The organism is Kibdelosporangium aridum (assembly GCF_900176515.1).
Lineage (GTDB): Bacteria > Actinomycetota > Actinomycetes > Mycobacteriales > Pseudonocardiaceae > Kibdelosporangium > Kibdelosporangium aridum.
Genome location: NZ_FWXV01000012.1, coordinates 342,859 through 397,994, shown reverse-complemented (window position 1 = coordinate 397,994; position 55,136 = coordinate 342,859). Strand labels below are relative to the sequence as shown.

The window sequence follows — 55,136 nt, the reverse complement described above, 5'->3', positions numbered from 1 at the left end:
GTTCACCCATCTCGTGTTCGGGAAGCACGACGTGGTGCGCGCCGACGCGTTGCAGGATGCGTTGCTGTCACACAGACCGCGGAGGTCGCCGTGAACAGAGCTGTGACCAGACGGGCCGACTCACCCGCCGCGGTTGCGAACGGGAGGCTGAGCAGAAAAGTGCCGAACAGGACTGCGCCACCAAAGCCGATGACCACCGTCCGGGCGGGGTGACTCTTGATGGGCCGCATGCCCTTCACCGACGCCATCGCGATCCTCCCCTTGATCGTTGGCGCAGCATACATATCGCGTAAGAAACGCATCGCCTCGGCGTTAGAACCTTGCTGGTACCAGGCCTGATGACCTGGACTCGCAGCCGTGACAAGTGTGCTTTCCCGGCGTCGGACCGCGGTCAACCTGCGGGGGATTGCCAATAGCGAGTTCGCCATTCATCCGGTGGACGGCGTGACTGTTTGTCCCAAGTCACTGAGGCGTCCATTGGGGACGGCATCTGGTTCTACATTGTCCAGTTCGTCACGGTCGTCCTGCCCGCGCTAACGGCGATCGCGGCGGTCGTGGTGACGGTGAGCAACAGCGAAGGGGTGATTCGCTCGGTTAGTCCCGTTGTTCTTTACGGAATCCTGATGCCTGGGCCCGTGAGAAGCCGGGCGATCCGTAGGTAATCTGCGGCTGAGCGACGAGGACTTCAGGGGCGGCATCACGGGTGCCGAAGCCGGGCGCGTCGCGTTTCGCTGATCACCCGGAGTCACAAGCACATGAGTAGCGCGCCCGAGCTGGCCATCCCAGCGAGCGTCGAGAACCCTGCGTCCGCCAAGCCACCGGCTACGAGAATGGCCCGGTGGCTGATGCAGCACCGAGTGCAGCCGGTAGGGCCGGAAAGCGGTGAGGGACACGCGAAGCCGCAAGCGTGGTGGAAGGTCATGTGCCTGACCGGCGTGGACTACTTCTCGACGCTGTCGTACCTGCCAGCCATCGCGGCACTCGCCGCAGGTGCGCTGTCACCGTTGGCGACCTTGCTGATCGTGGCGCTCACGCTGCTTGGCATGCTGCCGATGTACCGGCGCGTCGCCAAGGAAAGCCCGAATGGGCAAGGCTCGGTCGCGATGCTCGAGCACCTGCTGCCGTTCTGGCGGGGCAAGATCTTCGTTCTGGTGTTGTTGGGTTTCGTGGCTACCTCGTGGATCGTCACCATCACGCTCTCGTCCGCGGATGCGACGGTCCACTTGCTCGAAAACCCGATCGCCCCGGGCTTCCTGCACGGCCAGGAAGTCCTCATCACCGTGATCCTGTTGCTGATCCTGGGTGGTGTGTTCCTGCTCGGCTTCACCGAGGCTGTCGGCGTAGCCATCCCGCTGGTCGCGATCTTCCTGCTGCTCAACGCGGTCATCGTCGGCGCGGGTGTGGTCGAGCTGGCCGCGAATCCCGAGCTGATGACCGGCTGGACGGACCGGCTCACCGCCGGCGGCAGTGGGTTCGGCGACATCGCCACCCCAGCGATCCTCGCGTTCCCGTTGTTGGTGCTCGGGCTTTCCGGGTTCGAAACCGGTGTGAGCATGATGCCGTTGATCGCCGCCAAAGGGCGGAACGCGGCGGAGCAGCTCCAGTCTCGGATCCGCAACACCCGAAAGCTGCTGACCGCGGCGGCCGTGATCATGTCGGTGTACTTGATCTCCACGAGTTTCGTTACCACGGTCCTGATCCCGGCCGAGAAGTTCCAGCCCGGGGGAGAGGCCAACGGCCGGGCGCTGGCGTATTTGGCGCACGAGCATCTGGGTGAGGTGTTCGGCACCGTCTACGACCTCAGCAGCGTGCTGATCCTGTGGTTCGCTGGTGCGTCGGCGATGGCCGGGCTGATCAACATCGTGCCGCGGTATCTGCCGTCGTACGGCATGGCGCCGGAATGGGGCCGTGCGGTGCGTCCGGTCGTGTTGGTCTACACCGCGATCAGCATCCTCATCACGATCATGTTCGGCGCTGACGTCAATGCCCAAGCCGGCGCCTATGCCACCGGGATCCTCGCCATGATGGTCTCCGGGTCCATCGCGGTGACGATCTCCGCGGTCCGTCATCGCCAGAAGCCCGCGACGATCGGCTTCACAGTACTGACGTTGGTGCTGTTGTACGCGTTGGTGGAGAACATCATCGAGAAACCCGACGGCATCGCGATCTCCGCCGCCTTCATCCTCGGTGTCGTCGTGATATCCCTGATATCGCGGGTAAGCCGGACCACTGAGCTGCGCGCCGACCGCATCGAGTTCGACGACAACGCCCGGCGGTTCATCACGGACACGTTGGTCCACGACGGGCAGGTCAACATCATCGCGAACAAGCGGCAGACCGGTCAGGGCGCCGAGTATCTGGCCAAGGAGTTGGAACAGCGCGGCATGAACCCGGTTCCCGGTGACGCGGACGTGCTGTTCCTCGAAATCGACGTCACGGACCCGTCCGCTTTCAGCGGTGTTCTGAAAGTCCGCGGCCATGAGGTTGACGGGCATCGAATCCTGCGCGCCCAGAGCCCAGCCGTGCCCAACGCGATCGCGGCCGTCCTGCTGGCACTGCGGGACGCCACTGGTGTCCGGCCGCACTGCTACTTCGAATGGTCCGAGGGCAGCCCGCTCGGCCACCTGTTCCGCTACCTGATCCTCGGCCAAGGTGACACACCACCCGTCGTCCGGGAGATCCTCCGCACCTGCGAGCCCGATCCCGTGCGCAGGCCAGGAATCCACGTCGGCGGGTAGACCAAAGCCGATCGGGCTGAGATCAACCGAGTCCTTCTTGCTCAAGCCGTCCAGTGCGCAGTGCCTCGTCCCGCAGGAGGATCTTTGTTTCTGTCGACTGGTCGCGCGTGGAGCACGCGCGGGCGGACAACGAATTATGTCCACACTCGACGGTTGGCTGGTTGCTCACGGAGGCATCGCAAGGGCTACAGCGGAAGGTGTCGTAGTTGGTCAGCCATTGTCGCTGGTTATTTTGTGGACGAAGTCGGCCGCGACGATGCGGAGTTTGACGTTGGTGCGCTGGGATTGGTCGATGAGCCGGGCCATCGCCTCCTCCTCGCTGATCTTGTGTACCGCCATGAGAATGCCTTTGGCCTGTTCGATGACGGCGCGCGACTGCATCGCGATTTCGAGGTGGGCGGCCAGGTTGCGGACGTTGTGGTAGCGGCGCGTTGTTCGCAGCGCGAATGTCACGACAGTGGTGTAGAGCCCGAGCAGTTGTCCGTCTGTTTCGGCAAAGCCGTGGTCACCGAAGCCGAAGAGGTTGATCGCGCCTGTGAGCTTGTCGTCGACGTGCAGCGGCGCGGCGACATAGCTGCCGACTTCGAGGCGCTTGGCGACGGCCACGAAGTCGGGCCACATCTCGCCGGCCGTACCGACGGACAATCGGATGATTTCGCCTGTGGCGGCCGCCTGAAGGCAAGGGCCGTCACCTGTCTCGTATTGAGCCCGGTCAAGCTGCTGGGCTCGGGGGTCGGCATACGCCGCGGTACTTGCGTGGCCGTTGTGGATCGCGGTGATACTGGCCATGTCGGCACCCGGGATCGCCCTGACCGCCTCGGCGCAGACCGCGTCCAGGATCTCGCTGCTCGAAGCATCAGTGTCCAGCGCCGCGGTCAGATTGGCCATCGCGGAGGTGAGTTCGTCCAGCATCTCGCCAGTCGGGTCAAGGCTCACCATGCCGACTCCATCCAGGGCGTCGAAGTAAGAACTACGCCGCTGGATGCTCAACGGTGAATGCGAGCGTATCGTGCCAGACCGGCCCTGACACCTGTCGGCTCACTGGTCTGGGTCGCGTCGATCGATACAGATGCGTAACGACTCAGGGTGCTTGCGCATAGAGGGTGGGGTTCGGGGTAGGCAGCCGGTGACCGCACCGAGTATTCCTGGGGTTGCGGTCACCCTCGTCGGTCAAACAGTTGGCCGGCGAGGGTCCATGAATTCGGATGTCCGCCCGGGCAGGAGAGTGTTCGGCTCGGTGCTCTGGTGCTCCGGCATGGACAGTAGGTCCGCTACGTGCCCTGCCAGCATTTCGACGTAGTTCGAGCTCCGGAAGTGTTACTGGCGGGTAGACCGGGGATCCGGGCCGGAGTGCCCGCGCAGCTCAATGTGGCCACTGGTCTGATGCCTCATCGAGGATGGCGGTTACGGCTGACTCCGGTGGCACCGGTCGGTGATGTGGCGGCATAGGACCGACAGCAAGACGTCGAGTGGCACTGTCTGCACCATTCGACGTCTTGCCAGATGCCAGGTCGCTTGTTGCTCAGTGAACAAGCGCCAGTGGTGCCTTCCAGATGCCGCGGCCGTGGGTCGCGGCATAGAGGTTGCCGTCATGGGAGGCGTGCAGGTCGTACACCGAGGTCAGTGGCAGGTCGAAGGCGTGAATGCCCCGGCTCAGACCGACTTTGCGCCATCGGATGGTTTGGGGTGTGGCGTTCTTGTCTGCCACCAGCACGCCGAGGTCAGTGCCGACGATCAGCTTGCCGCCGTGCACGACCACGTCGGTGGCGGGAACGTCCGGGAATCCGACCGACAGGTCTTCCCACGCGACGGCGACCCCGGCGGGTGACTTGCTGAGCTTGCCGCGGTACACGTGCTTGACGCCCGCACCGGGGCCTTCGATGAATCGCCGGTTGAAGCCGTTGAACACCAAGTACACCGTCGAGTTGGTGCGGTCGGACGGATCAAACGTGACGGCGTTCGGGTATCGGTTGGGCAGGCCGGTCATGTCCAGTTCGGTCCACGTGCCGCCCCAGTTGGTGGCCACACCCCGGGTGAAGCCAGTCGAGTTGCAATTGGACTCGCCGCACCACGACGCGATCACGGTGTCCTTGCTCTTGTCGGCGGGTGCATTGGGGTTGGCGACCGCGTCGAGGCCGACGATGAGCCTGGCCCCGGACTGATCCAACGTGTAGGCCTTGAGCCAACCCTTGGCCGGGTCGGCCGCAGCCTGCGCAGGGGTGTAGGAGAACGCATAGTCGTGGTGCCAGACGGAGTTTCCGCCCGCGACCCATCGTTCGCTTGACCCGTTGGCGATGTTCTTCGAACCGCGTACGACTCGGAACGGCGCGGTGAACCGGGCGTTGCGGTCGGGCACCGTGATATCGAAGATCGCACTGGTCGAACCATCGGACTGGCCGCAGTTCTTGGTCAACCAGAGAGCCAGGAACACGTACTCGTCAAGGATTTCGCATCCGTTGCGGGGGTTGACAATGATGTCACCACCGTCTCCGCCGAACGGGCTGACCTGCTTGCGTGCGCCGGCTCGTAGCAGTGATCCGCCGTTGTCCTGTAACCCGCCCGCGACCGCGGTTCCGCGGCCGTTGGGGTCGCGCCCGGTGCCTACGGAGTAGTACTGGAGCGTGCGCAGGCCGTCGCCGTGGTTGGCCCAGTCGGTCGCGTGTCCGGCGGCGTCTTCCTTGCTTGCGGATGGAGCGGACGGGCGTGAGTACACGCCGCCGTCGTTGCCGATCCACAAGGTGCCGTTCGCTATCGAGACCGAATGCTGGTCGGGATGCGTGGTGGCCGGGCAGCCGCCATCCGGTTTCGTCGCGTCGTAGCAAGGGAAGGGAAAGTTCCAGTACGGCCCGATGGTCTTCCAGGTCGTGCCGCCGTCTTCGGTCTCGTAGACCTCTTCGATGCCCACGAACACGTGCTGGGGATCGGCGGGGTCGACCTCGACGAAGTTGTTGTACCAGGCCTGGACTCCCGGTTTGTAATCCGGTGTCTGCAAGGCCGAGCCGGACAGCCGCAACTTCTCGGTGTCCGCGATCCTGGTCCACGGTCCGGTCAACGCGGTTGCGGTGAAGACTCCGGCCAGTGCGCTGTTGGATCCGTCGACCAGCCCGCTGGGCCGTTCCAGGATCATGTAGTGCCGGTTGCCGGACGTGGCGAACTCGGCGTTGCCCACGTCGGCGTTGTCGACTTGCCCCGTCAGCGGGGTCTTGACGAAGCTGCCGGGGGCGCCGTTGGGGGAGAGATAGAAGCCGTTGTAGGGGGCGCCAGAGCGCCATGCGGCGTTGGCGAGGATCTGCCCGCCCGGCCCGAACGCGACGTCGTTGACGATGTTGTCGTACGGCTTGGTGATGTCGTTGTCCGAGGCGGGATTGGGCATCAGGACCAGTTGCCATGGTTCGGTGTGGCGCGCGGGATCGGTCGAGTGCCGCCACAGGCCTCGACTGGTTGCCGCGTACACCGTTCCCGCGCCGTCGAACTTCAGTTGGTTGATGGAGCGCGACTCCAGTTCGATGCCGCCGACCCGGTCGGCCGGGCTGAACTCGCGCGCGTGCGATGCGTTGCGCAGGCGGTAAACCCCGGCGCCAGTGTAGGAAGTCGCGCTGGTGTTGGCCTCCCCGGTCGCGTACCACAGCACGTCCGCGCGTGAGTCGTGGACAAGATCGCCTGTGGACAATGCCAGGATGCGGTCCGAGATGGGCGTCCACTGACTGCCAGGGCTGGTGCGCTTGCGGAACACTCCGCCGTTGGCTCCACCGGCGAACACGACATTGGCACTCGCGGCAAGGCCGGTCACTCGGCCTGCGACGTTGCCCCAGCCCGCGCCGGAGTTGGAGAAGTTCGGGTCCCGGTACGCGGGATCGTTCGAGTCGTACGGTTGTCTGGTGACCTCGAACCACGGCGTGTACGTGTCCGGCAAGCCCTCCAGCGAGGCAAGTGCTTCGCCGTATTCGCCCGGTTCGACCGAACCGTAGGGCGCCAGCCGGGCCATCGCTTCCTGCTGGGCAAAGGTCTTGATACCAGCCGATCCGGCGTTCTGCCCGGCCACCGGTTTCGGCCGCTTGATCGGACGGGAGTCGGCCGAGGCAGGAGCCGCCACGGCCGAGGCGATCACCGCGACTGCCACAGTCACCACACTGAGTCTCTTCTTTGCCTTGTATAACAGGGTTCTGGACACCGTTCCTCCAGGGACACGTCAATTCCGGCTTGGCGGCGGCACGGTACTCGGCCCTGGGGTGAACACAGAAGATGCATCGGGACGAAAGAACGGGACGAAAGAGTGGCGCCGCCGTGACGCGTCGCCCGCGGCTGCTGGTCCTGGACGAGCCCACGTGGATACACCGCGACAACCGAGGCTTGCCCTGCGCGCCAACGGGGTGTCGTAGCTGTGGATCACATACGACGTCGCGGCCGTCGACGGAGCCGTGGGCCGGGTGCTGGTGATGGACGCCGGTCGCGTCGTCGATGCGCCCTGCACAGCCAACTGATGGCCAGCCCGGCCTCGGCGGCGGTTGCCGCTCTCGTCACGGCAACCGTGCCCGCCGGCCCACAACGGCCAGAATCCACAGGTGTCGTCGACGCCGTGCTGGCGCGTGCCGGGATCGGCAAAGGCCCGCTCGCCCGCTGCGTGGCAGGTCTGCACCGCCCATCGCGGGGCACCATCCGTTCGTGCTGGTCTGCGACGAGATCACGGCCGCTCTCGACACCGTCACTCAGGCGGCGATCCTTGACCTGCTCAAGTATGGGCCGCGCACGGGCCTGAGTGTTGTGCTCATCGCCTGCAACCTCGCCGTCGCCGAGAACGTCGCCGACGAGATCCGCGTACTGGCCGACGGTCGGCTCGGCAGCGAGCCGTCCGCGGTCAGTTCTCGATTCGATTAGTGGTCGTCGTAGTGACCGTCGTGCGGGGCGTGGCGGTGTCCGTTGTGGACATAGTCGATGTGGTCGCCGTGGGGGATGGCGACGTGTCCGCACCCTTCGCCGTGTGTGTGGTCGTGTCCGTCGTGTGCGGTGTGTTCAGTGGACTCGCACTCGTCCCAGTGACCCTCGTGGTTCCGGTGCACGTGTCCGTCGTGGACATAGTCGACGTGGTCACCATGCGGGATCGCCACGTGTCCGCATCCCTCGCCGTGGGCATGAGTGTGCGCTTCGTGCGGCGCGTGTGCCGTTGTCATGTGTTTGCTCCTTTCGTGGACCAACACATCAAAACATCTGCATGTATCGATGTCAAAGCTTGTGCACGGGTGTGACGAGAGACAACAGGCGCGTCAGTGGTCGTCGTAATGGTCGTCGTGTGGGGCGTGGCGGTGTCCATCGTGGATGTAGTCGATGTGGTCGCCGTGCGGGATGGCGACGTGTCCGCATCCCTCGCCGTGCACGTGCCGATGGTTGCGGTGCGGAAGATGGGGGCCTGGCTCGCAGTCCGTCCAGCGGGCAGGCCTGCCGGTCAACCGATGGAGGCTCCCGTTGTGCAGGTAGTCGACATGGTCCTGGTGCGGGACGGCCACGTGTCCGCACTCCGGTCCGTGCTCGTGGGACCCGCCCAGGTGACCCTGGTCCGTGGCGTACCGGCGTGCCAGGAGGGCGAGGAGCTCTGGTGTCGGGCCATCGTCGACAAGGGCATACGTCACCGCGCGGCCATCCCGGTGGGCCCGAACCAGGCCACTACCGCGAAGGATGCTCAAGTGGTGGGAGACCAGCGGCTGCGGCGCCTGCAGTGATTCGCTCAGTTCAGTCACGCGGGTGGGCCCCTCGGCCAACCGAAGCATCAGGGATAGCCGGAACGGCGAGGACAACGCGCGAAAGACGGCTGCCAGTGACTCCAGCGCCACCTGCGACAAATCGGGCACAAAACAGCAAAACATCGACATGTCAGCATGTCAATCATGGGCATCCCGCGGTCAGCGTGGCTCTGCGAGAGATGGCACCATGTCGTCTTGCCCTCGTGGCGAGGCTCCTGCGGATCCACTGTGGACTAAGTGTGCCGAAGTGCTCGCCGGTCAGCTGATCGTGCCGGACATGCTTGAGTGCGCATTCCTTTATCTGTGAACGGTATTGGCCGAAGTCCGTCTGTGAATCGTCCTCAGTGGACACATGTGACCACCGTCGGTGAGGGAGTGCGTCGCCGGTGGTGGTATCCGTCAGCCGAGTGTGTTAATAATGAAAACCGTTTCCGGCAAAGAGGGCAGTTCGAACGAGGTTCACCGGCTGGGACGAGTCTCGGTGACGACCGAAGGGGAATTCGACTGTGCATCAACCGCCTACCACCGGCGCGGCTCCCGGGCCGCCCGTCCTTCCTGGCACCGCGACGGGATGGGAGCTGCACAGCAGGCTGCCGCACACGTTGCCGGCAGAGGAGATCCGGGCCATCAACAACCCGAGCCGCGCCATTCACGAACACCGCACGTACCACTGGAACGGCTGGGATTTCGACCTTCCGCCCGGCGTGTTTCACCCGGGTGAGACCAGCCGGCTGGTGCACAGTCGTCTGCTCGACGGGACGCTGCCGGTGACGGGGTTGCGCTACGCGGCGATGGGCGCGGGCCTCGGTGTGGAAGCCGTGGTGGCCGGTGTGCGAGGTGCGCGCGTCGTGTACGCGCTGGACGTGCATCCGGAGAGCGTGCGTACGACGGCACGGCACTACGAGCGGATCGTCGGCACTGATGGGCCGCCATTGGTCCCGTTGGTGGCCGATGTGTGGGAGGGCTTCCCGGACGGCGAGCAAGTGGACGTCGTGACGTTCAACCCGCCGGCCATCGAGTTGCCGCTGACCGACGACCCGGAGATCGTGCGCAACCTGTGTCTGGGGCGGGACATCGCGGCTCGCTTCTTCGGCCAGCTGGTGGCCAGGGATCTGCTCGCGCCGGGTGGCGTGGTGTACCTGATCCTGTCGAACACCGCGCCGCTGCGCGACATCGTGGCGATGGCCCTGGAGAGCGGGTTCGGCGCCGAGGTGGTTCATGTGGAGGACTGGCCGGGCGACAACGTGCAGACCTATCTGTTCGCCTTACGCCGCGAGAGCCAGACGGGGGAGGACTGACCGCGTGCACGAGCACTACGCGGACGCCATCGCCGAGCCTGACCACATCCGACTCGCTCCCGACCTGGTGTGCATGCGGTTCGAGGTGATGAAGGTGCGTTCCGCGCTCGGTGCGGTGCGCCACTTGCTCGCCACCGGCAGGATCCGCCCGGGGGACACCTTGGTGGACAGCTCCAGCGGAATCTACGCGCTGGCATTGGCTTTGGCGTGTCATCGGTACGGGATGCGGTGCCACATCGTGGGTTCGACGACGGTGGACGAGACGTTGCGGATCCAGTTGGAGATTCTCGGCGCGACGCTGGAGCGCATGCCGCCGTCGACGGACCTGATGCTGGACCAGAACCGGCGGGTTGAGCGGGTCGGGCAGCTGTTGCTGGAGAATCCGGGGTACCACTGGATGCGCCAGTACCACGACGGGATCCACTATGCCGGGTACCGGGAGGTGGCCGAGCGACTCGACCGGGAACTGCCGTTGGAGCCGCTGACAATTGTCGGCGGTGTGGGGACCGGCGCGTCGACTGGTGCGCTCGCGGAGTACCTGCGCGCGATGGGCCGGGATGTGCGGCTGGTCGGGATCCAGCCGTTCGGCAGCGTGACGTTCGGCGCGGAGCACACCGCCGACCCCGACATGATCATCGCGGGGATCGGCAGTTCGATCGAGTTCCGCAACGTCCGCCGGGAGTTGTACGACCGGGTCCACTGGGTGTCGTTCCGGTATGCCCAGGCCGGTGCGGTGGCGCTGTTACGGGACAGCGGGATCTTCGCCGGACTGTCCGCGGGCGCTGCGTACCTGGCCAGCCAGTGGGAGCGCGACCGTGCTCCCGGGCGCACCATGGTCTTCCTCGCCCCAGACACCGGACACCGGTACGTGTCAGCGGCGTTCGCGGCGCACTCCGACGTTCCCGATCTCGCTGAGCTTTCGCCCCATGAGGTGTCCGGCAGCGACAAAGTCGTGCTGCCGTGGTCTGTCACTGACTGGGCTACCGACCTGCCCACCCAGCGAGGCGCCTCGCGGCTGCCGGTCGGAGTGCCGGGGTGGTCGTCATGACAGGGAGCTTGGGGACTGTCGCGGACTTGGTGGCCGAAGTGCTTGCGGGTCGCCGGGGCCCTGATCCCGCCGAGGTCGTCGCGACAAGCGTGTTCTGGGTGCACCACGGCACCCGGCTCGCCGGCGGGAACGTCACCTACCGCAACCAGTACCTGCTGGTGCGCATCGGCACCGCGTTCGGGGCGTGCGCCTTCGAAAGCGGTGAAGTGGAACCTGATGTCTGCGCGGAAGCGTCTGGCCGAAGTGTGGCCGAACTGTTGCGTGTGGACGTTGCCCCGCTGCGGATCGCAGCGCTGGACGCGTACCTCGGCGCGATCGCTCCACACCGAGACGACTCACGGGCCGAGCCGATCGAACTGCCGACCGGGACACCGGAGACCAGGGCGGCGGCCAGGGACGCCGCCGTGGCCGGATTGCTCGACGTGCCACCCGGATCCAAGGTCGGGCTCATCGGCGTGGTGAACCCATTGGTCGCGGCGATCCGGGAGCGCGGGGCGGAGCCGCTGCTGTGTGATCTGAACCTGCGCACCACCCGCTGGGGCGATTCGATCACCCCGGACATGACGGAAGTGCTCGACGCCGCCGACGCGGTCGTGGCGACCGGAATGACCATCGGCAACGGCACGTTCGACACCATCCTCGCTCGCTGCCGCGAACGGCAGATACCGCTGGCGGTGTACGCACAAACCGGCGCCGCCGTCGCCCGGGAGTTCCTCGGCAGCGGTCTTACCGCGCTGTCGGCCGAGCCGTTTCCGTTCTCCCAGTTCAGCGCCGATGCCACGGCACTGCACGTCTACCGCGCCGACCAACCAAGCCGGAAGGACGACTCTTCCTGATGCAGCACCCCATCCGACGTTCCTGGCTCGTTCTGGTGGCCGCCGTCAGCGTGCTGGCCACCGCCTGCGGTGGTGATGGCGGTCAGGACACCGGCGCCGCCGCCGAGGGTTTCCCGATGACGGTGAAGAACTGCGGCCGGGACGTGACCATCGAACGACGGCCGGAGCGGCTGTACGTGATCGGTGGGGAAGCCGGCACCTTGGTGCACGCGGCCGGTGGCACGGACCGGATTGGCATCTTCTCACCGTTGATCGGCGAGCCGCTGGGCGACGCGGCCGGTCCGCTCGGTCAGCGTGAGCAGGCTCCGATCAAGAGTTCGAAGAGCATCTCCCGCGAGGTGATCATCGGTGCGAAGCCCGATCTGGTGGTGACCTACGGGCTCAACGAGTTCGGTCCGGAGGACCTGCGGGCCGCCGGTATCCCGACGCTGGTCATCAGCGGCTACTGCGGCGGGTTCGGTGCCGGTCAGTCCGAGATCCAGGATCCGTTGGAAGGCGTCTACGCCGACATCGAAACCCTCGGCCGGGTCCTGCGGACGGAGGAACAGGCCAAGCAAGCGGTCACCGGGCTGAAAGGCCGCGTCGAGGCGGTACGCCAGCGCGGCCAGCAGTCGCCGCCGTCTTCGAACTCGACCGCCGCGGTGTTCGTCGCCGGTCCGGACAGCGACCTCGACGCCTACGGGCGGCGCAGCATGATCCACCAGCAGATGACCTACGCGGGTCTGTCGAACGTCTTCCAGAACACCGACGAGCGGCTCTTCGACGTGAACACCGAGGCCTTGATCAACGCGGCCCCGCAGCGGCTGATCGCCCTCTACGAACCGGGCGACATCGACGAGCAGGCCGTTCGGACCTCGCTCACCAGCCGCCCGGAACTCGGCCCGCTCCCGGCGGTCACCGGCGGCAAGGTGACGGTGCTGGACTTCTTCTACTCGGGACACGGCACGCTCGCCGTGGACGGCCTGGAGAAGCTGGCCGGGCAGGTCCATGGGTGACGGTGCCCTGACCGATCACGCGGCCGCCTACTGGAGCAGCCAGGCCGCCCGGTACGACCGCTGGGGCGACCTGGCCCACGGGCACCCGAGGTACCGCGAGGCGTGGACCGACGCGCTCGGCCGACTTGCCGGCCACCCGGTGCGTGACGGCACCGCGCCGCGGCGGGTCGCCGACATCGGCTGTGGCACGGGTGAGCTCGCGCTGCTGCTCGCGACCATGGGGCACAGGGTTTCCGGCTACGACATCGCACCCGGCATGCTGGAGCGAGCGCGGGCCAACATCACTGCGGCGGGCGCCCTGAACGGCGCCGTCGACGTGGCAATGGCCGAGTCACGGGACCTGCCGGTCGAGGACGGCTCGTTCGACGTGGTGATCAGCCGGATGGTGTTCTGGGCGCTGCCCGACCCGGTGGCCGCGCTGGCGGAGTGGCACCGCGTACTGGCCCCCGGTGGCCGGATCGTGGTGATCGACGCCTTGCATTTCGCCCAGCCCACCACAGCGCTTGGGCGGCTCCGGAACACGGCCAGCCGTCTGTTTTGGACAGTGCTGGGCTGGGTCGACCGGCACCGTCCAGCCGCATCGGCTCCGGCACGCCCAAGCGGGCCGGGTGACGGCTGGCGATCAGTCGACGAGCCCGCGAACCTGTTCGCCGCCGCGGGCATGCCTGGTGTTCGGGTCGATTGGCTCGATGACGTGGCCGCGGCACACCGCAAGACCGCGCCACTGCGCTGGCGGCTCGCCGGGTTGCTGCCCCGCTTCTACACCCTGAGCTGGACAGGCGCGGAGGCACGAGCATGACCGCGACTCTCGGCACCGCTGACACGCACGTCGACGATCTCGACCATGGTCGCCGCAGCAAGCGCACTGTGCTGTGGGTTGCTGGCCTGGTCGGCGTGTTGGTGGTCAGCATCCCGGTCGCGGTCGGGCTGGGGCCAGTGGCCATCTCGCCCGACGTCGTCGCGCGGATCATCGGCAACCATGTTTTCGGTTGGCCGGAGATGACCTGGGGCCGGTCCGAGGACAGCATTGTCTGGTTGGTACGGACACCTCGCGTGCTACTCGCCGCCGTCGTCGGGGCCGCGCTCGCGATCTCCGGGGGCGCGCTGCAGGCCTTGGTCCGCAACGTGCTGGCCGAGCCTTACCTGCTCGGCGTCACCTCCGGCGCCTCGACCGGTGCGGCGTTGACTCTGCTGTTCGGGGTGGGCACCGCTTTCGGTGCGAGCTCGCTGACCGGCAGCGCGTTCGTGGGCGCGATCGCCGCGATGGGGGTGGTGTTCGCGCTGGCGCGTGCCGGTGGGCGGATCACCTCGGTGCGGCTGCTGCTGGCCGGAGTCGCCGTCGGCTACGTGCTCAACGCCGCCACCAGCTTCCTGATCTTCGCCTCGGACGATCCGGAAGGGGCGCGGGCGGTGCTGTTCTGGTTGCTCGGCTCGCTCAGCAGGGCGTCCTGGTCCGGGGTGGCCGTCGCCGGGGCGCTGATGATCGCCGCATTTCTGGTGCTGCTGCTGTGGTCCCGCAAGCTGGATGCCTTGACGTTGGGCGACGACACCGCTCACGCGCTGGGCAGCCCACCGGCGCGGCTGCGGGCGCAGGCGCTGTTGGTCGTGGCGCTCTGTGTAGGTGCCGCTGTCGCGGTGTCGGGCGGAATTGGCTTCGTCGGCCTGGTCGTTCCGCACGTCGCCCGGCTCTGTGTGGGCGGCGTGCATCGGCGGCTGTTGCCAGTCTCCGCGTTGATCGGAGCGTCCTTCCTGATCTGGGCCGACGTGGTGGCCCGGATGGCCTTCGTCCCCCGAGAGCTGCCCATCGGCATCGTCACCGCCGTGGTGGGCGCGCCGTTCCTGCTGATCTTGGTCCGCCGACTGCGCTCAACCACCTGACGCCGCTCATAAGGAGGCTTGATCCGTCATGGCTGACGTTCCGCTGATCGTCCTGCTCGGCAACGATGATGACGACGACGACCACCGCGCCCTGTTCGCCGAAATCCGACGGCACGGCGGTGAGCCCCGCCGTGTGCATCCCGATGAGCTCGTGACCGAGGTGACGGACAAGGCCACCCGGTTTCTGGTCGACGGCCGGGAACTCGCACCCGACCTGATGTTCGGCTGGGTCTACGAGGACTACCTGATCCTCGGCATGAACCAGCTCGAGACCGCCCGCCTGGCCGGGATACCCGTGGTGAACTCGGCAATGACGTTGATGCGCGGGCAGTCCAAGTACCTCAACTCGGCCCTGCTGCACCGCGCCGGCGTGCCGCACCTGCCGGTGCTGTGGGGCCGCGACGAGGAAACGCTGGTGGCCTGGACGCAAGAGCGCGGCTATCCGATGGTGACCAAGCCGCTGATGAGCTCCCGCGGCCGCGGCATGTACCAGCTGACCGACGAAGCGTCGGTGCGCCACTACGTCGGCGGACTCGGTCCCGGGCCCGAGCAGTACTACGTCCAACCGTACGTTCCGGCCAGCAATCGCGACATCCGCGTGCTGTGCGTGAACTACCAGGCGGTGGCCGCGGTGACCCGCATCGCGCCAGAGGGAACGTGGATCTCCAACGCCCCAGGCAACACCCGGCATCGCACCGAACTCACCGACGACATCCGCACGGTCGCCGAGCAGGCCGCGGAGGCGATGGACGCTTTGTTCGCCGGGGTGGACATCGCGCGGGACGAGCGGACCGGCGAACTACGGGTCTACGAAGTCAACACCTGCCCTACATGCACAGCCACGTTCAAGGAGCTGGGTACGGACCCGATTCCGCTGACCGAGCTCGCCAGCTTCCTGGTGGCTGCCGCCCACGACTTTGATCGCGCGCGCCGCGAGTGGCGCCCGTCGATGACGTTCTGAGCGATGCTGGCGATTCTGCGCAATTCCCGGTTCCGGCTGGCCTGGCTGAGCTACACCGCGTCCGGCGCCGCGACCTCGCTCACACCGGTGGCGCTCACGCTGTTCCTGCTCGACACCCATGGTGCGGTCACGGCGCTCGGGCTGGCGCTTGGCTCACGCACGGTCGGTTTCGTGCTGGGCGCCGTACTCGGCGGCGTGGTCACCGACGGCTATCCGCGCCGCACTGTGCTCACCGTGGCAAGCGCCGTGCGGGGAACGGCGATACTCGCCTCAGTCGCCGCGTTCTCGGTGTCATTGTTGGCGGTCTGTGCCGCCATCCTGGTCGCCGGGATCGGTGAGGGGGTCTTCCGCGGCGCCTACCAGGCATTGGTCGGCGAGGTCGTGGCCGAGCCGGACCGGCAGCGCGCCAACGCGTTGTCCACATTGAGCAATCGGCTGCTGCTGGTCGGCGGGCCGACCGCTGCGGCTCTGCTTTACGCGCTGGTGGGTGGCTCTGCCACGTTGCTGGGCACCGGTCTGCTGTGGCTGGGTTCCGCCGCCCTGGCGCTGCGGCTTCCGCGTGGTGAGCCGCCCCCGTCCAATGATGCCCGGCGCCGTCCGTTCGCCGACTACGCGGAGGTGCTCCGCGAGGTGGCCCGGCATCGCTGGTTCGTTGCTGGTCTTGGGTCCCTGGTGGTGTGGTTGGCGCTCGGGTTCGCCGTGCAGCAGTTGACTTTGCCGCTGGTGAGCCGCAACGAGCTGGGCGGCGACACGTTCCTGGGTGTGGCGCTGGGCTGCTACTCGGCTGGTGCGGTGGCCGCCGCGCTGCTGATGGCGCGCTGGACCCCGCGCCGCCCTGGTCTGGTCGCCTTCGTCGGGTTGAGCTTCTACGGTTTGGTGCCGCTGGCGCTCACCGTGCCGTCGCTGTCACCTCAAGTGGGCGCGGTGCTGGTACTGCTCGCGTACTTCCTCGGTGGGGTGGGCATCGAGGCGTTCAACATCCCGTGGTTCAGCGCCATCCAACGGGAAGTCCCTCCGGAGCGGATGGGTCGGTTGTTCTCGTTCGACTTCATGGTCTCTCACGGCGTGGCACCGCTCGGTCTGATCCTGTTGCCCTACGCGCTGACCACCGTCGGACAGACCCCGGTATTGCTAGCGTGCGGAGTGTTGACGCTCGCCGCAGCGCTCGGCGCTTTGGCCGTGCCGGGCGCGCACCAGCTTGCCGATCCCCGGTCGGCGCGACAAGCGGAGGTCGATCGGTGACCCTGTCCTCGTGTGCCCATGACCCGGACCCGGCGGCGGTGGTCGCCGTCGCCCGCACCTGGAATGCGCGGGCCGCACGCTACGACCAGTACTACCGGTCCTATGCGGAGGCGGGACGGGACGCGTGGCGGAGGTTGTATCGCGACGCGATCAATGCGCTGCTCGGCCCTGAGCCGCGGCGTGTGCTCGATGTGGGGACCGGCACCGGGTTCGCCGCGGTGCTGCTCGCCGAGCTGGGCCACGACGTCACCGGGATGGACGCCTCGAAGCAAATGCTCGAGCGGGCCCACGAGGAAGCCACGCGGCGCAGCGTCACCGTCGAGTGGTGCCACGGTGACGGACACGACGTGCCCATCGCCAGTTACGACTTGGTGACCTGCCGATATGTGCTGTGGACCTTGCCCGCGCCGGGAGCAGCGCTGTCGTCGTGGGCGCGAGCACTCCGGCCCGGCGGTGCGGTGCTCGTCGCCGACGGCCGTTGGCACACCGCTCGCCAACTGCTTCGGTCGCCGCGGCTGATCCCCGGAGCCGTACGGGACTACCTGGCTATGGGCCGGACTTTGCCGTACTGGAAAGGGATCACCGCCACTCAGATGACAACGTTGCTGAGTACAGCCGGTTTCGGCACGCCGCGACCGTTCGGACACCTATTGCCCGGCCAGGTGCGCCGGGACAGCCGCGACTTCTTCGTCGTCGGCGCGCAACGAGAAGGATGAGACGTGATCAGCGCAGCGGACGTGACGTTCGCCTACAACGGAACCCCCGTGCTCGCCGGAGTCGGACTGAATGCCGACTCCGGCCGCGTCGTCGGGCTCATCGGCCCGAACGGCAGCGGAAAGACCACACTGCTGCGCATCCTGTACTCCGCGCTCACCCCCCGCGGCGGCACTGTGCTGATCGACGACCAGCCGGTCACCTCGCTTGCCAGTCGCGAACTGCCTCGGCGGATCGCCGTCGTGGCCCAGGAAACCCCGCCTGAACTACCGGTCACCGTTGCCGACATGGTGCTGCTTGGACGCGCACCACACCGTTCGGCTCTGCAGGCCTACACCGCCGAGGACTACCGGCTCGCGGCCGCGGCGCTGCACCGAGTCGGGATGCGTGAACTGGCGGACCGCGACTTCACCACGCTGTCCGGAGGCGAGAAGCAACGCACGCTAATCGCCCGCGCGATCGCCCAGCAGGCCGACCACCTGCTGCTCGATGAACCGACCAATCACCTGGACATCCACTACCAGCACGAAGTCCTGCACCTCGTGCGGGCCCTGGGCATCACTACTGTCGTGGTCCTGCACGACCTCAACCTGGCCGCCCGCTACTGCGACCACTTGGTCCTGCTCGACCGTGGCAGCGTGGCCAAGGCCGGGCCCACAGCCGACGTGCTCACGCGCGAGGTGCTCGAACCCGTGTACCGAGTGTCGGTTCGTGTCCTGGACGACGAGGACTGCATGCAGTTGGTGTTCCGGCCGCAGGTCTTCCTCAGCGAGCCGCAGCCGTCAGCAGGGTGAGAATACGCACCATGCGATCACCGGTGTGCGCGTCGCGTCCGTGCCAGCAGCGGTAGTTGTCGAGCGCGAGGATGTCGCCTTCGGCCATCGTGAACCGGATGAGCTCTCGTTCGAGCTGACGCACAGTGTGCTCGAAATGCTTGAGCCGCAAGTGGATCCGCTCGGTGTCCGGATCACGGTGGAGGGGGACAGCGCCCTCGGTGCGGCGCAGGATGCGACGGCCGGTGCGGGTGTACTCGACGTGCCGGGCGACGCGCGGCGTGGCAGGTAGGCCGCGCAACCCGGCCCATGCACCGTAGAGGTCGACGTCTGTTCCGGTGAGGAAGTCAACGAGATCGGGATCGGCGCAGGTGTCGACGAAGCGGTAGGCGTCGGCCAGGAAGGAGTCGCCGCCGGACCGTGGCGGATCCACGCACTGGATGAGCACCGCGTCCTCGTCGGGATCACGCCGCCGGGTGGCAACACCGCCGATGTCCACGACCTGGTCGAAGCTGTCGGCGTGCAAGTGAACCGCGTTGCCGTCATGGGACTTTCGTTCCCGTATCGGGAAGATCTGCCGGATGTGCTGTCCGTACAGATGTGCGGCGGCGATCACGAGTGCGTCCGGTGCGGTCGGCAGGCCAGTGAGGATCACCGCCCCGTTCTCGGCGAGCGCTCGCCTGGCCTTGTCGGAGTCGGTCGCGTCGACACGGGTTGGCAGGACGCTGATTTCGTTGCTGTTCATGGTTTTGACCGGGTCCGGGAGAAGTTCCTGGTGCTGGGAACGAGCGCGGCGGCCGCGGGGGCGAGGAAGCACACCGCAGCGCAGGCGCCGAGCACGGCCGTGACGCCGAACGCGTCGATGGCGGGAGCGATGAGGGCGAGCCCGACGGGCGCGAGGCCGTACGAGAACAGGAAGTCCAAAGAGGACACTCGGGCTAGCTTGCTCGGCTCGACTTCGCGCTGCGTGGCGGTGAACCACGGCACGTTGAACAGTTCGATACCCAGGCCTGCCACGGCATAGGCGGCGACCACGACGGCTGGGTGCACGGGCAGCAACAAGCTGAGAGGTGCGAAGCCATAACAGGCGAGTGCGGCGAGCGCGGTCCAGCCCTGGGCACGGGGGCGCCAGCGGGCGATCAGCAGCGCGCCGACCAGAGCGCCCACGGTGTACGCGGTCAGCGACGCGGCGAGGACAACCTCGGTGTCGTACTTGTCCCGGCTGAGCAGGGGCAGCGCGACACCGGTCGCGGAGTAGCCGGTGGCGATCACCGCGGTGAGTGCGCCCAGTCCGGCGAGGAACCAGGGATGGCGTTTGGCTTCCTGCAGGCCTTCGGTGAACTGGCGGACGAAGGGGACTTTCGGTCCGGTGGCGGCGGGTGTGTACCGGCCCTTGGGTGGGATCAGCGCGGCGCACAGCCAGGTCAGGCCGATGCCGATCAGCAGCGCGTCGGTGTTGAGCACGGTCGCCAGGAGTGCGGTCAGCGCGGGTGCGGTCAGTGTGATGACTCGTACGGCCAGCGACATCGCGGCATTGGCCTGCTGGCGCCGTTCGCCGTCGACCACCTCGGCGACAAGCGCTTGGAACGCGGGTCGGCACGCTCCTTGACCCGCACCGGCCAAGGCGGCGGCGACAGCCATCAGTGGTAGCGACGACACCGCGAGACCGAGCGCGATGACCGGCGCGGCTGCTGCGGCCGCCAGTCCGGACCACAACACGACACTGCGACGGGAGTGCCGGTCGGCCAGCACACCGGCGACCGGCACCGCGAGCAGGAATCCGGCGGTACGTGTGGCCAGGACAACACCCAGGCCCACCGCGCTCAGTTCGCGTTCCAATACCGCCAGGCCGAGCACGAACGGCAACGCCCATGTCGCCAGGCCGGACGCCGTGGTGCCGATCCACAGCCGCACGAAACTCGGTTCGCGAAGGATCGACCGAGAGTCCCTGACTTCGGTCGTTTCCGGCGGTGCAGTCACCCATGCCCCCTGTATCCGCAGCTCTTGCGTCAGTTTCGCAAATGCCAGTTCAATGCGATAGGACCGATCTCGCTAGTGAAACTGATTATCACTACACTCTTGCTGGTCGCTCGATCGGGTGTCCCTGACTGGAGGTTGTCGATGGCGCCACGCTTACTGGCCGGTCTGACCGGAGTGGTGGTGAGTCTTCTCGGGATCACCGGCTGCGCGCAGCCGACTGCGCCGTCCAGTGACCCGGGAGCGGCGGCCGTCACGGTGACCAGTTGCGGTCAGCAGCTGTCGTTTCCCGCCGCGCCGCAGCGTGTAGTCACTTTGGACCAGTCCTCCACGGAGACGATGCTTGCGCTCGGGCTCGCCGACCGCCTGGCGGGCACGGCGAATCTGAAGACCAAGGTCGCGCCCGAATACCAGGCCGACTACGCGAAAGTGCAGGTGCTGAGCCCCAAGCTGCTCACCGGGGAACAGTTGCGCGCCGCGACCCCGGACTTCGTCGTCGCCTCGTTCAAGGCCCAGTACGTCGCCGACCGAGTCGGCACCCGCGAGGAGCTGGCCAAACTGGGGCTGCCGACGTTCGTCAGCGCGGTGGAGTGCCCGGAGAACAACGCACCCGGCACGACGCCGTTCGACCTGTTGTTCTCCGACTACAAGGCCTTTGGTCAGATCTTCCGGGTCGAGGACCGGGTCACCGCGCTGATCGACAAGCAGCGGGCAGCCGTCACAGCCGCGGCTGAGACAGGCAAGAAGGTGTCCGGCAAACCGACCGTGCTCTGGCTGTATTCGACGTTCAACGGCGTGCCATATGTGGCTGGCGGTACCGGTCTGCCTACCGAGATGAGCCGCTTGGTCGGCGGGAACAACGCGTTCGACGACGTGGCCGAGGACTGGCCGGAGGTGTCATGGGAGCGGATCGCCGAACGCAACCCGGACGTCATCGTGGTCGGCGACCTGTCCGAGCGCGGCGCCCCCGGTGACAGCGCCGCGGAAAAGATCACGATGATGCAGGCACATCCGGTGATGTCACAGCTCAAAGCCGTGCGCGAGAACAAGATCATCAAGGTCCCCGGCATCGAGATGGACCCGTCGGTGCGCTCGGTCAACACCCTCGACCTGGTCGCCAAGGGCATGCGCGAGCTCGGCTATGCCAAATAGCACGACAAAAGACCGCCTGCCCGCCGTACTCCATCCCGCCACACAGGCCGCTCCAACGCCGCCGTCCGCGCGACCGGAGACACGGCGCGGTTCGGTGGTGCCGCTACCGTTGCTATTCGTATTCGGTGTGGTGGCGTTGTTCCTGTCGCTTGCCGCTGCGATGGTGATCGGCAGCGGTGACATCGGTTTCGACGAGCTGGCCCGGGTTTTCGGCGGTCACATTGGACTGGACGTCGAGCCGCTGCCGCGACTGCTCGACTCCTTGGTATGGGAGTTGCGCATCCCGCGTGTGCTGATGGCAGCTGTGGTGGGTGCGGCGCTGGCGATCAGTGGCGCTGTGCTGCAGTCGGTGACCCGCAACGCACTCGCCGAGCCGTACCTGCTTGGCGTTTCGCACGGCGCATCCACCGGAGCAGTGATCGTTGTGGTGCTGGCCGTTGGCGGGGGAGCGATCAGCGTGTCCGCGGGCGCGTTGGTAGGTGCGCTCGGGTCATTCGGTCTGCTGCTGGCGTTGCTTGGCCGACGAGGACTCGGTTCGGTTCGGGTGGTGCTCACCGGCATCGTGATCGGCCTGCTGTTCCACGCGATCACATACCTGATCCTGATGGCTTCCAGCGATGCCGACACCACCCGGGCGATCATGCACTGGCTGCTCGGCTCGATGGCACCGTCCCGATGGGACTCCTTCATCGTGACCGCTGTCGTCAGCGCACTGGCTTTGGTGGTTTTGTGGCTGTACTCGACCGCGCTGGACGGGTTCGCCTTCGGTACGGACACTGCCGCCTCACTGGGGATCAACGTGCGAAGGACCAGGCTCATACTCCTTGTGGTGACCGCGGTGCTGACGTCCGTGGTGGTGGCGTCCGTGGGTGCGATCGCGTTCGTTGGCCTGATCGTGCCGCACGGCATACGGTTCATCGCCGGCCCGCTGCACCGGACGCTCTTGCCGTTGAGCGCGCTCGCGGGTGCGATCTTTCTCGTGTGGACAGACGCGCTGTCCCGGGTCGCGTTCGCCCCACGGGACGTTCCGGTCGGAGTGTTCACCGCTTTGGTTGGCGTGCCGTTGTTCCTGCTCGTGCTGCGTCGCCGAGGTGAGTTGTGAAGATCGCTGCCGAGAACCTGAGCTGGGGTGCGAACGGCCGGACGATCATCCGCGGCATCACCGTCGAGATCGGCTCCGGCCAGACCGTGGGGCTGATCGGGCCCAACGGTTCCGGGAAATCCTCGCTGCTGCGGTGTCTCGCCGGGTTACGCGCCCCGACGGCCGGCGCGGTCTGTTACAACGGCGAGGACATCACCGGCTGGCACACCCGTCGCATCGCCCAGCACCTCGCGTTTGTCGAGCAGGCCAGTGAAAGTGACAGCGATCTCCGGGTCGTCGACGTCGTCTCACTGGGCCGGACCCCGTTTCGCGACCGGTGGCGTGGTCTCAGCCCGGCCGACCACACCATCATCGACGCCGCACTCGATCACCTCGACCTGGCAAGCCTGCGCGACCGGCATTGGAACACCCTCTCGGGCGGAGAACGGCAACGAGCCCACATCGCCCGGGCGTTCGCGCAGCGACCGTGGGCCATCCTGCTCGACGAACCGACCAACCATCTCGACATCCGCCACCAGTTCGAGCTCATGGAACTGCTTGCGAGTACCGACCAGACCGTGCTGGTCGCCCTGCATGACCTCGCGTTGGCCGCCCGTTACTGTGATCGGCTCGTCCTGCTCAGCAAAGGAGAACTCGTCGCCGACGGCCCACCAGCCGAAGTGCTGACCCGGGATCGGCTGCGGGAGGTGTACGAGATCGACGCCACGATCGGCCGGGATGACCTCGGCAACCTCGCCATCACCTACCACGGCACACCGAATCTCCAAGAAGCGAGGTGACCGGGATTTTCCCGGAGATCTTGGCAGCATGGGAACTTTCCGCGTAGGTCGGTCGACTATCTGTGCGGCTTGGCTTCGTACTGGGAGGGTTGCCAATGGAAAGCAGTCGTCGAACAGTGTTACGCGCTGCTGCTGCCGGAGCAGTCGGCGCAGGTGTCGCTGGGTTCGGGGCACCTGCGTCGGCACACAGCGCGTCTGGGCCGCGGATCGGGATCCTGTTGTACGACAGGTTCAGTCTGCTTGATCCGACTGGGCCAGCAGAGATTCTTTCGCGATTGCCGGGCGCGTCGGTGACGATGATCGCCGAGCGAACCGGCCCGGTGCGGACCGACACCGGGGATGTCGCGCTGTTGGCGGAGCGAGCGATGGTGGACGTGCGTGATCTGGATGTGCTGATTGTGCCTGGTGGCAGTGAGAAGGCTGTGCTGGCGGTGTTCGAGCAGCCTGCCGTTCTGGACTGGATCCGCCGGATGCATCGGCGTACACAGTGGACGACCTCGGTCTGCACGGGGTCGATGATTCTGGGCAAGGCCGGGTTGTTGGTGGGCAAGCGGGCCACGACGTACTGGTCTGGCAAAGATTACCTGGAGACTCTCGGTGCCACCTATGTCGCCGAGCGGTACGTCCGGGACGGGAAAATCATCACATCCGCCGGGGTGTCTGCCGGGCAGGACATGGCGTTGTACTTGGCGTCGTTGATGGCCGGTGAGCAGACGGCGAAGGCGTTGCAACTGGCGGTGGAGTACGACCCTCAGCCTCCGTTCGACACGGGGAGTCCGAGCAAGGCGGGGCCGGAGTTGCAGAAGCTGGCGTTGAAGTTGCTGGCGGACTCGCAGGTGTAGTCACATCGCGGTGCGGCGGGGCGTTCCGATTCATGCATGGTCGTGATGAGGTCGTTGCGGATGTTGGCGACGCGGCATCAGGGCGTCCCTATTGGACAGTCGCGGGTCTCCGCTGCTTCCGCGTAGGACAGGCCTCGGCTGGGTCGGTGCACAGCGTGAAGGTCTCCTCGAACTGGTCCACCACGACCACCGCGGGACCACCTGCCGGCAGCACAGCGGCGAGTTCACGCATCGGGCGTGCGGTAGGGCTGAACACCACCTGGGGCCACTCCGCCAACCCGGTCACTGGTAGCGCCCCAGCCGACAATGCGGGCAGCAACCCCGCACGATGCTGTCCGCCCACGGCGCCTAGTCAACCGTCCTCGCTGGTCCTCGTCGTGGACGTTCGTATCCGTACGTCTATCGGCGATGCGCGTGCGGTGGCCGGATTGATCTCGGTTAGTGACGCGGTCGAACGGGCGTCGCGCGTTTGTCGTGCGCCAGCATGGGTATCCACCTCTCAGGCCGCGCGTGCCTGTTTTCAGCGTCGGCTGTGGACGGCAAGAAAGTGGGGGATGGCTATGTCAACCCAGCCGTGGAGTGCGGCGCGCGGCGACCCGACCCAGACCGATGTGCGCTGTGATCTGGACGCGGTAACCAGCAGGGATGTCCGGCGCCGGGTCCGCGACCTGCTCACCGGTCACGCGGGGGTCGTGGTTGATGACGCAGTGCTGGTGGTCGACGAGTTGGTCAGCAATGCGCTGTGCCATGCCGTGGCGCCTCGCGTGTGTCGACTGAGCCTGGCCGACCAGGGGCGATGCCTGCGGATCGAGGTGGACGACGGTTCGCCGGAGCAGCCGAGGATGCGGACCCCGGACCGGCACGGCGGACGTGGTCTGGTCCTGGTCGACCGGCTGGCCTCGTCGTGGGGAGTCCGCCACCACGGTCATCACAAGACCGTGTGGGCCGAATTGGTTTTGATCCGCCCGGGAAGCAGCGGCCATGCCCCGCATCTGGCGCCAGCCCGGCACTGGCCCACCCTCCGCTGACGGCTGGGCACCTTCGCCGCGCCGGGAAGAAATGGCGCGGCCGGTGACGTCACGAGCGGTCGGTGGGCGGGTAGCGTACCTACATGTGAGCCAGCCACCTGAGATCGATCCACCAGCAGACTGGCTGGACATTGCTCACCGGGTTGTAGACGGCACCCTGGTGGTCGTGGTCTCCGGCGAGGTCGACTTGCATACCGCACCGAGTTTGCGCGCGGCGGTGACCGCCGGCATTGACCAAACGAGCGCCAGCCCGTGCATCCTCGACCTCACCAAGGTCACATTCCTGGACTCGGCAGGGCTGACTGCCCTGCTGGATGCGACCTGTCACGCGGAGGCACGACACGAACCGTTGCGCATCATCGTGGACGGCAACCGCCCGGTGATCAGGCCCATCGAAATCACCGGCCTCGACGACACGCTGCGCTTGTACCACTCCATCGACGAGGCGCTCAACTCCGGCAAGCGACCCTAAACGCAGGTCGTAGTCCCGCTGTGCTGTCGCGCCATATGCCCGCTTGCCGTCCGGTTGGGCAGTTCTGAGTAGCTGCATACGGGTGCGTAGTAGTCGTTGCGGAAGCTCGAACGTGACGCGTCAACATGTATGTGCAGACAGTGTCCAGCGCAGGACCACGGTGGTTCCATTGCCGTTGTGATGCAAGCCGAGGCCTTGATCTACTGGGCCGCGATCAACACCATCCCGCAGGATCGCCCGCGGAGGGCCCGCCACCCGGCAGCAAAGAAGCACCTTCACCACCGCAAGTTGCGCCGCGCTCGTCACGTTTGAAGCGACTGATGGTGCGCCCAGCCGAGGAGTCCTGGTGGCGGCGAACGATGTTGCTGACACACGGCTTCACGAGCGAAAGCGCTGGTCGAGCCCGTCCAGGTCAGTGTGGAACCGACGTAACTCCTGGGCGTGCTCGCGCAGCCGTTGCGAGTGCCGATCAATGCGTTCGAACAACTCGGCGAGGTCACCTGTCGGCACGATCTCCTCGCGGCGATCGTCGCCCGTTGAATGGCTCATTGGAGCGACCTCCACCCTGCGTGCTCAAGGTTAGCTCTGCTATTACCCGTCGCGCCGTAAGCGCAAACCTTCACGACGTCTGCTCCTCCCACGGTTGTGGTCGTTCTCGCCGTGAGGCTGTTCGGTGGTCAACGTGGACGCGCTCCCGAACGGGAAGAGGCGAGCTTGTCCATGATGGACAGGCCTCGGCCGCGAAACCCCGGGTCGACGGTGGGTGGCCGCCATACGCCGCGATCTCCCAGGATGATGTTGGCCTTAGTGTGGTGGGAAGAGCATGCGGCGAACAGTGTGACGGTACCCGCGACACCACGGTAGGCGTGCTCGATCGCGTTGCTCATGGCCTCGTCGGTCGCCAGCACCATGTCTTGGGCAAGTAACTTTGACACGCCGATTCGTGAAGCCCAGCCGGTGATCGACCTACGGACGACGCCAGCCTGGTCGGGGGTGGCGGGAAGTTCGGTATAGATGTACGGCTGATTGAGATCCGAATTGGTGACCATCTCGGCGGCAAAGGCTGGCAGCGTGTCCGCCCATGCGGTCAGCGGGGGCAGCGAGCTATCGTCATCGAGCATCAGCGCTTCGTCACCCGCTTCCGGCGGTTGCCATCAACCCCCACAGGAAACATATCCCCGGACGTTTCGTTTGTACTTCATGACAGGCGTGCTTTCTCCGCTGTCGGATACAACGCCAGTATCTGGTTCAATCCGGTGATTGCCATAACCCGTTGTACAGCTGAGGACCCTTCCACAACTCTCAGCACGCGGCCCGTTTCGTCAGCCTCGTTGTGAGCAAGTATCAAGATCCGCAGACCGATGGAGCCGAGAAACGTGACTTTGGCCAGATCCAGTATCACCAGCGGTGACGGGCCGTCGAGTCCAGCGCGGACTGCCGCATCGAACAACTCTTGTGTCTCAATGTCGATTTCGCCAACGACATGTACGACCGTCGTTTGTTCATCGAGATCGACGTCCCACGCCAGCTCTGGCCTCGCGCCCGTCACAATCGTCTGCCTCCGTGTCCGTCAACTGGTGACTCTACGCAACGGTACCTCGCGCAAGATGTTGTGATGGTCGCCGAGGAGGCGGTCAGCAATGCCGTGGAACACGCCTATCCGGACAGGCCGGGGACGTTGACGATGTTCGCCGCCTGCAGTCTCGCGGTGAATGCTGTGCGGATCATCGTGTCCGATCGCGGCCGATGGCGATGGACGCTGTCGCCGATCCTTTCGTGGTGCTGCTCCGAATAAGTCGATGTGACGTCGGAGCTCGCGACTGGCCAAGTAGGGCACTGCTCCGCGCGACGAGGCCTATTTTGACAAGGCTTCTTGGTCGTGGCGGCCGGTTCCGCGGATGCCGCCGTGCGCTGGAAGGACTCCTGGCGCGACACGAGTGTCACGCACGATCGGGGGTTGATCCGGGTGATGGTGCTCACCGCTGCCCATCATGGGAATGCGTGACGTTTCGGCCTGGACTGTGTCCGACCGGTAGGACGGAGTAATTCCATGGAGGAGAACGAGCGTATGGCCGAGCCAGTTCGGGGCCGCCCATGAAGCCGTTGGCACAGGTCGAAGCCGATTTGCTGGACGATGCCCACGCTGGTGGCGCGTTCTCGGGACGGGGATGTGCGTTGCTACGAGGTGCTCGTGCGCCGGTATCAGGCGCCGTTGTATCGGCTTGCGCTACGCATGTTGGCCAGCGCGAGCGATGCTGAGGACACGGTGCAGGAAGTGTTCGTCACTGTGTGGCGGCGGTTGGCGCAGTTGCACGACGATGCGGCGTTTGTGGGATGGCTGTACCGGACCACCACGAACCGCTGCTTGAACGTCATCCGCGCACGCCGGCCACGGGCGGATGTCGAACTGGACGAGCAAGAATCGGCAAATTCACGGACCCGCCCGGAGCGTGCTGCGGAGGTCAGCGAACAGATGACGGCGTTGAGCCACGCGCTTGACGGTCTCACTGCGGAGCAACGGGCCTGTTGGCTGCTGCGAGAGGTACACGGCCGGTCGTATGACGAAATCGCCGAGGCGATCGGCACGACGACACAAGCAGTGCGTGGCCGGATTGCACGAGCCCGTGCGCAATTGGCGGAGGTGATGGCGCCATGGCGATGAACGACGCGGCAGCGCGCTACGCGTTGCCCTGCGGGCGCGACGTCGAGGATGTGTGGCAGCGGTTGGGCATCGTAGATGCCGGGCACGCCGACTCGCACGACCTGAATTGTCCACACTGCACAGCCGTACGGCAGAGCCTGCGTAAGCTTCGCGCGGCGGTCGACGAACTGGTCCACGACACTGCGGAGCCATCCGTGGATTTCGTGGGACGCATCATGTCCGCTGTGCGCGCTGAAGTTCGTCGACGGGACATGGTTCCGTTGCCCACAACGCCACCACACCAGGCACGGATCAGTGAACAGGCAATCGCTTCAGTACTGCGCTTCGCGGCCGACACCGTCACAGGAGTACGCGCGCGTGGATGCCGTGTCCAAGTGGCGGAATCGATCGACGACGTACCCGCGATCAGCGTGGAATTGAGCATCGCGATCAGCTACCGCAGCCTGGATCCCGACGGGTACGAGCTCGTGCGGGAACGCGTGGCGGGTGCGGTATCGGCCCGAATCGGGGTACGACTGGCCAAATTGGACATAGTTGTGGCTGACATCTTTGACGCGTGAACAGAGGGGAACGTGCGTGTTCGAGAGCGTTGTTTCCGCCCCGGTGGTCGCTGCGGTCGCAGTGGACGCCGCCAATAGCGTACCGGGAGTGCGGGTTCAGCCTGGATTCACCGACCTGGTCGGTTCAGTCGCCCGGATAGCTCGCCAGCGGGTCAAGGGCTTGGACCCGGCGCCGACCGAGGGCGTCCGGGTCCGGTTCGTCGACGACGCCGGCACAACCATCGAAGTGGATGTCGCCACGTCCGGCCAGGACCAAGCGGCCGTCACCGCACGCCTGGTACAACAGGCCGTCGCATCCGCGGTGTCCGATGCCACGGGACTCGACGTCACCTCCGTGCTGGTGTCCATCCTGGACATTGACGTGCCGCGGTTGGCGACGTGAACCCGGCGACCGAACTGGCTCGGGCAGTGCTGACTGCATTGGAAACCATCGACGGCCTGCGCCCATCGACACCGTCCACGGTGCCTGCGGCGTCATGGGTCCCGTGGGATTGGGACACCATGGCAGTCGATATCCAGGACGAGCTGCTGAGTGTCAGGGTAGTGGCGACGCGGCTGCCACTGCCCGCGTTGCTACGCCAGGCACATGAAGCGATCAGCTCAGCGCTGGCGGGCACCGAGTGGGCGGATACGCCACTGCGCCTTGTGGTCACCGATGTAGATCGGGCTGCTTTCAAACGCGACAGTCATCACACCAACGAGCCGTGACGATCCGACAACCGACGTGTCTTTCCATCGTGACAGGCGGGGCAGACAGCCTCCAAGACCACTGTGGACGCAACAGGAGACGAGACCATGAGCGACGCAACCACCGAGAAGACTCCTGCTGCCCAGAAGACACAGGGTGCGGCGCCTGGCAACGCACTGGCGAAGCGCGCGGGCGGGCTGATCACCGAGGAGGGCACCACCACCATTGCCGACATCGTGGTGCAGAAGATCGCTGGCTTGGCGGCAAAGGAGATCAACGGTGTGCATGCTCTCGGCGGAGGCACCGCACGCGTGCTCGGTGCGATCCGCGACCGCATCCCTGGCGCTTCGGCGAGTGTGGGACAAGGCGTGTCGGTCGAGGTGGGGGAGAAGCAGGCCGCGGTCGACCTCGAAATCGTGGTCGAGTACGGCGTACCGATCAGTGACCTCGCCAAGTCCATCCGCCGCAACGTCATTACCGGAATCGAGCAGATCACCGGGCTGGAAGTCGTCGAGGTCAACATCAACGTCAACGACATCCACCTGCCCGGCGAGGACGACGGCGAAGCAGAAAGCAGCCGCGTGCAGTGACCGAGGCTTGCCGCTGCCCCTATGTCGGGGCAGCGGTTTCACCTTCCGGCAAGGAGAGAATCATGAGCGCCACGACACTGGGCCTATTGACGGGCCTCGCTCTCGGCTTGGCAGCCGCGTTCGGCGGGTTCACCGCGTTCCTGCTGGTCGCCGTGTTCGGCACACTCGGGCTGATCGCCGGACGGGTCGCCGACGGCAAATTGGACCTCACCCAACTGCTCGGGCGAGACCGGGACTGAGCACGATGACGATCGCCTTTGCCGAACCGGCCGCCAACGTTGTCGTAGAACGCGGCCGTACCACCATCGCCGACAGAGTTGTCGACCGCGTCACGCTACACGCGGCGGTCGAGGACCCCGACGTGCTGTCCGCCAAGGCCAGCGCCCGCGTGACTGGCGTTGTCACGGCCCTGGACATCAGCGTCACTCTTCGGTACCCCGTGCCGGTTGCTGCGACTACGGCACGTGTGCGGTCCCATGTCATCGCCAGGGTTGAGGAACTGACCGGTCTGTCCGTGTCACGAGTGGACATTTCGGTTGCAGCGCTGGAATCCGACACCAAGCCACGCCGGAGGGTGCTGTGATTCGTAGACCCCGCCGCAGCATTCCTGCCGTGCTCACCGCGCTCGTCATGTTGGGTGCGTGCGTTGTTGCCGCGGTGTCCGCAGTGCAGTGGGCCGTTGGTGAACCAGCTCTGGTCAGCTTCGCAGCCCTTGCGGAAAGCGCGCACGACCTGCAATGGCGCGACGTTGCACCGGCGGTTGCGGGTGCTGTCGCTGCACTGATCGGGGTTCTGCTTGTCTTCGCCGCGCTCATACCCGGCAAGCCGTTGACAATCGCGCTCAGCGCAGATGACTTCGGCGAGCATGCGGTCGTATCGCGCACTAGTGTGCGCAGCGCCTTGAAGAGCGCGGCTAAGGTCGACGGCGTCAGCAACGCCGCCATCACACTGCGGCGCAAACGAATTCACGCTGTCGTGCGGACCAACCGGACCTCCATCGACGGCGTGGCCGACGCGGTGCGATCCGCGCTGCAGCAGTGCCTAACCCAGATTGGCCTAGCCACACAACTCGGGGTCACCGTAAAGGTGAAAGCGGCAAGGAGGACGAAATGAGCAGCCTCAACCGGCCGGCCCGGCTCAACCGGTGGGTACTGGCACTCTGCGGGATCGTGCTGCTCATCGCCGGAGGTCTGGCGCTCTCGGCTCACTTCGGTCTGCTGCCGTGGTTGCCAGCCACTTCACCGCTGGTCGCTGGGACAGCGTTGCCGCCCACTTGGGTTCTGATCCTCACGGCCGCGACAGCTGTGCTGCTGGGCCTGCTTTGCCTTCGCTGGCTCGCTGCGCAACTGATCCGGCGACCGAAAACCACTACATGGCGTCTGGATACTGAACCGGAGCATGGCCGCACCACGTTGTCTGCAGATGTGGCTGTAGCGCCGCTCGTCAGCGACATCACCGCCTATCACGGAGTGCACGCGGTCAGCGCAGTCCTAGCCGGCCAGCAAGACAATCCGACCCTCGTACTCACCATCCGCGCGAACCACGGCACGGACCTCAATGCTGTTCGGCGGCAGATCAACCAGCACGGTATTCCCCGGCTCCGCCAGGCGCTAGATCTGCCCTCGCTTCCGGTGTGGACGGAGTTCCGCTATACCTCCAAAACCGCACCCCGTGCGCTGTAAGACGTCCTGCGCTAGGCGCCTAACCACGTGCGCGCCTGACAACCAGGCAAGAACGGGCGGCACCAGAGCATGTGTGGTGCCGCTCGCTCGCGTCCGAGGGATCAGTTGGCGAACGTCAAGCCGACCGCGTCAGTGAGCAGCGGAGATACCACTCGGGCACGGCCGGTCGCGAGGTCGATGCTGACCAGCAGGAGACTCCGTGTGCCTGCACAACGGCCACGGCTCGGTAGTCTCGTGGGTTGTACGCACCTGTGCCCGCTGTGTCCGTGATGTCGAAGCCGTTGACAGAGCTAATATTCAGCCCCAGACGGCCGATTGTGCTCAGCTGCCCGGCGTCGGTGACGACCCTGATCCGATCGACGGTCGGGTTGAAGTCGAAACCAATGGCCTTGCCCTGCAGGGCGATAGGTGCACCGACAGCGGTGGCAACAGCGGTTTTGGCGTCGATCCGATACAACTGGCCAAACCGGGACAACGAATACAGCCCGCCGGTAGCCGGACGGAGGTCCACAGCGATCAGGCGATCGCCCTTGGCCACGCCGGTGACACGCTTGCTGGACGTGGGAAGTAGCCGCAGAGCGGCATCGTGACGGCTGAGCACTCCGTCCCGGCTCAACACAAGCAGATCGTTGCTGCCGTGGTACCGCTCAACATGGCCGCCAGAACACCCGCTCCGGCAATCACCACACGTATGGATCTGCGCACAGTCAACTCCTGTCGTCGATCAGGAAAATGCCAGAACTTGGATGGGCAACAGATCGCGCCCGAACTACATTCGGAGCAGAACGGACGGCGGATGGGACGCCCAGGCAAACATGAGCCAGTCTCAGATGTCCAGACGATCACTGTCTAAAAAGGATCATGGGAAATCCTCGCGGAGCGCCATCCATCGAGAGCTCGGCAACGAATACCGGACATGGACCACGAACGCGACGCTCCCGCCGACAGCCGCAAGCTGTCCTTGCTCCGATCAACCGTGGTGGGCGTGCTCGCGGTCCTGGCGGCCTTGACCGCAGGCCATCTGATCGCTGGGCTGTTGAACCCGAACGCATCGCCGTTTTATGCGGTCGGCAGCACCGCGATCGACCTGACCCCCGCACCTTTGAAGGACTTCGCGGTCCGCAATTTCGGAACGAACGACAAACTTGTCCTGCTGGGCGGTATGGCCGCCGTCCTGCTGATCATCGCCGCCGTCGCCGGAATTCTGTCTCGCCGAAGCCTGTCGCCTGGTGTCATCGTCGCGGCCGTCCTCGGCGGGCTTGGCATCGCTGCCGTACTGACCCGGCCGGATACCGATGTCGTCGACGTACTTGCACCTGTGATCAGCCTGGTGGCCGGAGTCGGCATCTTCTTGTGGCTGCATGGCCTGGCTTCCCGGGCGACCGATGCCGACACTCTGAGCACAAGCACCAGCCGACGGCAGTTCATGTACACCTCCGCCGGAGTCGCGGTAGGCGTTGGTGTCGCCGGAGTAGGCGGCCAACTGCTTGCCGACGGCGTCGACGTCGAACGGTCGCGCAGCGCTATCGGCGATCTCGTCCCGGCCACCCGTGCTCCGGCGATCCCCGCAGGCGCCGACTTCGCGCAACTGGGCACGCCCAGGTTCATCACATCCAATCGGGACTTCTACCGGATCGACACGCTTCTCAACGTGCCGCGGCTGCGTGCCGAGGACTACGTGCTGCGTATCCATGGCGCGGTGGACAAGGAGCTTATGCTGCGGTTCGAAGACATCCGGCGGATGCGGCTGGTGGAACGCACCATCACGATGACCTGCGTGTCCAATGAGGTCGGTGGGCCGTACGTGTCCACGTCCAACTTCATCGGCGTGCCGCTGCGGGACGTGTTCGCCGAGGCTGGTGTGAAACCCGCTGCTGATCAGCTGTTCTCCACCAGTGTGGATGGGTGGACGTGTGGCACGCCGGTCGCCGACGTGCTTGACCGTGGCTTGCTGGCGATCGGCATGAACGGCGAACCGCTGCCTGCCGAACATGGGTTCCCCGCACGGATGGTCGTTCCCGGGCTGTACGGGTTCGTGTCGGCCACCAAGTGGGTGGTGGACATGGAGTTCAACAACTTCGCGGACAAGCAGTCGTACTGGCTCAAACGCGGCTGGGGCCAGAAGGCTCCCATCAAGACCCAGTCGCGGATCGACGTGCCGGTCGGTCTGTCGACCGTCGGCCCGGGAAAGATCACCGTCGCCGGAGTCGCATGGTCTCAACCCCGGGGCATCGCCAAGGTCGAAGTCCGTGCAGACCAAGGAGAATGGGTGACCGCGCAGCTCGCCGACGAGGTGAACACCAGCACGTGGCGGATGTGGCGAGTGGGCCTCGACCTCAAACCCGGACTGCACACAGTGGAATGCCGTGCCACTGACAAAGCCGGATACACGCAGACTGACCAACGAGTGCCCCCGATCCCGGACGGCGCAACCGGCTGGCACTCAACGGCCTTCACAGTGCAAGGATGACAACGAACCCTCGAAGGAGCCCCACAGCGTTCCGTGTCGGAGTCGGGCACCCTTGTACATCACTCGCTACCGCTATCTGTCGGTCACGGCGATTGAGCTCGGCGCCCTCGATCGGTTGATGCCCAGAAATATTCCCGTTTCTGCCAATCCACTTCGAACACTGTCTCGAATACCTGACAGATGTACAAAATCCCAAGGAGACCCTAGCTATGCGTTTGCCACGTACAGTCGCGGCGGTCGTCGGCGGAATCGCGCTGATGACCATGGCCGCGTGCGGATCCAGCGACACCGCGTCGACTGGGAACCAGCCCCCAGCGCCGGCGCCCACAACTCAGCCGATGGCAGCCCAGTTCGGTCCAGCCTGCGACGCTGTGCCGAAGGAAGGTGCTGGCAGCTTCGAGGGCATGGCCAAGGACCCGGTGGCCATCGCGGCGTCAAACAACCCCGCACTGTCTACTTGGTCGCCGCGGTCAAGCAGGCCGGTCTGGTTGACACGCTCAACGGACTGAAGGGCATCACAGTGTTCGCGCCGACCAACGACGCGTTCGCCAAGATCCCGAAGGCTGACCTGGACAAGGTGCTGGCCGACAAGGCGACGCTGACCAAGATCCTGACCTACCACGTCGTCCCGAAGACGGTCACCCCGGCCGAGCTGGCGAACGGCAACTTCGACACCGTCCAGAAGTCCAAGCTCACCACGATGGGCAGCGGCCAGAACTTCACCGTTGGTTCCGCGGGCGCCAAGGTGGTCTGTGGCAACGTCAAGACCGCCAACGCGACTGTCTACATCATCGACACGGTCCTCATGCCGCCTGCGGCGTAACACAGCAGAACCGGAAGCGGTTGTCATCTCGCAGAACGAGGTGACAACCGCTTCCTGGCGTAGCCGCCATGGCTCGGCGCGGTCACACGGAAGAAGAGGCTGGCTCAATGCGTGCCCTCCAGAGCGGGATCGGCGCACCTCGCCCAGCCCAACCCACACGACTAGAAACGCCCTCGCAGAAGCAATCCGACAAGGGCTCCGGTGACGAATGCACTGTAGACCGACCTGGCAAGGAGTGGTGATGCGGGAACGCATGCAGCGAACGATGTCGCAGCACGACACGCACGCCCCCGTAAGCCTGGAGGAGCTTCTGCCCCGAGTGGCCCACGGTGACGACCACGCTTTCGAACAGTTCTACCGCCACCTCTCCAGCCCTGTCTTCGGTCTCATCCAGCGTGTCTTGCGCGACCCTGCGCAATCCGAGGAAGTAGCCCAAGAAGTGTTCCTTGAACTGTGGCGCACGGCGACCCGTTACAGCACCGAATTGGGCAGCGTGCGCTCATGGGCATTGATGATCGCCCATCGAAGAGCGGTGGACCGGGTACGTGCCGCCCAAGCCAGCGGCGACCGGGACGCCAAGGCTGCCCAAGCAGACATCACCCGCGAGTTCGACCAGGTGAGCGAAGCCGTCATGGGCAAGCTGGAGCGCCAACAACTACGGCGCTGCCTGGACAGCCTCACCGAAGTACAACGTGAGTCCGTACGACTCGCCTACTACCACGGCTACACCTACCGAGAGGTCTCCCAACTCCTCGACTGTCCACTCGGGACCATAAAAACCCGGCTACGGGACGGTCTCATCCGCCTCCGCGACTGTCTAGGAGCCAGCACATGACCGTCACCCACGAAGCGCACACGCTCACCGGGGCCTACGTTCTTGACGCCCTGTCCGATACCGAACGAAGAGCGTTCGAACACCACATGTCCGGCTGCCCGGCCTGTTCCCAGGAAGTGGCCGAACTAGGCGAGACAACCACCCGCCTCGCCGTCGCCACGCTCACGCCCGTGCCGCCCGCTTTGTGGCAGAAGGTGTACGCAGCCATTGGTGTCACACGCCAGCTACCACCATCGGCGGACGTAACCCCCGCCTCGCATCCGGCGCGCCGGCAACGTGGGCTGTGGCCCACTCGCATCGCCGTCACCGCGGCAGCGGCCGCTGTGCTCGCCGCCGTTGCCCTCGGAATCCCGCTCAATAACCGGGCAAACGAACTGGAACGCCAGTTAGCTGTCAGCCAGAGCCAACTCGATGACATCAAAGCCGTTCTCGGTGCCACAGACGCCGAGATCTCCCAACAAACTGAACCCGACGGCCGTGCCGTGACGATGGTGATCTCCCGGCAGGCCAACGGAATGTTGCTCATGGCCCGCGGGTTGCCGGAGTTGCCGCCCACACAGTCTTTCCAAGCCTGGTTCGTCAACCAAGAAGGGAAGAAGACCTCGGCCGGTCTGCTCAACTCACACGGCACGCTACTGGCTACTGATGTTGCTGCCGCACACAACGCAACATTTCTCGCTCTGACTGTCGAACCGCGCGAAGGATCAGCGACTCCCACAGGCAGCGTAGTCCTGACCGTCCCCGCACGCTCGTAACTGGAGCACGAATCCAAAAGTCGCGAAATAGGGTCACACGATTGTTTCAGGATCAGGCGCCCGTTCGGGTGGTGTTGGGAGCAGGACGTTGCCAGACGTCATGACTACCAAGTTGACACTCGAGAATTCTCGTTCGCCCCCGAGTGTCCCCTTGGCGATGTGTCAGACAAGTCATCAAACGCCGAATGTCTATAGTGGACATCACAGCGGCGTGGCCGCTCCACCGGCGAGTTGCGCTGTCTCGGCTTCGACTCGGGCCGAGTACCGGTCGGCTGCGGTGTCTCTCACCTGTGTCAGTGTGCCGACCGCCACGGGTGTGCGACTCTCGTTGGATAGCATGACTTCCGTTACGCCGGCCTTCAAGTGCACTGTCGCGCCGCCTGACACACACCACCTCCACGGGTGGTCAAGTCGCCGTCCGCGACACGGCGGCCGGACAGAGTAAGACTCAACGTGTTGCGGCCCATTGCGAGAACGGATGTAGTTGAGGTGCCAGCCAAGGGTGAGATGCGCGATCACGTGGAGCGGCTGGAAGACGAGGCCGGTCGACGCGCGCTCCGCCGCGATCACCGCGGGCGATCAGGAAGACTCTGCTGGCGCAGAAGAAACTCGTGACCGTCTCGGACCGGCCTCGGCGTGTCAGTGGCTGGCCAGGCCGTGCAGGAAGGTACGCACCGCCAGGTCGGCTGCGAGATGGCGGGGCAGTGTGCCGGCGCTGATCGATTCGGCGGCGGCGAATACGAGTGCGTAGAAACATCCGGCTGCCCATGACGGGGCGACGTCGGCAGCGAGCGCACCCTGCTGCTGGGCGCGGGTGATGAGGGTGGCCAGTTCCTGCTCGTCCTGATCCTCGTTACTGGTCCAGTATGGATTGTCCTTGAACCGGTGGGCGTCGCTGAACAAGAAGAGGATCAGGTCGCCGACGTCGATCATGGCCCGCATCAACGCGTCGAGCTCTTCAGCGGCCGTGGTGCAGCTGGCCGTCGCTTTCTCCGACACTCGCTCGATGGTTTCGGTGGCATCGACGAGGGCGGCGTCGACCAGAGCCTGACGATCGGGAAAGTACCGATGCAGGGTGCTCCGGCTGACCTGGGCGCGGTCGGCGATGTCGCCCAGCGACGCCGAGAAGTCACGGGACCACAGCGAAAGGGCTGCGTCGAGAACTGCTCGGCGCGTGCGCTGCCGCACTCCCGTGGTGGGCTCATCACCGCTCGTCACGTCCTTATATTACTGACGCACTGCGCTTTGACACATCGCGATAGCAAAATAGGACATCGATGTGTCATTATCGGTCTATGACGTACGCATTGCCGACCACCACTCCCGACCCGGGTGCCACGCCGGACATGCCGATGCGCGGGAAGATGGCGCTGCTGTGGTCTTACGCCAAGCCGCACCGGGTGATGTTGTTGTTGGGTGTCGTCCTGGGCTTACTCGGCACGGCTGCCGAGCTGGTCACGCCGCTGGTCACGAAGGAAGTCCTCGACGGGCTGGCCGTGGACGCCTCACTACGCGGGCCGATCACCGTGCTGGCGGTGCTGCTGGTCGCGGGTACCGTCATCGGGCTGATCCAGGCGATCATGCTGGGCACACTGGCCGAACGGATCATCCTTGCCACCCGCACCGGCATGATCCGTCACCTGCTGGGTGTGCGTGTCCCCGAGTTGTCGCACCGGCCGAGCGGCGAGATGGTCGCCCGGGTCACGTCGGACACCCTGCTGATCCGTGAGGCGACCACCTCGAGCATTGTCAACGGTGTCAACGGGTTCGTCGGACTGATCGGCGCACTGGTCCTGATGGGTGTGCTCGATCTTCCCTTGTTGATGACGATGATCGTGGTGATCGTCATCGTCGGTGCCGCGGCAGTGTTCCTGATGCCCGGACTGTCCAAAGCGCAGCAAGACGCACAAGCTGAGGTCGGGTCGATGGGTGGCCGACTCGAGGGTGTGCTGCGCGCATTGCGCACCGTCAAGGCCAGCCGCGCCGAAGCCCGCGAGGCCCAGCGGATCGGTGACTTCGCCCGCCGCTCCACTCAGAAGGGCATCCGCGCGGTGAAGATCGAGGCCGTTGCCTGGACCATCACTGGCGGCGGCGCCAATCTCGCGATCATGCTCGTTCTCGGGTTCGGTGCTTGGCGCGTCTCCACCGGTGCGCTCGAAGTGACCGCTCTGATCGCGTTCCTGCTGTACGCGTTCCAGCTCGTCATGCCGGTGATGCTGCTGACGATGAGCATGACGGCGATCCAGTCCGGGCTCGCCGCAGCCGCCCGGATCGCCGAGATCCACGCCATCCCACTGGAAGCCGACGACGTCGCCAGCCCTCCAACCGAGACGAGGCCGGCCGATTCCAATGCCCTTGTCCTGCATGAGATCCGGTTCCGCTACACCCCGGACGCGCGACCGGCGCTGGATGACGTCTCGATCACCATCCCGCGGCGGGGACACACCGCGATCGTCGGTCCCTCTGGTGCCGGGAAGACCACCGTCTTCTCGCTGCTGCTGAAGTTTCTCCGGCCCGAACACGGGGAGATCCATCTCGACGGACGGCCGTTGAGCCAGTGGACGCTCGACGACCTGCGCAGCCGCATCGCCTACGTGGAACAGGACACTCCGCTGGTTCCCGGGACCCTGTACGAGAATCTGACCTATGCGGCGCCAGACGCCGACGATGCCGACATATGGCGGGCACTCGAAGTCGTGCGCATGGACGAGCGCGCCCGCGCTCTGCCGGACGGGCTGAACACCGACATCACCGCATCAACATTGTCAGGTGGGGAGCGACAACGTATCGCGCTCGCTCGGGCACTGGTGGCCGATCCCGAGATCCTTCTCCTCGACGAGGTCACCGCCCAACTGGACGGGCTCACCGAAGCGGCGGTCGCACAAGGCATCCGACGCCAAGCGGGACGGGGCGCGGTCGTCACCATCGCCCATCGGCTTTCCACCGTGATGGACGCGGACCAGATCATCGTTCTCGACGCCGGCCGCGTCCGCGCCATTGGCACCCACGACGCCTTGCTCGAAACCGACGAGCTCTACCGCGAACTCGTCGCCGCGCTACGGATCGCAACTGCGGGACCAACTGGCCAATCGCTGGTCAACTCCTGAGCAGGGGCATGATGCTGTTGCGGCAGCGGAGAACCCTTCCGGAAGCTTGTCCATCAACATCTTCCGCGATGTGACTTTGGAACTGCCGTCACCGCGCCTGGCACATACTCCTGCTGTGGGCGGGGACTTCTGCTTTGAGCGGTTGGGCCGCCTGTCCGCTTCGGATACGGCGAGTCGAGCTGTGACTTCGGGGTTCTTATACTGTGACGTTAGGTCCACTCCCCTTCGAAACCCGTCTGAACTAGCTGTTGTTGCTGGTCAGGCGGGTCTTTGTATTTGGTGGTTGATCTCCTTTCGATCGTGTTGTGGTGACCCTGCTTGTGGTTCTGGAGCAGTGGCTCGGTTTCGTTGCCGTTGACCGCGGGCCGCAGCACGCGGCGGATGAAGGTGCTGCGCCACAACCACTTTCCGCTCTGGGTGGTGAACACGAACTCGTTGTTGTGCTGCTGGAGATGCTGGCGGAGCAGCCCGATCAGGAACGGTGGCAGGGTGATGACCCGAGCGGAGGACGCGGTTTTGGGTGCGCCGAGCCAGCGGCTGTGGCCGCTTTCGTGCAGGGTGCCGGGTGCGTGGGTCGATGTCCAGTGCGGTGAACCAGGTGGCGACCCATTCGCCGAGAGTGACCTTGGCCGGTCCTGTGGTGGGCCGATCGGTGTGGACGCGGTGGTTGAGGCGCGCTACGCAGGCCTCGGCAGCGAGTTTGGTGGGGAAGCCGGAGATCAACCTGGTGTACCCCGCTTTCTGACCCCAGCGCAACGTCGCCGACTGGCCGTGACGGGTGGTTGACAGCGCGAAGCCAAGTGAGGCGTTGGTTCAAAAAGTTAAGATCAACTTATTGAAAGTTAATCCCGAGCCGGGTACAACTTGAGATATGGCAGATGGGGCGATGGACTGGCAGGAACTCACGAACCTGACCCGGGGGCAGCCCTTCGTCGTCGAGCGGGTGCGTCTGACCGGCAACGGCGTCGCGATCGAGGGCGAGTTCGAGCTGCCGCAACTCGCTCAGCTCGCCGTCGAGGACCAGGTCTTCGTCACGGCGTTCGTGCGGTGTCACGGGTCCATCAAGGAGATGGAGCGGATCTTCGGGGTGAGCTACCCGACGATCAAGTCACGGCTGAACCGGATCACGCAGATGCTCGAGTTCGTCGAGACCGATCCGGCTCCGTCGCGGGCTGATGTCATCGATCGGTTGCGCCGTGGCGAGATCACCGCGCAGGAGGCAGTGTCCGAACTGGAGGGTCGAACATGATGCCGCAGCTGGTGACCGTGCGAGTCCGACGACCGGGTCGTCGCACCATACGAGTCTGGATCCCTGTACTTCCCGTCGTTCTCGTGCTCTCACCGATCCTGGTCCTGGTGGCCGTCGGGGTGGTCGTGGCCTGTCTCATGTACCAGGTCAGCGCAGTGCGGGCGTTCGGCACGGGGTGGCGCATTTTCTGGGCGTTGCCCGGCACCCGGTTCGACGTCGAGCAAGGCGGTATGGCTTTGCTGGTTTCTATCCGATAGGAGGGGTTTCGATGAACGAAGAGCGCAAGGGTGTCCTGGACATGCTGGCCGAGGGCAAGATCACCGTGGACGAGGCGGAGCGGCTGATCACCGCGCTCGAACGCGACCAGCCGACGGCGGCGTCAAGTACTGAGGTCCGGCCGAAAGGAAAGGCCAAGTACCTGCGGTTCATGGTGGACACCTTGGAGGACGGTGAGCGGACGAAGGTCAACATCCGGGTGCCGCTGCAACTGCTGCGTGCCGGCGTGAAGCTGGCTGCGCTGATCCCGCCGGTGGCGGTGGAGAAGGTCAACACCGAACTGACCAAGGCGGGCGTGCCGTTCGACCTGGGGCAGCTCAAACCCGAGCAGCTCGAGGAGCTCGTGAACCACCTCGACGACCTGACCCTCGACGTCGACCAGACCGACACCACAGTGCGCGTCTTCTGCGAGTAGGTGCCGTCAGAGTTGGACGGATCCTCGAGAGGGTGCTGGAACACCCTCCCGAGGCCGCGCCCGCCAAGGCAGAGCACGGTTGAACCGCAACCTGAACTCTAGCCGCACATCGGCGCGCTGCGCAGGGACCACTCCGACAACGTGGTCCTTCCTACTCAAGCGTTCGCAACGGCCATGTCAGCACGGTGACTGCCCCGTGTCAGGACAACGGGCGATCGTGGCTGCCGTGGTCAGTTCAGCGATGCGGTCCCGGGGCAGTGAAAGGCACCGGCGTGGACGCACCCATCGCTCCTGATCCATTTGTGGCTTGGAGGACAGAAACCCATGACCGTCAAGCAATCCGCGTGGACCGGCATGCTGCCGGTCGATGACACCGCGCTGTACGTGACCGACACCGGCGGCAGCGGCCCGCCCGTGGTTTACCTCAACGGCGCCTATGCCGACCAATCGCACTGGCGGCGCGTCATCGCCGAGCTTGGCAGCGACTATCGGCACATCACCTACGACGAGCGCGCTCGCGGCAAGTCGAAGCGCTCGGCGGACTATTCGTTCGAGGCGTGCCTGCGAGATTTGGACGCCGTGCTCAAGACAAGAGGCGTGGACCGTCCGGTGCTGGTCGGCTGGTCCCTCGGCGGCATCCTGGCCTGGCACTGGGCCGACCGGAACCCAGACCACGTCCTTGGGGCGGTGATCGTGGACGCCTTCCCGGTCGGCGTGACCGATGAGGCAGGCCAGGAGCACATCCGGAAGATGTTCCGCCGATTGCGGTTGTTGTTCCCGATCCTTGCCCGGTTCGGCCTGGCCGCGCGGATGACCGCTGACCAGCACGCCGAGTTCAACATCGAGGCCAACGAGATCGCCGCCGCGAGTGTGCCCGTCATCGAACGCCTGACCTGCCCGGTGTGGTTCGTCATGGCCACGGGGGACAGTCTCGGAACCAAGAACGGGGAAATGGAACAGGGGCGGACCGTGCTCGATCCGATTCTCGCCCGCAACCCGAACATCAAGGTGAGCGCGAAGGTCGCGAGCAACCACAGCAAGATCTTGCGCAACGACTCGCCCGCCGTCGCTCAGGCCGTACGCGAGCTCTTGGCTGCCCACGGCCGCACGGTCGGTTGAGCTGTCGGATCCATCCTCACAGAACTGCTCGAACAGCTCCACAAAGGAGACCGAGATGACCATTTCTGACACCGGAAAGGTCGGCCTCATCGCCAAGATGATCGGCCCTAAGCGACGGTGGCGGCAATACAAGGCACGCGTGAAAGGACTTCCGCCGAACTATCGCACGGCGGTCGAGGCGATCGAGCGCTACATGATGCACTGGGTCCCAGCCGAAAGCGACAGCGATGCGTCGAGGTTCGAACACCTCGCCGAGGTGTTCGAACAGGCCGCGGCGGACGGAACCCCGATCCGCGAGATCGTCGGAGAGAACCCGGTGGAGTTCGTCGACGCGTTCGTCCAGAACTACTCGGAGGGTGGCTACGTCCCCGCCCGTGCACGCAAGCAGCTGGTCGACGCCATCGCGCGCGCCGGGGAAGTGAGTACCCCATGACCGAACCGGCGATCCGTGTACGGGATCTGGAGAAGTCGTACAAGGACCTGCATGTGCTGCGTGGCGTGGACTTCGATGTGGCGCGGGGCAGCATCTTCGCCCTGCTCGGCTCCAATGGGGCCGGCAAAACCACAGCCGTGAGAATCCTGTCCACGCTGCTCAAGCCGGATGCGGGATCGGTCAGCGTCAACCGTTTCGACGTCGCAACGCATCCGGCGAACGTGCGAGAGTCCATCAGCCTTACCGGACAGTTCGCGGCGGTCGACGACATCCTCAGTGGTCGGGAGAACCTCGTGCTCGTCGCGCGGCTGCGGCACCTCAGTAATCCGGGCCGGATCGCGGATGATCTGCTGAGGCGTTTCTCGCTGACCGACGCGGCCGCGCGGAGGGTGGCGACGTATTCGGGAGGTATGCGTCGCCGCCTGGACATTGCGATGAGTCTGATTGGGAATCCGCCGGTCATCTTTCTCGACGAGCCGACGACCGGGCTCGACCCCCAGGCGCGCATCGAGGTGTGGAACAGCGTCAAGGAACTTGCCAGGCAGGGGACGACGGTGTTGCTCACGACGCAGTACCTGAACGAGGCCGAACAGCTCGCCGACCGGATCGCGATCCTCCACAAGGGACGGATCATCGTGAACGGCACCCTGGACGAGCTCAAGCAGTTGCTCCCGCCGGCCAAGGTCGAATACGTCGAGAAGCAGCCGACCCTTGAGGAGATCTTCTTTGCCGTCGTCGGTGACGACTCCAACGCAGGCACGTGAGGAACGACGATGAACAAGCACTTCTTCGGTGACACCGCTGTCCTGTTGGGACGGTCCCTGAAGCACATCACGCGCAGCCCGGACACCATCATCACCACGGCGATCATGCCGATCGCCATGATGCTGATGTTCGTGTACGTGTTCGGTGGTGCGATCGACACCGGGTCGGAATCGTATGTGAACTACATGCTGCCCGGCATCCTGCTCATCACGATCGCGTCCGGCATCTCGTACACCGGGTTCCGGCTGTTCAACGACATGAAAGGCGGTATCTTCGAGCGATTCCAGTCCCTGCCGATCGCCCGGTCAGGTGTGCTGTGGGCGCACGTGCTGACCTCGCTGGTCGCCAATCTGATCTCGCTCGTGATCGTCGTGGGCGTCGCTGTGCTCATCGGCTTTCGTTCGAGCGCGGGAGTGCTGGCCTGGCTCGCGGTCACCGGCAGCCTGATCCTGTTCACCCTGGCGTTGACGTGGATCGCTGTCCTCGCCGGCCTTTCCGCGAAATCGGTTGAAGGTGCCAGCGCGTTCTCCTACCCACTGATCTTCCTGCCGTTCCTCAGTTCGGCATTCGTGCCCACGGGGACGATGCCGGGCCCGGTGCGCGCCTTCGCCGAGAACCAGCCGGTGACCTCGATCGTCAACACGGTCCGCGACCTGTTGGCAGAGCAACCCATCGGCACTGACATCTGGATCGCACTTGCTTGGTGCGGCGGCATTCTCGTCGTCGCGTATGTCTTCGCCACGGCCGCTTACCGCCGCAAGATCTCCTAGTGACCGTGGCCCGAGGTCGTTTCCTGAATTCTCAGATCTAGAAAGGGGATTACAGCATGGTAGACGCGACAAGCGGGACGCCCGAACAGGGACACGTTGGCCGTCGGACCGTGTTAACGGGCGTGCTGGGTGCCGGCGCGCTCGCTGGCCTTGCCGGCTACGGCACCGCCTCTGCGAGCGGTGGTGACGATGCCGAGCGCGGTGTCGAGCACGGCTGGGGAAAAGTCGCCGACGCGTTCCGCGCGAACTTCAACGGAAACCCCGGCGAGATCGGCGCGGCATGCAGCGTCTACGTGGGCGGCCGCCCTGTGGTCAACCTGTGGGACGGCCTCGCCAATCGCGCGGCGAACCGACCGTGGCGCAAGAACACCATCGTCCGAGTCGCATCCACGACGAAAGGCGCGACCGCGATCTGCGCCCATATCCTGGCACAGCGCGGTCAGCTGGATCTGGACGCCCCGGTAGTCAAGTACTGGCCGGAATTCGGTGCCAACGGCAAGGAAAACATCAAGGTGCGCTGGCTGCTGTCCCACCAGGCCGGTCTGCCGATCGTCGACGGACCGTTGACCTTCGAGCAGGCGTGCGCCTGGCACCCGGTCATCCGTGCACTCGAGGCGCAGAAACCACTGTGGCAGCCGGGCACTGAGCACATCTACCACGCCGTCACCTACGGGTTTCTGGTCGGGGAGGTCGTGCGTCGGATCACCGGCAAGTCACTCGGCACGTTCTTCGCCGACGAAGTCGCTCGTCCTCTCCGGCTGAGCGCCTGGATCGGGCTGCCGGAGAAAGAAGAACACCGGGTAGCCCGGGTCGAGTTCACCGCGCCGTTGTCCCTGGAGGAGTTGATCGCTGCGTTGATCAAGCTGACCGGGCTGGACGCGGACACGGTCACCGCATGGGTCAAATCCTTGTACAGTCCGGGCTCTGTCCTGGCCCGCGCCGGCGAACTCGGCGGCGCCTTGACCAACCCCGATATTTACATTACGCGTGCCTGGCGCGCGGCGGAGTTCCCGGCCGCGAACATGCTCTCCGACGCGCGATCGTTGGCACGGATGTATGCCGCCACGGTGAGCCACGTCGACGGGATACGGCTGCTCAATCCGGCAACGGTCAAGAGGGCGACGGCCGTGCAGACCGACAAGACGCGGATGCACGGGCTGCCACCAGGGCTGAACCTCCCGGCTGACCGCACCTTCAACATGTCACTCGGGTTCTTCCGAGCCAGTCGGGCGGTGCCGATGGGGGTCGGACCGGGATCGTTCGGCCACCCAGGTTCCGGCGGATCGATCGGCTTCGCGGACCCCGACGCCGGTGTCGGCTTCGGCTACGTCACCAACCTCTGGAACCTCCGGCCCGACGACCGGCGGGCGGACAACCTGGCCAAGGCCGTCCGATCCTGCCTCGGATGACGAGAGCCGTCGCGTGAGGGACCCTCAGGAACATCCTCGCCGCGCTCCGCGACGCCGGGCTGATCGCCTTGGGCGACAAGGGCTACCTCGGATACGACGAGACCGGCCAACACGTGATCACCCCGGATAAGGGCCGCAACAAACCCGAGTCCCAGAAGGACGCCAACCACGCCCGTGCGCGGCTGCGTGGACCCGGCGAACGCGCCAACGCCCAACTCAAGACCTGGCGTATCCACATTCGGCCTCAAACCAGCCGAACGGGTCACCGCACTGATTGACCCGTGCGGCGAGTCCGGACTGTCTCATTGAGACGGTCCGCCCGGCGGTCGGCTCGAGCGATTTCGATATGGCAATACCCTACGGACAAACCGGGTTCGGCTTGGCGATCTTCTTGCCGTCGGGTCGTTGGTGGCATGATGCCAGCAGATTCGTTCGAGAAGGGGCGCTGGGTGTTTCACGGGAGTTCACGAAGAAATCTGCTGAGAGTATTGACAGTCAGCCTGGTTGCCCCGTTGGCACTGACGGCGCTGGGAGAAGCCGAGGCCGCGGATACCGGCTCGTTCGCCGAGTCCGAGTTATGGGACTCCACGGACGCCGATGCGTACGCCAGCATGCATGTGCAGGGACTGGCGGTCGTTCCCAAGGGGATCGTGCCACCCGCGGGGGATGGGCAGGCCTTGCCCGACGACGTCGTGCTGACGTTCACCGAGGGACGGTTCAAGGTCGAGGACGGTGGGCCGAAGGATCTGCTTTTCCGTCGCAGTGTGGACGGCGGACGTACGTGGTCGGCGAGCGTGCCCGTGGTTCCGGCCGACGATACGCAAAGCTGGGGCAACGCAACCCCTGTGGTGGATACCCAAACCGGCCGGGTTTGCCTGTTCTACAAGGGCTCCAGCGGAACCATTTTCGTCAAGCGGAGCGACGATGCCGGGGCGACCTGGTCAGCCCCGCAGGAGCTGACCGGCTTGTTCGCGTCGAACCCGCACGGCTGGACGCGCAACAGCCCGATGCCTGGCCACGGAATTCAGCTGCGCAACGGCAGGCTGCTGATGCCGGTCAACCACCGCGCTCCTGATCCGGATCGCAACTATGGCATCGACATGCTGTACAGCGACGATCACGGCACGACCTGGCGCCGAAGTGCCGCGGCACCGGTGAATGACGCGTATCCGATCAACGAAAGCCGTGTCTACGAACGCAGCGACGGAACTGTCGTCGTCAACGGCCGGTGGGGCGCGGGCGGTACCCGCTACCGCATCATGTCGACCAGCACCGATCACGGGCAGACGTGGTCGCCGCCTGTGATCGACGGCTCGACCGGGCAGTTCACCTCGGTCGACGCGGGCATGCTCGAGTACAGCACCGGCCCGGTCAACAGACTGCTGTTCAGCAGGCCGGATTCCTCGGCCAGGGAGAACATGACCGTCTCGATCTCGTACGACGAAGGTGCGAGCTTCCGGTACAGCCGGGTGGTCAATCCAGGCCGGTCCTACTACTCCGACCTCGCCCGGCTGTCCGACGGCACGATCCTGTTGGTCTACGGCCGGGACGGCAAGCTGGAGGGCTACCCCGAACGGATCACCATCGCGCGGTTCGATCTCGATTGGCTGACCGGCGGCAGGGACAGCCTCGCCACCGGCCCTGGGCTTTCCCAGCACGAGTACGAACTGGCCACTGCGGAAGCTCGCACCAGCGCGGGCACAGCGCCGCCGATCGTGTCCGACGCCAACGCCCGAGGCGGCAAAGTCCTGCGGTATCCGGCTCCCGCGGGCGCCTACGTCGACGTCCCATTCACCGTCGCACAAGCTGGCACCTACGAGGTTGCCGTGCGGCTGCACCGCCGCTCCGATCGGGGCCGGATCAGCGCGGGTGTCGACGGGAAGGCGTTGGCGCACGGCGTGATCGACCCGACACTGACGGTCGGCGAGGGCTATCAGCTTTACCGGCTCGGCACGATTTCCCTGACATCCGGACAGCACTCGATCCGGTTCGCCCTTCTCGGCCCGGGTCGGGGTGGCGGTAGTGTCATCGCTCCCGATCAGTTGCTCCTGACCTCAGGCGGGAGTGCCGCCGACGCGCCGACTGTGGTGGCGGACAACGATTCCGTGCCTAGCTTCGAGGTTGTCTCGGGCTCGTGGACCAAGACGGACGGCGGCACTGCGGACTACGGGCAGAGCTACCACTCGCGCCCGCAAGGTACCGGCAGCAACAAGGTCCGGTTCCGGCCGGACGTGCCCATGAATGGCGTGTACGACGTTTCCGTCTGGTACCGGGCTGGGGCGGGCCAAGCGTCCAACGCGTCCTTCGTGATCCGGCACGCCGAGGGCCAGTCGACGGTCAAGGTGGATCAGCGATCCGGTGGCGGACGATGGGTCCGGCTCGGCGAGCACGCGTTCGCCGGTGGTGGCGGTGGCACAGTCGAACTCTCGGATGCCGCTGACGGAACCGTCATCGCTGACGCGATCCGGCTCAGCTATCGAGGTGCTGTGACGGACAACGACGCAACCGGCTTCGAGGTCGTCTCGGGCGACTGGAACTCAGCCACTGGAGTCGACGGATACTACGGTCCGAACTATCGCACCGCGCCCGCTGGAACCGGCAACGCGGTGGCACGTTGGCGGCCGGAGGTGCCCGCCATCGGGAGGTACGAGGTCGCCGTCTGGTACACCGAGGATGCCAACCGTGCCTCGAACGCGCCGTTCATCGTCAATCACGCCAACGGATCCACTACCGTCTCCCTCGACCAACGCAGCCGAGGCGGGCAATGGGTCACGTTGGGCACCTACTGGTTGACCAACGCATCCACGATCGAACTCACCAACGCGGCCAACGGATACGTCATCGCCGACGCCGTACGTCTTGTGTACCAAGGCATTGTTGCCGACAACGATGATGCCACCGGGTACGAAGTGGTGTCCGGTACGTGGAATCCCGCGAAGGGTGTGGACGGCCACTTTGGACCGTCCTATCGCACCGCTCCGGCGGGCACAGGCGATGCGGTCGTTCGCTGGCGGCTGGACGTGCCCACGAGTGGGAGGTATCAGGTGGCCGTCTGGTACACCGAGCACGCCAACCGCGCCTCGAACGCACCGTACGTTGTCAACGGGTCCACCACTGTCCGCATCGACCAACGAAGCCGCGGTGGACAGTGGGTTTCGTTGGGCTCATTCTGGCTGGATGACACGGTCACGATCGAGCTTTCCAATGCGGCCAACGGATACGTCATCGCGGACGCGGTGCGCATCATCGCTTAGCATCGCGGGTCAGCGGCTGAGCGGCGCGTGCGAAGGGAATGATCACGACCAGGAGTGCGAGCAGCGTGTAGCCGAATACGCTGCCGGTCTCGAACCCCGTGTTGAAGGCGACGACGTTCACACCGCATCCGATCCATCCGGCGAGGAGCGCGACGCCGAATGAGCGGGGCCGTGCTGTTGCTGCGATCGCGGGTAGGACGAGCGCCATCGTGCTTGCCCAGATGAGGGGGAGCATGTCCTCTTCGGGCACGAAGTCCTGGTTCCGAGCGGCTACGAACGCATCCTGGGACTCGAAGAACAGTGCTGCCGCGCCAGCGACACCGAGAAGCACGATGAACCAGGAAACCAAGCCGGTGCGTCGAAGCGTGATGTGAACGGAACCCTTTCGTACCAGTGTGATCACGACTACGGTCGCCGCGACGATCAGGGCCACGTTGGCGATCAGGTCCAGCCACAGGCCGGCGCCAGCCTCGCCGTAGTTCCCTGTTATCAGGAAGTTGATGTCGTACATGGGCCCGGCGGGTGCGGTGGCCACGGCACCCAGCAGAAGACCAGCTCCGACCGATCTTGTTCGAGGCATGAGCAGACAGACGCCCACCCCGATGCCCAGAGCAGTCGCGATGACCACGGACAAGGTGTTGCTCGGCACGTCCGTCAAACGGAAACCGCTGACGAACTCCGGGAACAAGGCCAGGAATTCCAGCACGGCGGCGAGGATTGCCAGAGCTCCGGCAGCAATAAGCGGATAGTCGTCCCGTACCGGGGGAGCCGTGGTGGCCTCGGTGAAGGACTCCGGCGCCGCGGGGATCTCCGGGAGTTTCTGTGCCGGGCTGGGCGCTGGTGCTGCAACCGGCTTCTCCGCGGGAGTGGGTGGCGGTTCTGCGGAGACCGGCGCTGTGGCCGAGCCGAGCGCTTCGGCCGCCGCGTTGGCCACCGTGCGACTGTCGTCGCTGGTGAACCGTTCGAGGGCCTGCCGGGCGGCAAGTGCCAGTCCGGCATGCCTTCCCTGCAACAGGCGCACCAGCTCCTGGACCACCGCCGCGCGGACTCCGGCGAACGGACTGTCGATCGCATCCTGTAGTTGGTGTGGCAGCGCGGCGGGCACGGTGACCGGGCGGGCTCGGCGGGCCACGTACAGGTCTCCCTGTACGCCGAACGTCCACTTACCAGGTGTCTGGTTGGGAGTGGCGGCCCGAACCTTCTCGTAGACGTAGTCGTACAGCTCGTCCAGCGCGACCATGCCGTCCTGGTCGCGGTCGGCATCGCCGGTCTGCAACCCTGTCACCAGGGCACTGGTGAACACCGAGGGCTGGAGATCCTGGGTATCTGCCAGTTCGTCGCCCTCAAAGGCATATTCCATCGCGCTGGACGCGGTGATCACAGCGCGGCCGCGGCCGCCGAGCTGGGTTTCGATTCCCACTCCCGCACCAGCCCTGGCGGTCATGCCGCGCTCGAACGCGCCCGCATAGCAACAATCCAGCAGCAGCACGATCCGCCGGGAACGGCTACGGCCCATCCGCCGGTTGACGAAGTCAGCCGCGACCGCGGTAGCGCCCAGCCGGAGAAGGCGAGTGTTCTCGGCCGCGAAGTACAGCTCGCCGTCCTCGTCTTTGATTCCGTGGCAGGAGAAATACGCCAGTAGCAGATCATCAGGCCGCCGGTCGGCGAAGAACTCCTCCACGGCCAAGTTCACTTCGTGGGCGGGCTCATTGAGCAGCGTGTGCACATCGAAACCGCCGATTGCGGGGTCCCGCAACACAGCTGCGAGCGCCCGCGCGTCACTGGCTGGGGCTCGCAGCTGCCGCAACCCCGGATCAGTGTACTGGTCGGTGGCGATGATCAAGGCGCTGCGTGCGCCGTCCATTGTGGTCATTACTGGCTGCCATGACGACGTAGCCATTCATCGGTCAGACGCCGCTGCTCTTTGGATGACACTCCGGTCAACTCCAGAACGTCACCCGCGATCTGAAGCTTGATACTGCGCTGCTGCGACGCGCCCAGCCACGACCGGATCGCCGCAACGACCGAATTGAGCAACGGCGATCGGGCAACGGTGACGACAAGGGCGCCGAGCGCCGCAAGCTCCAACCCTTTGCTACCCGGCGGAGCTTCGCCCTCTTGCGGCACCTCGACCGCTTCCACGTCGAGAGCGAGAAGCTCCCGGCGAAGTTGCGAAGTGGCCTTCGCGATCTCCTCCGGATCGGAGTCGGCCCCGACGATGATGTGGATACCGAACGTTACCGGCCGCTCTTCCATGCCTCACCCTGCCCTTTGCGCGGCCCAGCTGATAAGCCAAGCCTTTAAGCATAGAGCCGAAAACAGACGGACGGAACATATCCGAGCCGGTACCGCGCGAAAAGGCATCGTCGCACGTCACCGGTGACGTTGGCCGATCTTGATGGGAGCTGGTGTGGCGATACCGCGGTTCACCCGCGTGCGTTCGATCCGATAAGCAGATTTCAGCCTGGGCCTGGGCGCTCGCGACGAACTCCGGTCGCGTCATGCTGGTCGACGATGTGCCCTCCCTCGCCCTCCCAGCGATCTTTGGCGTCCTCGTTGGCTTCGCGCGGTACGGGGACCGACGTGCTGGGCTGGGTGACGGCGGTGGTCAAGATCGGAGGAATGAACTGTGTGGGTGAGACTGACATGACGTCAGTGCTCCGTTCCGATCGCCTGGCGACCGATGGGAATGAGACCGAGGACGGCGCCGGCTCGATTGCCTGCGCACGAAGTGCTCCCGGCACTTCAAGGATACGCCTGTGCACTGATGGGAGCGCCGGTGGCGTAGTGTCACACGCACCTGCCCTGGACCCCGGCGTGATTGCCGGCCGATCAAGGGACTTCTCATGGGGCAGCCCAGACCGATCTCCGCGCAGCCGTTCGAGGGTGTCGCCGAAGTCCACCAGAGTTGTGTGGCCTACATCCTGCGTGCCACCCGGCACGGCTTTTTCACCGAAGCCGAAGCAGATTTGCTGATCGGCCGGGTGCGCGCGCTGAGCGTCGAACCGGCCGACCGGCCATGACACCGCGGTCTGCTCACGGGAGTTCCGCGGTTGTCTGGGGATGCCGCAGTGCGCGGTTGCTACGTGGTTCAGTGCGGGTCTTGGCGTCGTCGATCTGACGGAGCAGGCCGTTGCGCACCTCGTTGAGTGCCACTGCCAGCTCATGTGCGTAGGACGTGGCGACCAGGTGCAGGCGTGGACTACGGCGGATCCAGCATTCCAGCGTGACCTGTTGGCCGGGGCCGTCGCGTTCCTTGAGACTGATTTCCAGGTCGACTTGTACCGCATCGAAGGAACGCAGTCGTGGGCCGAGCGTCGCGAGACGCCGGACGATCCAGTCGCGTTCGGACTCGTGGAATCCGGTGGCGAGGTGCAGTCGCTCGTCGATCAGGTTCGGCTTTTCCGGGATTCCGGTCATGTGTTGTGCCTCTCCGAGTATGCGATTGATCGGGCCGGTGGGCCGGTGCCCCCGGCTACATCGGGGGCGAGTGCGGGGGCACCGTCTCCGTGTCTCCTCGTCGGGTTTGTTCACCGGTGAGGAGCACGATCTTGGGCCGAGGGAAAAGACAGGGCTACCGTCGCCGATCGATCCACACGGGACAGTCAGGCGCCGGTGGTCTCACTGTCGAAGCGCGTGACGCGGATACCGGAGTAGTTGCCAGATTTGAAGGTACGCGCCTGGTGGCAGACGTATCGATCATGGTCGCCTCCTCCCTGAACGAGGGGCTTGCTCGTCACACTACTCCGATTGTTGATGGAGTGCCCGTGCGGCCTCCTCGGTCTCAGAGCGACCCGCCCCCGGGTGGTGGTCGGCCCGGAGCAACCGGCTGCGCACGAAAGCGTCCACTTCGGACGTGTAGGGCTCTTGAACGCGTGCGGGACCACTGACAGGAAGGTTGACCTGCGGGGTACTCTCAAGGAACGCGAAGCTGGAGATGCCTTGCTTCGTCACAAGAAATTCTTCACCGCTCGCCAGCTCCGGTCCACTGCGGTCCCGCATTCGTGGTAGATGCTCGCATAAGGGGCCTTGGTGCCGGCTGCGGTGCCGCCCCGACGCGGCGCGCCGACCCTGAGTCGTCGGTCTCTCGCGCAGCGGCGGAATTGGAGTCAGGATGATGGATCGTGCCGACAACCTACGGACAGCAGCGGTGCACGACATGTACACGTTGAGCAGGAAACAGCGTTATCTTGGTGTTCGTGTGGTGGCGTCGGCGGCCGATGACGCCACTGACTGTCTGCAATTGCTTGCTGCTCTTGGTCTCGATCCGGCCGATGGCCGCTCGCCGAGCGAAGAGGGCCTGGCGGGATCGTCACCGGCGAGCGGCGTGCCGGACGTCAGAGGAGCTCGCGGACTGGTACGCAGACGGTTTGGGCGCGGGCGGGTCTGAGGTCGAGCTGTCAGACACGGAATACGACCCAGTGAACAAAACGCTACGCGTGCCATCTCTTGAGTCCAACGTGGACGCGTGTGTCCCGGGATTTCGTGGCAAGGGGAGGTTGTGTCGTCTGACTGATCTTCTTGGCGAGCAGCACGGTCAGCTCGCGGACGCATGTGTGGGCGGAATTGCGCCGCGCCACCTGGTGTAGCGGGTGCATGCGGTCGCGTACGCGTACCGAGGTCAGGTTCTCGGCGCAAGACAACGCTTGCAGACCGGCGTGGACGCCTGGGGCGTGGTCACCGACCAGGAGGTGACTCGTCGCCAGCGCGATGAAGCAGAAAGCCCGGCTGCGAGCCATGTCATCGCCGTAGCCGCCGATGGCCTCGGTCAGCGCCGGGATCGCGATGTGGGCATACCGTGCGGCCACACCGCGCGCCAATTCGGTGTGCACGACCCCTGACGTCGCTCGGAGGTCGATCTGGGTGAAAAAGCTCTCCCAGCCTGGCACTTGGTTCGACTCAGCCCTGGCGAGAAGCTCCTGGCCCTCCTGTAGCAGCCGGAGCGCCGCGGTGTCGTTGCCCATAGCGGCGTGCGCCCATGCCTGGTTCACCGTCAGGATGCTGGCCGCACGTTGGTCGTCGTCTCCGATCGTGGTGCGCAGGCCGAGTTGGAAGTAGTGCAAGGCTTCGGCGGGATCCTTGTGGTGCAGGCAGATCCGGCCCAACCGGTAGAAGACGTTCGCGGTCAGGCCGTTGTGGCGGGCGTGCGCGGCCAGCGCCAGCGCCTGGGCGAAATACACGCGGGCCCGACTTGCCCGGCCGATGTCGAAGCACGCCCAGCCAGCCAGGTTGTACAGGTCGGCCACGGCGACACGCAGCTGCTCCTCGACGAGGTCCGTGCTGGTGGCGCTGAGCATCGGCTGAACTTGGTCGATCAGTCTGAGCAGGCTGCTGACGCAGGCTCCACCGCCCGACTGGTGGTCTGTCGCACGCAGGGTCCGCGTCTGTTGTTCCAGCCATTGGACGTCGGACTTGCCGACGCGGTAATGGTCCCGTGCCCCGGTTGAGGTGGAGGCTTCGTAAGCCGACGAATCTGGGGTGGCCATGACGGGAGGACCTCCTGACACACCGAAACGGTTGATCGGGCGCCGCCGAGGTCCGGAGCGGGGTACGGCAGGTGCGCTCGCCAGCCGTACATCTGCCGATGATACAGCCGTTGAGGTGGTCTCTGGTGAGCCGAACGGCGGTACATCAGAACAGGTTATGTCCATTATGGACCATCGTTGGCCCGCGATGGAGGAGTGTGGTCAGTGTTCAGCCTGCT

The 55,136-nt window shown here is 65.4% G+C and carries 61 protein-coding genes and 3 pseudogenes (1 of these 64 running past the window's edge); 46 read left to right on the top strand and 18 right to left on the bottom strand.

Annotation, left to right across the window (positions count from 1 at the left end; translation table 11 throughout):
- Positions 1 to 61: pseudogene (locus tag B9C43_RS56195) on the bottom strand (TrkA C-terminal domain-containing protein); its annotated part reaches 272 nt to the left of the window's first position; the annotation flags it as partial.
- Positions 62 to 755: 694 nt separating this feature from the next.
- Between B9C43_RS56195 and B9C43_RS46805 the strand changes: the two are divergent.
- A complete protein-coding gene (locus B9C43_RS46805) occupies positions 756 to 2,738 on the top strand; it encodes an APC family permease (RefSeq protein WP_084433770.1) in 1,983 nt (660 codons plus the stop codon).
- A 210-nt stretch (positions 2,739 to 2,948) separates the two neighbouring features.
- On the opposite strand, the gene B9C43_RS46800 is transcribed toward B9C43_RS46805, so the two are convergent.
- Both B9C43_RS46800 and B9C43_RS46795 read right to left on the bottom strand, forming a co-directional pair.
- Entirely contained in the window at positions 2,949 to 3,677 is a 729-nt protein-coding gene (locus B9C43_RS46800; RefSeq protein ID WP_084433769.1) for a GAF and ANTAR domain-containing protein, read from the bottom strand.
- A 583-nt stretch (positions 3,678 to 4,260) separates the two neighbouring features.
- Positions 4,261 to 6,864, bottom strand: coding sequence for a beta propeller repeat protein (locus B9C43_RS46795; protein ID WP_143447079.1), 2,604 nt, complete (start codon positions 6,862 to 6,864; stop codon positions 4,261 to 4,263).
- A 536-nt stretch (positions 6,865 to 7,400) separates the two neighbouring features.
- Here B9C43_RS46795 and B9C43_RS46790 point away from each other — a divergent pair.
- Positions 7,401 to 7,613, top strand: a complete 213-nt coding sequence (locus tag B9C43_RS46790; protein ID WP_084433767.1) for a hypothetical protein — start codon at positions 7,401 to 7,403, stop codon at positions 7,611 to 7,613.
- Here the strand turns inward: B9C43_RS46790 and B9C43_RS46785 are convergent.
- Complete coding sequence (locus tag B9C43_RS46785; RefSeq protein WP_084433766.1) at positions 7,610 to 7,906, bottom strand: hypothetical protein; 297 nt, start codon at positions 7,904 to 7,906, stop codon at positions 7,610 to 7,612. The two genes, B9C43_RS46790 and B9C43_RS46785, sit on opposite strands and share 4 nt — an antisense overlap.
- A gap of 93 nt (positions 7,907 to 7,999) precedes the next feature.
- The gene (locus B9C43_RS60295; protein ID WP_407657170.1) at positions 8,000 to 8,500 is read right to left on the bottom strand and encodes an ArsR/SmtB family transcription factor; all 501 of its coding nucleotides are present in this window, start codon (positions 8,498 to 8,500) and stop codon (positions 8,000 to 8,002) included.
- A 479-nt stretch (positions 8,501 to 8,979) separates the two neighbouring features.
- Here B9C43_RS60295 and B9C43_RS46775 point away from each other — a divergent pair, with 479 nt between their 5' ends.
- The 10 genes from B9C43_RS46775 to B9C43_RS46730 are packed head-to-tail and all read left to right on the top strand — an operon-like array spanning position 8,980 to position 18,239.
- Positions 8,980 to 9,771, top strand: coding sequence for a class I SAM-dependent methyltransferase (locus tag B9C43_RS46775; RefSeq protein ID WP_235039246.1), 792 nt, complete (start codon positions 8,980 to 8,982; stop codon positions 9,769 to 9,771).
- 4 nt (positions 9,772 to 9,775) lie between these two features.
- A complete protein-coding gene (locus B9C43_RS46770) occupies positions 9,776 to 10,819 on the top strand; it encodes a cysteine synthase family protein (protein WP_084433764.1) in 1,044 nt (347 codons plus the stop codon).
- Positions 10,816 to 11,655: a Rossmann-like domain-containing protein gene (locus tag B9C43_RS46765; RefSeq protein WP_084433861.1), complete on the top strand. Its 840-nt coding sequence runs from the start codon at positions 10,816 to 10,818 to the stop codon at positions 11,653 to 11,655. The genes B9C43_RS46770 and B9C43_RS46765 overlap by 4 nt, the downstream gene beginning before the upstream one ends.
- Positions 11,655 to 12,650 carry an ABC transporter substrate-binding protein gene (locus tag B9C43_RS46760; RefSeq protein WP_084433763.1) on the top strand — a complete coding sequence of 332 codons (996 nt, stop codon included), beginning with the start codon at positions 11,655 to 11,657 and terminating at the stop codon, positions 12,648 to 12,650. The genes B9C43_RS46765 and B9C43_RS46760 overlap by 1 nt, the downstream gene beginning before the upstream one ends.
- Positions 12,643 to 13,449 carry a class I SAM-dependent methyltransferase gene (locus B9C43_RS46755; RefSeq protein ID WP_084433762.1) on the top strand — a complete coding sequence of 269 codons (807 nt, stop codon included), beginning with the start codon at positions 12,643 to 12,645 and terminating at the stop codon, positions 13,447 to 13,449. The genes B9C43_RS46760 and B9C43_RS46755 overlap by 8 nt, the downstream gene beginning before the upstream one ends.
- The gene (locus B9C43_RS46750; protein ID WP_084433761.1) at positions 13,446 to 14,528 is read left to right on the top strand and encodes a FecCD family ABC transporter permease; all 1,083 of its coding nucleotides are present in this window, start codon (positions 13,446 to 13,448) and stop codon (positions 14,526 to 14,528) included. Before B9C43_RS46755 ends, B9C43_RS46750 begins: the two co-directional genes overlap by 4 nt.
- A gap of 28 nt (positions 14,529 to 14,556) precedes the next feature.
- Positions 14,557 to 15,489 carry an ATP-grasp domain-containing protein gene (locus tag B9C43_RS46745; RefSeq protein ID WP_084433760.1) on the top strand — a complete coding sequence of 311 codons (933 nt, stop codon included), beginning with the start codon at positions 14,557 to 14,559 and terminating at the stop codon, positions 15,487 to 15,489.
- Positions 15,490 to 15,492: 3 nt separating this feature from the next.
- Positions 15,493 to 16,731 carry an MFS transporter gene (locus tag B9C43_RS46740; protein ID WP_084433759.1) on the top strand — a complete coding sequence of 413 codons (1,239 nt, stop codon included), beginning with the start codon at positions 15,493 to 15,495 and terminating at the stop codon, positions 16,729 to 16,731.
- Entirely contained in the window at positions 16,728 to 17,447 is a 720-nt protein-coding gene (locus tag B9C43_RS46735) for a class I SAM-dependent methyltransferase (RefSeq protein ID WP_160097210.1), read from the top strand. The genes B9C43_RS46740 and B9C43_RS46735 overlap by 4 nt, the downstream gene beginning before the upstream one ends.
- A 3-nt stretch (positions 17,448 to 17,450) precedes the next feature.
- The gene (locus B9C43_RS46730; protein WP_084433758.1) at positions 17,451 to 18,239 is read left to right on the top strand and encodes an ABC transporter ATP-binding protein; all 789 of its coding nucleotides are present in this window, start codon (positions 17,451 to 17,453) and stop codon (positions 18,237 to 18,239) included.
- On the opposite strand, the gene B9C43_RS46725 is transcribed toward B9C43_RS46730, so the two are convergent.
- Entirely contained in the window at positions 18,211 to 18,963 is a 753-nt protein-coding gene (locus tag B9C43_RS46725) for a TauD/TfdA family dioxygenase (RefSeq protein WP_084433757.1), read from the bottom strand. The genes B9C43_RS46730 and B9C43_RS46725 overlap by 29 nt on opposite strands.
- The gene (locus B9C43_RS46720) at positions 18,960 to 20,153 is read right to left on the bottom strand and encodes an MFS transporter (protein ID WP_084433859.1); all 1,194 of its coding nucleotides are present in this window, start codon (positions 20,151 to 20,153) and stop codon (positions 18,960 to 18,962) included. The genes B9C43_RS46725 and B9C43_RS46720 overlap by 4 nt, the downstream gene beginning before the upstream one ends.
- 186 nt (positions 20,154 to 20,339) lie before the next feature.
- On the opposite strand from B9C43_RS46720, the gene B9C43_RS46715 reads away from it, so the two are divergent.
- The 4 genes from B9C43_RS46715 (at position 20,340) to B9C43_RS46700 (ending at position 24,070) form a co-directional block, all read left to right on the top strand.
- Positions 20,340 to 21,347, top strand: a complete 1,008-nt coding sequence (locus tag B9C43_RS46715) for an ABC transporter substrate-binding protein (protein WP_084433756.1) — start codon at positions 20,340 to 20,342, stop codon at positions 21,345 to 21,347.
- Between the two features lie 109 nt (positions 21,348 to 21,456).
- A complete protein-coding gene (locus tag B9C43_RS46710; protein ID WP_235039245.1) occupies positions 21,457 to 22,449 on the top strand; it encodes a FecCD family ABC transporter permease in 993 nt (330 codons plus the stop codon).
- Positions 22,446 to 23,228 carry an ABC transporter ATP-binding protein gene (locus B9C43_RS46705; protein ID WP_084433754.1) on the top strand — a complete coding sequence of 261 codons (783 nt, stop codon included), beginning with the start codon at positions 22,446 to 22,448 and terminating at the stop codon, positions 23,226 to 23,228. Before B9C43_RS46710 ends, B9C43_RS46705 begins: the two co-directional genes overlap by 4 nt.
- Before the next feature lie 206 nt (positions 23,229 to 23,434).
- Positions 23,435 to 24,070 carry a DJ-1/PfpI family protein gene (locus B9C43_RS46700; protein ID WP_268811624.1) on the top strand — a complete coding sequence of 212 codons (636 nt, stop codon included), beginning with the start codon at positions 23,435 to 23,437 and terminating at the stop codon, positions 24,068 to 24,070.
- Between the two features lie 88 nt (positions 24,071 to 24,158).
- Here the strand turns inward: B9C43_RS46700 and B9C43_RS46695 are convergent, their stop codons facing one another.
- Positions 24,159 to 24,413 carry an nSTAND1 domain-containing NTPase gene (locus tag B9C43_RS46695; protein WP_143447077.1) on the bottom strand — a complete coding sequence of 85 codons (255 nt, stop codon included), beginning with the start codon at positions 24,411 to 24,413 and terminating at the stop codon, positions 24,159 to 24,161.
- Positions 24,414 to 24,624: 211 nt separating this feature from the next.
- On the opposite strand from B9C43_RS46695, the gene B9C43_RS60290 reads away from it, so the two are divergent.
- Together B9C43_RS60290 and B9C43_RS46685 are read left to right on the top strand one after the other, a co-directional pair.
- Complete coding sequence (locus B9C43_RS60290) at positions 24,625 to 25,098, top strand: ATP-binding protein (RefSeq protein WP_407657168.1); 474 nt, start codon at positions 24,625 to 24,627, stop codon at positions 25,096 to 25,098.
- Between the two features lie 85 nt (positions 25,099 to 25,183).
- Positions 25,184 to 25,570: an anti-sigma factor antagonist gene (locus B9C43_RS46685; protein WP_160097208.1), complete on the top strand. Its 387-nt coding sequence runs from the start codon at positions 25,184 to 25,186 to the stop codon at positions 25,568 to 25,570.
- Between the two features lie 378 nt (positions 25,571 to 25,948).
- Here B9C43_RS46685 and B9C43_RS57160 read toward each other — a convergent pair whose 3' ends face one another.
- From B9C43_RS57160 to B9C43_RS46675, 3 genes are all read right to left on the bottom strand, one after another.
- Positions 25,949 to 26,119, bottom strand: coding sequence for a hypothetical protein (locus B9C43_RS57160; RefSeq protein ID WP_160097206.1), 171 nt, complete (start codon positions 26,117 to 26,119; stop codon positions 25,949 to 25,951).
- Between the two features lie 128 nt (positions 26,120 to 26,247).
- Entirely contained in the window at positions 26,248 to 26,691 is a 444-nt protein-coding gene (locus B9C43_RS46680) for an ATP-binding protein (RefSeq protein WP_084433749.1), read from the bottom strand.
- A gap of 77 nt (positions 26,692 to 26,768) precedes the next feature.
- Positions 26,769 to 27,119, bottom strand: a complete 351-nt coding sequence (locus B9C43_RS46675) for an STAS domain-containing protein (RefSeq protein WP_160097204.1) — start codon at positions 27,117 to 27,119, stop codon at positions 26,769 to 26,771.
- Between B9C43_RS46675 and B9C43_RS59790 the strand changes: the two genes are divergently transcribed.
- The 10 genes and pseudogenes from B9C43_RS59790 to B9C43_RS46630 all read left to right on the top strand — a co-directional run bounded on the left by B9C43_RS59790 (position 27,054) and on the right by B9C43_RS46630 (position 31,752).
- The gene (locus B9C43_RS59790; protein WP_084433747.1) at positions 27,054 to 27,365 is read left to right on the top strand and encodes an ATP-binding protein; all 312 of its coding nucleotides are present in this window, start codon (positions 27,054 to 27,056) and stop codon (positions 27,363 to 27,365) included. The genes B9C43_RS46675 and B9C43_RS59790 overlap by 66 nt on opposite strands.
- Before the next feature lie 299 nt (positions 27,366 to 27,664).
- Positions 27,665 to 28,232 (top strand): annotated as a pseudogene (locus B9C43_RS46665) (RNA polymerase sigma factor).
- Positions 28,223 to 28,792, top strand: a complete 570-nt coding sequence (locus tag B9C43_RS46660; protein WP_084433745.1) for a hypothetical protein — start codon at positions 28,223 to 28,225, stop codon at positions 28,790 to 28,792. The pseudogene B9C43_RS46665 and the gene B9C43_RS46660 overlap by 10 nt, the downstream one beginning before the upstream one ends.
- Before the next feature lie 16 nt (positions 28,793 to 28,808).
- A complete protein-coding gene (locus B9C43_RS46655; protein WP_327224961.1) occupies positions 28,809 to 29,174 on the top strand; it encodes an Asp23/Gls24 family envelope stress response protein in 366 nt (121 codons plus the stop codon).
- Positions 29,171 to 29,500: a hypothetical protein gene (locus tag B9C43_RS46650; RefSeq protein WP_084433743.1), complete on the top strand. Its 330-nt coding sequence runs from the start codon at positions 29,171 to 29,173 to the stop codon at positions 29,498 to 29,500. Before B9C43_RS46655 ends, B9C43_RS46650 begins: the two co-directional genes overlap by 4 nt.
- An 87-nt stretch (positions 29,501 to 29,587) precedes the next feature.
- A complete protein-coding gene (locus B9C43_RS46645) occupies positions 29,588 to 30,070 on the top strand; it encodes an Asp23/Gls24 family envelope stress response protein (protein WP_084433742.1) in 483 nt (160 codons plus the stop codon).
- Between the two features lie 62 nt (positions 30,071 to 30,132).
- Entirely contained in the window at positions 30,133 to 30,309 is a 177-nt protein-coding gene (locus tag B9C43_RS57930) for a hypothetical protein (RefSeq protein ID WP_200826018.1), read from the top strand.
- A gap of 5 nt (positions 30,310 to 30,314) precedes the next feature.
- On the top strand, positions 30,315 to 30,653 hold the full coding sequence (locus tag B9C43_RS46640; RefSeq protein ID WP_084433741.1) for an Asp23/Gls24 family envelope stress response protein: 339 nt from the start codon (positions 30,315 to 30,317) through the stop codon (positions 30,651 to 30,653).
- A gap of 29 nt (positions 30,654 to 30,682) precedes the next feature.
- Complete coding sequence (locus B9C43_RS46635) at positions 30,683 to 31,183, top strand: DUF6286 domain-containing protein (RefSeq protein ID WP_084433740.1); 501 nt, start codon at positions 30,683 to 30,685, stop codon at positions 31,181 to 31,183.
- Entirely contained in the window at positions 31,180 to 31,752 is a 573-nt protein-coding gene (locus B9C43_RS46630) for a hypothetical protein (protein WP_084433739.1), read from the top strand. Before B9C43_RS46635 ends, B9C43_RS46630 begins: the two co-directional genes overlap by 4 nt.
- Before the next feature lie 115 nt (positions 31,753 to 31,867).
- Here the strand turns inward: B9C43_RS46630 and B9C43_RS46625 are convergent, their stop codons facing one another.
- Complete coding sequence (locus B9C43_RS46625; RefSeq protein WP_200826017.1) at positions 31,868 to 32,371, bottom strand: DUF4394 domain-containing protein; 504 nt, start codon at positions 32,369 to 32,371, stop codon at positions 31,868 to 31,870.
- Between the two features lie 297 nt (positions 32,372 to 32,668).
- Here B9C43_RS46625 and B9C43_RS46620 point away from each other — a divergent pair, with 297 nt between their 5' ends.
- From B9C43_RS46620 to B9C43_RS46605, 5 genes are all read left to right on the top strand, one after another.
- Positions 32,669 to 34,222, top strand: a complete 1,554-nt coding sequence (locus B9C43_RS46620) for a molybdopterin-dependent oxidoreductase (protein ID WP_143447076.1) — start codon at positions 32,669 to 32,671, stop codon at positions 34,220 to 34,222.
- 209 nt (positions 34,223 to 34,431) lie between these two features.
- On the top strand, positions 34,432 to 34,731 hold the full coding sequence (locus B9C43_RS59035; protein ID WP_235039243.1) for a hypothetical protein: 300 nt from the start codon (positions 34,432 to 34,434) through the stop codon (positions 34,729 to 34,731).
- Positions 34,680 to 35,045 carry a fasciclin domain-containing protein gene (locus B9C43_RS59030; protein WP_235039242.1) on the top strand — a complete coding sequence of 122 codons (366 nt, stop codon included), beginning with the start codon at positions 34,680 to 34,682 and terminating at the stop codon, positions 35,043 to 35,045. The genes B9C43_RS59035 and B9C43_RS59030 overlap by 52 nt, the downstream gene beginning before the upstream one ends.
- 241 nt (positions 35,046 to 35,286) lie before the next feature.
- Entirely contained in the window at positions 35,287 to 35,880 is a 594-nt protein-coding gene (sigK, locus tag B9C43_RS46610; protein ID WP_084433737.1) for an ECF RNA polymerase sigma factor SigK, read from the top strand.
- A complete protein-coding gene (locus tag B9C43_RS46605; RefSeq protein ID WP_084433736.1) occupies positions 35,877 to 36,635 on the top strand; it encodes an anti-sigma factor in 759 nt (252 codons plus the stop codon). Before sigK ends, B9C43_RS46605 begins: the two co-directional genes overlap by 4 nt.
- Positions 36,636 to 37,274: 639 nt before the next feature.
- Here B9C43_RS46605 and B9C43_RS46595 read toward each other — a convergent pair.
- Positions 37,275 to 37,853 (bottom strand): TetR/AcrR family transcriptional regulator, encoded by a 579-nt coding sequence (locus B9C43_RS46595; protein WP_033390033.1) that lies wholly within the window; start codon positions 37,851 to 37,853, stop codon positions 37,275 to 37,277.
- A gap of 77 nt (positions 37,854 to 37,930) precedes the next feature.
- Here B9C43_RS46595 and B9C43_RS46590 point away from each other — a divergent pair, with 77 nt between their 5' ends.
- Positions 37,931 to 39,742 carry an ABC transporter ATP-binding protein gene (locus B9C43_RS46590; RefSeq protein ID WP_084433734.1) on the top strand — a complete coding sequence of 604 codons (1,812 nt, stop codon included), beginning with the start codon at positions 37,931 to 37,933 and terminating at the stop codon, positions 39,740 to 39,742.
- Between the two features lie 209 nt (positions 39,743 to 39,951).
- On the opposite strand, the gene B9C43_RS46585 is transcribed toward B9C43_RS46590, so the two are convergent.
- Positions 39,952 to 40,170 (bottom strand): hypothetical protein, encoded by a 219-nt coding sequence (locus B9C43_RS46585; RefSeq protein ID WP_084433733.1) that lies wholly within the window; start codon positions 40,168 to 40,170, stop codon positions 39,952 to 39,954.
- 443 nt (positions 40,171 to 40,613) lie between these two features.
- On the opposite strand from B9C43_RS46585, the gene B9C43_RS46580 reads away from it, so the two are divergent.
- The 10 genes and pseudogenes from B9C43_RS46580 (at position 40,614) to B9C43_RS46535 (ending at position 49,432) form a co-directional block, all read left to right on the top strand.
- Complete coding sequence (locus tag B9C43_RS46580) at positions 40,614 to 40,991, top strand: DUF2089 domain-containing protein (protein ID WP_200826016.1); 378 nt, start codon at positions 40,614 to 40,616, stop codon at positions 40,989 to 40,991.
- Positions 40,992 to 41,074: 83 nt separating this feature from the next.
- The gene (locus tag B9C43_RS46575; protein ID WP_200826015.1) at positions 41,075 to 41,248 is read left to right on the top strand and encodes a hypothetical protein; all 174 of its coding nucleotides are present in this window, start codon (positions 41,075 to 41,077) and stop codon (positions 41,246 to 41,248) included.
- Between the two features lie 11 nt (positions 41,249 to 41,259).
- Entirely contained in the window at positions 41,260 to 41,682 is a 423-nt protein-coding gene (locus B9C43_RS46570) for an SHOCT-like domain-containing protein (RefSeq protein ID WP_084433731.1), read from the top strand.
- A 324-nt stretch (positions 41,683 to 42,006) separates the two neighbouring features.
- Positions 42,007 to 42,801, top strand: a complete 795-nt coding sequence (locus B9C43_RS46565) for an alpha/beta fold hydrolase (protein ID WP_084433730.1) — start codon at positions 42,007 to 42,009, stop codon at positions 42,799 to 42,801.
- Positions 42,802 to 42,856: 55 nt separating this feature from the next.
- Positions 42,857 to 43,234 (top strand): DUF1048 domain-containing protein, encoded by a 378-nt coding sequence (locus B9C43_RS46560; protein ID WP_200826014.1) that lies wholly within the window; start codon positions 42,857 to 42,859, stop codon positions 43,232 to 43,234.
- A complete protein-coding gene (locus tag B9C43_RS46555) occupies positions 43,231 to 43,998 on the top strand; it encodes an ABC transporter ATP-binding protein (RefSeq protein ID WP_084433729.1) in 768 nt (255 codons plus the stop codon). The genes B9C43_RS46560 and B9C43_RS46555 overlap by 4 nt, the downstream gene beginning before the upstream one ends.
- A 9-nt stretch (positions 43,999 to 44,007) precedes the next feature.
- The gene (locus tag B9C43_RS46550) at positions 44,008 to 44,769 is read left to right on the top strand and encodes an ABC transporter permease (protein WP_084433728.1); all 762 of its coding nucleotides are present in this window, start codon (positions 44,008 to 44,010) and stop codon (positions 44,767 to 44,769) included.
- Positions 44,770 to 44,879: 110 nt separating this feature from the next.
- The gene (locus B9C43_RS46545) at positions 44,880 to 46,178 is read left to right on the top strand and encodes a serine hydrolase domain-containing protein (protein ID WP_235039241.1); all 1,299 of its coding nucleotides are present in this window, start codon (positions 44,880 to 44,882) and stop codon (positions 46,176 to 46,178) included.
- Positions 46,179 to 46,207: 29 nt separating this feature from the next.
- Positions 46,208 to 46,411: pseudogene (locus tag B9C43_RS46540) on the top strand (IS5/IS1182 family transposase); the annotation flags it as partial.
- 255 nt (positions 46,412 to 46,666) lie between these two features.
- A complete protein-coding gene (locus B9C43_RS46535) occupies positions 46,667 to 49,432 on the top strand; it encodes a golvesin C-terminal-like domain-containing protein (RefSeq protein WP_160097200.1) in 2,766 nt (921 codons plus the stop codon).
- Here B9C43_RS46535 and B9C43_RS46530 read toward each other — a convergent pair.
- Both B9C43_RS46530 and B9C43_RS46525 read right to left on the bottom strand, forming a co-directional pair.
- Complete coding sequence (locus tag B9C43_RS46530; protein ID WP_160097198.1) at positions 49,422 to 51,305, bottom strand: caspase, EACC1-associated type; 1,884 nt, start codon at positions 51,303 to 51,305, stop codon at positions 49,422 to 49,424. The two genes, B9C43_RS46535 and B9C43_RS46530, sit on opposite strands and share 11 nt — an antisense overlap.
- Positions 51,305 to 51,688 carry a hypothetical protein gene (locus B9C43_RS46525; RefSeq protein ID WP_084433724.1) on the bottom strand — a complete coding sequence of 128 codons (384 nt, stop codon included), beginning with the start codon at positions 51,686 to 51,688 and terminating at the stop codon, positions 51,305 to 51,307. The genes B9C43_RS46530 and B9C43_RS46525 overlap by 1 nt, the downstream gene beginning before the upstream one ends.
- 590 nt (positions 51,689 to 52,278) lie before the next feature.
- Between B9C43_RS46525 and B9C43_RS57150 the strand changes: the two genes are divergently transcribed.
- Positions 52,279 to 52,455: a hypothetical protein gene (locus tag B9C43_RS57150; RefSeq protein ID WP_160097196.1), complete on the top strand. Its 177-nt coding sequence runs from the start codon at positions 52,279 to 52,281 to the stop codon at positions 52,453 to 52,455.
- Between the two features lie 13 nt (positions 52,456 to 52,468).
- On the opposite strand, the gene B9C43_RS46515 is transcribed toward B9C43_RS57150, so the two are convergent.
- Positions 52,469 to 52,852, bottom strand: a complete 384-nt coding sequence (locus B9C43_RS46515) for a Fis family transcriptional regulator (RefSeq protein WP_084433723.1) — start codon at positions 52,850 to 52,852, stop codon at positions 52,469 to 52,471.
- Between the two features lie 694 nt (positions 52,853 to 53,546).
- Here B9C43_RS46515 and B9C43_RS46505 point away from each other — a divergent pair.
- The gene (locus B9C43_RS46505; protein WP_084433722.1) at positions 53,547 to 53,822 is read left to right on the top strand and encodes a hypothetical protein; all 276 of its coding nucleotides are present in this window, start codon (positions 53,547 to 53,549) and stop codon (positions 53,820 to 53,822) included.
- A gap of 43 nt (positions 53,823 to 53,865) precedes the next feature.
- On the opposite strand, the gene B9C43_RS46500 is transcribed toward B9C43_RS46505, so the two are convergent.
- On the bottom strand, positions 53,866 to 54,918 hold the full coding sequence (locus B9C43_RS46500) for a tetratricopeptide repeat protein (RefSeq protein WP_084433721.1): 1,053 nt from the start codon (positions 54,916 to 54,918) through the stop codon (positions 53,866 to 53,868).
- Between the last annotated feature and the right edge of the window lie 218 nt (positions 54,919 to 55,136).

Excerpts from the sequence above, each read along its gene's own strand:
- B9C43_RS46805 (WP_084433770.1), top strand. The coding sequence starts at position 756 with ATGAGTAGCGCGCCCGAGCTGGCCATCCCAGCGAGCGTCGAGAACCCT.
- B9C43_RS46800 (WP_084433769.1), bottom strand. The coding sequence starts at position 3,677 with ATGGTGAGCCTTGACCCGACTGGCGAGATGCTGGACGAACTCACCTCC.
- B9C43_RS46785 (WP_084433766.1), bottom strand. The coding sequence starts at position 7,906 with ATGACAACGGCACACGCGCCGCACGAAGCGCACACTCATGCCCACGGC.
- B9C43_RS60295 (WP_407657170.1), bottom strand. The coding sequence starts at position 8,500 with ATGCTTCGGTTGGCCGAGGGGCCCACCCGCGTGACTGAACTGAGCGAA.
- B9C43_RS46765 (WP_084433861.1), top strand. The coding sequence starts at position 10,816 with ATGACAGGGAGCTTGGGGACTGTCGCGGACTTGGTGGCCGAAGTGCTT.
- B9C43_RS46760 (WP_084433763.1), top strand. The coding sequence starts at position 11,655 with ATGCAGCACCCCATCCGACGTTCCTGGCTCGTTCTGGTGGCCGCCGTC.
- B9C43_RS46755 (WP_084433762.1), top strand. The coding sequence starts at position 12,643 with ATGGGTGACGGTGCCCTGACCGATCACGCGGCCGCCTACTGGAGCAGC.
- B9C43_RS46750 (WP_084433761.1), top strand. The coding sequence starts at position 13,446 with ATGACCGCGACTCTCGGCACCGCTGACACGCACGTCGACGATCTCGAC.
- B9C43_RS46745 (WP_084433760.1), top strand. The coding sequence starts at position 14,557 with ATGGCTGACGTTCCGCTGATCGTCCTGCTCGGCAACGATGATGACGAC.
- B9C43_RS46740 (WP_084433759.1), top strand. The coding sequence starts at position 15,493 with ATGCTGGCGATTCTGCGCAATTCCCGGTTCCGGCTGGCCTGGCTGAGC.
- B9C43_RS46725 (WP_084433757.1), bottom strand. The coding sequence starts at position 18,963 with ATGAACAGCAACGAAATCAGCGTCCTGCCAACCCGTGTCGACGCGACC.
- B9C43_RS46715 (WP_084433756.1), top strand. The coding sequence starts at position 20,340 with ATGGCGCCACGCTTACTGGCCGGTCTGACCGGAGTGGTGGTGAGTCTT.
- B9C43_RS60290 (WP_407657168.1), top strand. The coding sequence starts at position 24,625 with ATGGCTATGTCAACCCAGCCGTGGAGTGCGGCGCGCGGCGACCCGACC.
- B9C43_RS57160 (WP_160097206.1), bottom strand. The coding sequence starts at position 26,119 with ATGAGCCATTCAACGGGCGACGATCGCCGCGAGGAGATCGTGCCGACA.
- B9C43_RS46680 (WP_084433749.1), bottom strand. The coding sequence starts at position 26,691 with ATGCTCGATGACGATAGCTCGCTGCCCCCGCTGACCGCATGGGCGGAC.
- B9C43_RS59790 (WP_084433747.1), top strand. The coding sequence starts at position 27,054 with ATGTACGACCGTCGTTTGTTCATCGAGATCGACGTCCCACGCCAGCTC.
- B9C43_RS46660 (WP_084433745.1), top strand. The coding sequence starts at position 28,223 with ATGGCGATGAACGACGCGGCAGCGCGCTACGCGTTGCCCTGCGGGCGC.
- B9C43_RS46645 (WP_084433742.1), top strand. The coding sequence starts at position 29,588 with ATGAGCGACGCAACCACCGAGAAGACTCCTGCTGCCCAGAAGACACAG.
- B9C43_RS57930 (WP_200826018.1), top strand. The coding sequence starts at position 30,133 with ATGAGCGCCACGACACTGGGCCTATTGACGGGCCTCGCTCTCGGCTTG.
- B9C43_RS46640 (WP_084433741.1), top strand. The coding sequence starts at position 30,315 with ATGACGATCGCCTTTGCCGAACCGGCCGCCAACGTTGTCGTAGAACGC.
- B9C43_RS46630 (WP_084433739.1), top strand. The coding sequence starts at position 31,180 with ATGAGCAGCCTCAACCGGCCGGCCCGGCTCAACCGGTGGGTACTGGCA.
- B9C43_RS46620 (WP_143447076.1), top strand. The coding sequence starts at position 32,669 with ATGGACCACGAACGCGACGCTCCCGCCGACAGCCGCAAGCTGTCCTTG.
- B9C43_RS59035 (WP_235039243.1), top strand. The coding sequence starts at position 34,432 with ATGCGTTTGCCACGTACAGTCGCGGCGGTCGTCGGCGGAATCGCGCTG.
- sigK (WP_084433737.1), top strand. The coding sequence starts at position 35,287 with ATGCGGGAACGCATGCAGCGAACGATGTCGCAGCACGACACGCACGCC.
- B9C43_RS46605 (WP_084433736.1), top strand. The coding sequence starts at position 35,877 with ATGACCGTCACCCACGAAGCGCACACGCTCACCGGGGCCTACGTTCTT.
- B9C43_RS46590 (WP_084433734.1), top strand. The coding sequence starts at position 37,931 with ATGACGTACGCATTGCCGACCACCACTCCCGACCCGGGTGCCACGCCG.
- B9C43_RS46580 (WP_200826016.1), top strand. The coding sequence starts at position 40,614 with ATGGCAGATGGGGCGATGGACTGGCAGGAACTCACGAACCTGACCCGG.
- B9C43_RS46570 (WP_084433731.1), top strand. The coding sequence starts at position 41,260 with ATGAACGAAGAGCGCAAGGGTGTCCTGGACATGCTGGCCGAGGGCAAG.
- B9C43_RS46565 (WP_084433730.1), top strand. The coding sequence starts at position 42,007 with ATGACCGTCAAGCAATCCGCGTGGACCGGCATGCTGCCGGTCGATGAC.
- B9C43_RS46560 (WP_200826014.1), top strand. The coding sequence starts at position 42,857 with ATGACCATTTCTGACACCGGAAAGGTCGGCCTCATCGCCAAGATGATC.
- B9C43_RS46555 (WP_084433729.1), top strand. The coding sequence starts at position 43,231 with ATGACCGAACCGGCGATCCGTGTACGGGATCTGGAGAAGTCGTACAAG.
- B9C43_RS46550 (WP_084433728.1), top strand. The coding sequence starts at position 44,008 with ATGAACAAGCACTTCTTCGGTGACACCGCTGTCCTGTTGGGACGGTCC.
- B9C43_RS46530 (WP_160097198.1), bottom strand. The coding sequence starts at position 51,305 with ATGACCACAATGGACGGCGCACGCAGCGCCTTGATCATCGCCACCGAC.
- B9C43_RS46525 (WP_084433724.1), bottom strand. The coding sequence starts at position 51,688 with ATGGAAGAGCGGCCGGTAACGTTCGGTATCCACATCATCGTCGGGGCC.
- B9C43_RS57150 (WP_160097196.1), top strand. The coding sequence starts at position 52,279 with ATGGGGCAGCCCAGACCGATCTCCGCGCAGCCGTTCGAGGGTGTCGCC.
- B9C43_RS46515 (WP_084433723.1), bottom strand. The coding sequence starts at position 52,852 with ATGACCGGAATCCCGGAAAAGCCGAACCTGATCGACGAGCGACTGCAC.
- B9C43_RS46505 (WP_084433722.1), top strand. The coding sequence starts at position 53,547 with ATGATGGATCGTGCCGACAACCTACGGACAGCAGCGGTGCACGACATG.
- B9C43_RS46500 (WP_084433721.1), bottom strand. The coding sequence starts at position 54,918 with ATGGCCACCCCAGATTCGTCGGCTTACGAAGCCTCCACCTCAACCGGG.